Source organism: Bradyrhizobium sp. Pha-3 (assembly GCF_042258615.1).
Taxonomy (GTDB): domain Bacteria; phylum Pseudomonadota; class Alphaproteobacteria; order Rhizobiales; family Xanthobacteraceae; genus Bradyrhizobium.
Window position 1 is genome coordinate 4,536,785 of sequence record NZ_CP170152.1, and the last position, 55,034, is coordinate 4,591,818.

Annotated in this window: 58 protein-coding genes and 1 tRNA gene (1 of these 59 cut by a window edge); 33 read left to right on the forward strand and 26 right to left on the reverse strand. The window is 65.1% G+C overall.

Features of this window, described 5'->3' with window-relative positions; genetic code table 11:
- The first annotated feature begins 295 nt into the window (after positions 1-295).
- Entirely contained in the window at positions 296-1,507 is a 1,212-nt protein-coding gene (locus ACE10Z_RS21515) for an ABC transporter substrate-binding protein (RefSeq protein WP_375789671.1), read from the forward strand.
- Between the two features lie 40 nt (positions 1,508-1,547).
- On the opposite strand, the gene ACE10Z_RS21520 is transcribed toward ACE10Z_RS21515, so the two are convergent.
- The 3 genes from ACE10Z_RS21520 to ACE10Z_RS21530 all read right to left on the reverse strand — a co-directional run bounded on the left by ACE10Z_RS21520 (position 1,548) and on the right by ACE10Z_RS21530 (position 4,046).
- A complete protein-coding gene (locus tag ACE10Z_RS21520) occupies positions 1,548-2,474 on the reverse strand; it encodes an AEC family transporter (RefSeq protein WP_375789672.1) in 927 nt (308 codons plus the stop codon).
- Positions 2,475-2,476: 2 nt separating this feature from the next.
- A complete protein-coding gene (gene ruvX, locus ACE10Z_RS21525; RefSeq protein ID WP_375789673.1) occupies positions 2,477-2,959 on the reverse strand; it encodes a Holliday junction resolvase RuvX in 483 nt (160 codons plus the stop codon).
- Between the two features lie 196 nt (positions 2,960-3,155).
- Positions 3,156-4,046, reverse strand: coding sequence for a LysR substrate-binding domain-containing protein (locus ACE10Z_RS21530; protein WP_375789674.1), 891 nt, complete (start codon positions 4,044-4,046; stop codon positions 3,156-3,158).
- 117 nt (positions 4,047-4,163) lie between these two features.
- On the opposite strand from ACE10Z_RS21530, the gene ACE10Z_RS21535 reads away from it, so the two are divergent.
- From ACE10Z_RS21535 to ACE10Z_RS21545, 3 genes are all read left to right on the forward strand, one after another.
- A complete protein-coding gene (locus tag ACE10Z_RS21535) occupies positions 4,164-5,144 on the forward strand; it encodes an NAD(P)H-dependent flavin oxidoreductase (RefSeq protein WP_375789675.1) in 981 nt (326 codons plus the stop codon).
- Between the two features lie 18 nt (positions 5,145-5,162).
- Positions 5,163-6,239 (forward strand): NAD(P)H-dependent flavin oxidoreductase, encoded by a 1,077-nt coding sequence (locus ACE10Z_RS21540; protein WP_375789676.1) that lies wholly within the window; start codon positions 5,163-5,165, stop codon positions 6,237-6,239.
- A 102-nt stretch (positions 6,240-6,341) separates the two neighbouring features.
- A complete protein-coding gene (locus ACE10Z_RS21545) occupies positions 6,342-6,656 on the forward strand; it encodes an NIPSNAP family protein (protein ID WP_375789677.1) in 315 nt (104 codons plus the stop codon).
- 23 nt (positions 6,657-6,679) lie between these two features.
- Here the strand turns inward: ACE10Z_RS21545 and ACE10Z_RS21550 are convergent, their stop codons facing one another.
- A complete protein-coding gene (locus tag ACE10Z_RS21550) occupies positions 6,680-6,814 on the reverse strand; it encodes a hypothetical protein (protein ID WP_375789678.1) in 135 nt (44 codons plus the stop codon).
- A gap of 417 nt (positions 6,815-7,231) precedes the next feature.
- Here ACE10Z_RS21550 and gatC point away from each other — a divergent pair, with 417 nt between their 5' ends.
- The 7 genes from gatC (at position 7,232) to ACE10Z_RS21585 (ending at position 14,484) form a co-directional block, all read left to right on the forward strand.
- Positions 7,232-7,519, forward strand: a complete 288-nt coding sequence (gene gatC, locus ACE10Z_RS21555) for an Asp-tRNA(Asn)/Glu-tRNA(Gln) amidotransferase subunit GatC (protein WP_375789679.1) — start codon at positions 7,232-7,234, stop codon at positions 7,517-7,519.
- Positions 7,520-7,542: 23 nt separating this feature from the next.
- Positions 7,543-7,785, forward strand: coding sequence for a hypothetical protein (locus ACE10Z_RS21560; protein WP_173642511.1), 243 nt, complete (start codon positions 7,543-7,545; stop codon positions 7,783-7,785).
- Positions 7,782-9,257: an Asp-tRNA(Asn)/Glu-tRNA(Gln) amidotransferase subunit GatA gene (gene gatA, locus ACE10Z_RS21565; RefSeq protein WP_375789680.1), complete on the forward strand. Its 1,476-nt coding sequence runs from the start codon at positions 7,782-7,784 to the stop codon at positions 9,255-9,257. The genes ACE10Z_RS21560 and gatA overlap by 4 nt, the downstream gene beginning before the upstream one ends.
- A gap of 3 nt (positions 9,258-9,260) precedes the next feature.
- Positions 9,261-9,545, forward strand: a complete 285-nt coding sequence (locus ACE10Z_RS21570; RefSeq protein WP_375789681.1) for a hypothetical protein — start codon at positions 9,261-9,263, stop codon at positions 9,543-9,545.
- A 173-nt stretch (positions 9,546-9,718) separates the two neighbouring features.
- Positions 9,719-11,080, forward strand: a complete 1,362-nt coding sequence (locus tag ACE10Z_RS21575; protein WP_375789889.1) for a patatin-like phospholipase family protein — start codon at positions 9,719-9,721, stop codon at positions 11,078-11,080.
- A gap of 127 nt (positions 11,081-11,207) precedes the next feature.
- The gene (gene gatB, locus ACE10Z_RS21580; RefSeq protein WP_375789682.1) at positions 11,208-12,695 is read left to right on the forward strand and encodes an Asp-tRNA(Asn)/Glu-tRNA(Gln) amidotransferase subunit GatB; all 1,488 of its coding nucleotides are present in this window, start codon (positions 11,208-11,210) and stop codon (positions 12,693-12,695) included.
- A 1,522-nt stretch (positions 12,696-14,217) separates the two neighbouring features.
- Entirely contained in the window at positions 14,218-14,484 is a 267-nt protein-coding gene (locus tag ACE10Z_RS21585; RefSeq protein WP_097673415.1) for a hypothetical protein, read from the forward strand.
- Positions 14,485-14,560: 76 nt separating this feature from the next.
- Here the strand turns inward: ACE10Z_RS21585 and ACE10Z_RS21590 are convergent, their stop codons facing one another.
- The 4 genes from ACE10Z_RS21590 to ACE10Z_RS21605 form a co-directional block, all read right to left on the reverse strand.
- Positions 14,561-15,325, reverse strand: a complete 765-nt coding sequence (locus ACE10Z_RS21590; RefSeq protein WP_375789683.1) for a sulfite exporter TauE/SafE family protein — start codon at positions 15,323-15,325, stop codon at positions 14,561-14,563.
- Between the two features lie 73 nt (positions 15,326-15,398).
- Entirely contained in the window at positions 15,399-16,121 is a 723-nt protein-coding gene (locus ACE10Z_RS21595; RefSeq protein WP_375789684.1) for a helix-turn-helix domain-containing protein, read from the reverse strand.
- 56 nt (positions 16,122-16,177) lie between these two features.
- On the reverse strand, positions 16,178-17,440 hold the full coding sequence (locus ACE10Z_RS21600; RefSeq protein WP_375789685.1) for an MFS transporter: 1,263 nt from the start codon (positions 17,438-17,440) through the stop codon (positions 16,178-16,180).
- Entirely contained in the window at positions 17,437-17,943 is a 507-nt protein-coding gene (locus ACE10Z_RS21605; protein ID WP_375789686.1) for a PaaI family thioesterase, read from the reverse strand. Before ACE10Z_RS21605 ends, ACE10Z_RS21600 begins: the two co-directional genes overlap by 4 nt.
- Before the next feature lie 194 nt (positions 17,944-18,137).
- Between ACE10Z_RS21605 and gcvA the strand changes: the two genes are divergently transcribed.
- A complete protein-coding gene (gcvA, locus tag ACE10Z_RS21610) occupies positions 18,138-19,040 on the forward strand; it encodes a transcriptional regulator GcvA (RefSeq protein WP_375789687.1) in 903 nt (300 codons plus the stop codon).
- 18 nt (positions 19,041-19,058) lie between these two features.
- Here the strand turns inward: gcvA and ACE10Z_RS21615 are convergent, their stop codons facing one another.
- Positions 19,059-19,832 (reverse strand): helix-turn-helix domain-containing protein, encoded by a 774-nt coding sequence (locus ACE10Z_RS21615; RefSeq protein WP_375789688.1) that lies wholly within the window; start codon positions 19,830-19,832, stop codon positions 19,059-19,061.
- 111 nt (positions 19,833-19,943) lie between these two features.
- Between ACE10Z_RS21615 and ACE10Z_RS21620 the strand changes: the two genes are divergently transcribed.
- Positions 19,944-20,852 (forward strand): DMT family transporter, encoded by a 909-nt coding sequence (locus tag ACE10Z_RS21620; protein WP_375789689.1) that lies wholly within the window; start codon positions 19,944-19,946, stop codon positions 20,850-20,852.
- 496 nt (positions 20,853-21,348) lie between these two features.
- Here the strand turns inward: ACE10Z_RS21620 and ACE10Z_RS21625 are convergent, their stop codons facing one another.
- The 6 genes from ACE10Z_RS21625 to ACE10Z_RS21650 all read right to left on the reverse strand — a co-directional run bounded on the left by ACE10Z_RS21625 (position 21,349) and on the right by ACE10Z_RS21650 (position 26,061).
- Positions 21,349-21,630, reverse strand: a complete 282-nt coding sequence (locus ACE10Z_RS21625) for a hypothetical protein (RefSeq protein WP_375789690.1) — start codon at positions 21,628-21,630, stop codon at positions 21,349-21,351.
- Between the two features lie 167 nt (positions 21,631-21,797).
- Positions 21,798-22,370: a hypothetical protein gene (locus ACE10Z_RS21630; protein ID WP_375789691.1), complete on the reverse strand. Its 573-nt coding sequence runs from the start codon at positions 22,368-22,370 to the stop codon at positions 21,798-21,800.
- A 494-nt stretch (positions 22,371-22,864) separates the two neighbouring features.
- On the reverse strand, positions 22,865-23,254 hold the full coding sequence (locus ACE10Z_RS21635) for a DUF3606 domain-containing protein (RefSeq protein WP_375789692.1): 390 nt from the start codon (positions 23,252-23,254) through the stop codon (positions 22,865-22,867).
- Positions 23,194-23,475, reverse strand: a complete 282-nt coding sequence (locus ACE10Z_RS21640; RefSeq protein WP_375789693.1) for a hypothetical protein — start codon at positions 23,473-23,475, stop codon at positions 23,194-23,196. The genes ACE10Z_RS21635 and ACE10Z_RS21640 overlap by 61 nt, the downstream gene beginning before the upstream one ends.
- 238 nt (positions 23,476-23,713) lie before the next feature.
- A tRNA-Ser gene (locus ACE10Z_RS21645) sits at positions 23,714-23,807 on the reverse strand.
- A 250-nt stretch (positions 23,808-24,057) separates the two neighbouring features.
- Positions 24,058-26,061, reverse strand: a complete 2,004-nt coding sequence (locus tag ACE10Z_RS21650) for a lytic transglycosylase domain-containing protein (protein WP_375789694.1) — start codon at positions 26,059-26,061, stop codon at positions 24,058-24,060.
- A gap of 10 nt (positions 26,062-26,071) precedes the next feature.
- Here ACE10Z_RS21650 and ACE10Z_RS21655 point away from each other — a divergent pair, with 10 nt between their 5' ends.
- From ACE10Z_RS21655 to ACE10Z_RS21675, 5 genes are all read left to right on the forward strand, one after another.
- A complete protein-coding gene (locus ACE10Z_RS21655; protein WP_375789695.1) occupies positions 26,072-26,656 on the forward strand; it encodes a hypothetical protein in 585 nt (194 codons plus the stop codon).
- A gap of 245 nt (positions 26,657-26,901) precedes the next feature.
- Complete coding sequence (gene dapA / locus ACE10Z_RS21660) at positions 26,902-27,792, forward strand: 4-hydroxy-tetrahydrodipicolinate synthase (protein ID WP_375789696.1); 891 nt, start codon at positions 26,902-26,904, stop codon at positions 27,790-27,792.
- Positions 27,793-27,851: 59 nt separating this feature from the next.
- Positions 27,852-28,268: a large conductance mechanosensitive channel protein MscL gene (mscL, locus tag ACE10Z_RS21665; RefSeq protein ID WP_375789890.1), complete on the forward strand. Its 417-nt coding sequence runs from the start codon at positions 27,852-27,854 to the stop codon at positions 28,266-28,268.
- Position 28,269: 1 nt separating this feature from the next.
- On the forward strand, positions 28,270-28,743 hold the full coding sequence (smpB, locus tag ACE10Z_RS21670; RefSeq protein WP_097673428.1) for an SsrA-binding protein SmpB: 474 nt from the start codon (positions 28,270-28,272) through the stop codon (positions 28,741-28,743).
- A gap of 49 nt (positions 28,744-28,792) precedes the next feature.
- Positions 28,793-29,389 (forward strand): peroxiredoxin, encoded by a 597-nt coding sequence (locus ACE10Z_RS21675; RefSeq protein WP_176530896.1) that lies wholly within the window; start codon positions 28,793-28,795, stop codon positions 29,387-29,389.
- Positions 29,390-29,429: 40 nt separating this feature from the next.
- Here the strand turns inward: ACE10Z_RS21675 and ACE10Z_RS21680 are convergent, their stop codons facing one another.
- The gene (locus ACE10Z_RS21680) at positions 29,430-30,089 is read right to left on the reverse strand and encodes a uracil-DNA glycosylase (protein WP_375789697.1); all 660 of its coding nucleotides are present in this window, start codon (positions 30,087-30,089) and stop codon (positions 29,430-29,432) included.
- Positions 30,070-30,702 carry an NYN domain-containing protein gene (locus ACE10Z_RS21685; RefSeq protein WP_016844002.1) on the reverse strand — a complete coding sequence of 211 codons (633 nt, stop codon included), beginning with the start codon at positions 30,700-30,702 and terminating at the stop codon, positions 30,070-30,072. The genes ACE10Z_RS21680 and ACE10Z_RS21685 overlap by 20 nt, the downstream gene beginning before the upstream one ends.
- Positions 30,703-31,057: 355 nt before the next feature.
- Between ACE10Z_RS21685 and rpoZ the strand changes: the two genes are divergently transcribed.
- From rpoZ to ACE10Z_RS21725, 8 genes are all read left to right on the forward strand, one after another.
- Positions 31,058-31,450: a DNA-directed RNA polymerase subunit omega gene (rpoZ, locus tag ACE10Z_RS21690; protein WP_016844003.1), complete on the forward strand. Its 393-nt coding sequence runs from the start codon at positions 31,058-31,060 to the stop codon at positions 31,448-31,450.
- Positions 31,451-31,666: 216 nt separating this feature from the next.
- On the forward strand, positions 31,667-33,958 hold the full coding sequence (locus ACE10Z_RS21695; RefSeq protein ID WP_375789698.1) for a RelA/SpoT family protein: 2,292 nt from the start codon (positions 31,667-31,669) through the stop codon (positions 33,956-33,958).
- A gap of 153 nt (positions 33,959-34,111) precedes the next feature.
- Positions 34,112-34,885: a pyridoxine 5'-phosphate synthase gene (locus tag ACE10Z_RS21700; RefSeq protein WP_375789699.1), complete on the forward strand. Its 774-nt coding sequence runs from the start codon at positions 34,112-34,114 to the stop codon at positions 34,883-34,885.
- On the forward strand, positions 34,882-35,298 hold the full coding sequence (gene acpS / locus ACE10Z_RS21705) for a holo-ACP synthase (protein ID WP_375789700.1): 417 nt from the start codon (positions 34,882-34,884) through the stop codon (positions 35,296-35,298). Before ACE10Z_RS21700 ends, acpS begins: the two co-directional genes overlap by 4 nt.
- A 282-nt stretch (positions 35,299-35,580) precedes the next feature.
- Complete coding sequence (lepB, locus tag ACE10Z_RS21710; protein ID WP_375789701.1) at positions 35,581-36,342, forward strand: signal peptidase I; 762 nt, start codon at positions 35,581-35,583, stop codon at positions 36,340-36,342.
- Entirely contained in the window at positions 36,339-37,160 is an 822-nt protein-coding gene (gene rnc, locus ACE10Z_RS21715) for a ribonuclease III (protein WP_375789702.1), read from the forward strand. Before lepB ends, rnc begins: the two co-directional genes overlap by 4 nt.
- Entirely contained in the window at positions 37,153-38,076 is a 924-nt protein-coding gene (era, locus tag ACE10Z_RS21720; protein ID WP_375789703.1) for a GTPase Era, read from the forward strand. The genes rnc and era overlap by 8 nt, the downstream gene beginning before the upstream one ends.
- A 44-nt stretch (positions 38,077-38,120) precedes the next feature.
- Entirely contained in the window at positions 38,121-38,501 is a 381-nt protein-coding gene (locus ACE10Z_RS21725; RefSeq protein WP_092114758.1) for a hypothetical protein, read from the forward strand.
- Between the two features lie 13 nt (positions 38,502-38,514).
- Here ACE10Z_RS21725 and ACE10Z_RS21730 read toward each other — a convergent pair whose 3' ends face one another.
- Complete coding sequence (locus tag ACE10Z_RS21730) at positions 38,515-38,691, reverse strand: hypothetical protein (RefSeq protein WP_375789704.1); 177 nt, start codon at positions 38,689-38,691, stop codon at positions 38,515-38,517.
- Positions 38,692-38,906: 215 nt separating this feature from the next.
- Here ACE10Z_RS21730 and recO point away from each other — a divergent pair, with 215 nt between their 5' ends.
- The 4 genes from recO (at position 38,907) to ACE10Z_RS21750 (ending at position 44,122) form a co-directional block, all read left to right on the forward strand.
- On the forward strand, positions 38,907-39,656 hold the full coding sequence (recO, locus tag ACE10Z_RS21735; RefSeq protein WP_375789705.1) for a DNA repair protein RecO: 750 nt from the start codon (positions 38,907-38,909) through the stop codon (positions 39,654-39,656).
- A gap of 72 nt (positions 39,657-39,728) precedes the next feature.
- Positions 39,729-41,984 carry a DNA topoisomerase IV subunit A gene (parC, locus tag ACE10Z_RS21740; protein ID WP_375789706.1) on the forward strand — a complete coding sequence of 752 codons (2,256 nt, stop codon included), beginning with the start codon at positions 39,729-39,731 and terminating at the stop codon, positions 41,982-41,984.
- A 207-nt stretch (positions 41,985-42,191) separates the two neighbouring features.
- The gene (locus ACE10Z_RS21745) at positions 42,192-43,169 is read left to right on the forward strand and encodes a cation diffusion facilitator family transporter (protein WP_375789707.1); all 978 of its coding nucleotides are present in this window, start codon (positions 42,192-42,194) and stop codon (positions 43,167-43,169) included.
- 149 nt (positions 43,170-43,318) lie between these two features.
- Positions 43,319-44,122, forward strand: coding sequence for an N-acyl homoserine lactonase family protein (locus tag ACE10Z_RS21750; protein ID WP_375789891.1), 804 nt, complete (start codon positions 43,319-43,321; stop codon positions 44,120-44,122).
- Here the strand turns inward: ACE10Z_RS21750 and ACE10Z_RS21755 are convergent.
- The gene (locus tag ACE10Z_RS21755) at positions 44,113-44,934 is read right to left on the reverse strand and encodes a helix-turn-helix domain-containing protein (protein ID WP_375789708.1); all 822 of its coding nucleotides are present in this window, start codon (positions 44,932-44,934) and stop codon (positions 44,113-44,115) included. The genes ACE10Z_RS21750 and ACE10Z_RS21755 overlap by 10 nt on opposite strands.
- A gap of 79 nt (positions 44,935-45,013) precedes the next feature.
- On the opposite strand from ACE10Z_RS21755, the gene ACE10Z_RS21760 reads away from it, so the two are divergent.
- Positions 45,014-45,892, forward strand: a complete 879-nt coding sequence (locus ACE10Z_RS21760) for a DMT family transporter (protein WP_375789709.1) — start codon at positions 45,014-45,016, stop codon at positions 45,890-45,892.
- On the opposite strand, the gene ACE10Z_RS21765 is transcribed toward ACE10Z_RS21760, so the two are convergent.
- Positions 45,893-46,084: a hypothetical protein gene (locus tag ACE10Z_RS21765; RefSeq protein ID WP_375789710.1), complete on the reverse strand. Its 192-nt coding sequence runs from the start codon at positions 46,082-46,084 to the stop codon at positions 45,893-45,895. It abuts the gene before it with no gap.
- A gap of 176 nt (positions 46,085-46,260) precedes the next feature.
- On the opposite strand from ACE10Z_RS21765, the gene ACE10Z_RS21770 reads away from it, so the two are divergent.
- Positions 46,261-47,514 carry an adenylate/guanylate cyclase domain-containing protein gene (locus tag ACE10Z_RS21770; RefSeq protein ID WP_375789711.1) on the forward strand — a complete coding sequence of 418 codons (1,254 nt, stop codon included), beginning with the start codon at positions 46,261-46,263 and terminating at the stop codon, positions 47,512-47,514.
- Between the two features lie 98 nt (positions 47,515-47,612).
- Here the strand turns inward: ACE10Z_RS21770 and ACE10Z_RS21775 are convergent, their stop codons facing one another.
- The 4 genes from ACE10Z_RS21775 to ACE10Z_RS21790 form a co-directional block, all read right to left on the reverse strand.
- Positions 47,613-48,854 carry an MFS transporter gene (locus tag ACE10Z_RS21775; protein ID WP_375789712.1) on the reverse strand — a complete coding sequence of 414 codons (1,242 nt, stop codon included), beginning with the start codon at positions 48,852-48,854 and terminating at the stop codon, positions 47,613-47,615.
- A 141-nt stretch (positions 48,855-48,995) separates the two neighbouring features.
- A complete protein-coding gene (locus ACE10Z_RS21780) occupies positions 48,996-50,759 on the reverse strand; it encodes a flotillin family protein (protein WP_375789713.1) in 1,764 nt (587 codons plus the stop codon).
- 3 nt (positions 50,760-50,762) lie between these two features.
- Positions 50,763-51,425 carry an OB-fold-containig protein gene (locus tag ACE10Z_RS21785; protein ID WP_375789714.1) on the reverse strand — a complete coding sequence of 221 codons (663 nt, stop codon included), beginning with the start codon at positions 51,423-51,425 and terminating at the stop codon, positions 50,763-50,765.
- The gene (locus tag ACE10Z_RS21790; RefSeq protein WP_375789715.1) at positions 51,422-52,552 is read right to left on the reverse strand and encodes a PspA/IM30 family protein; all 1,131 of its coding nucleotides are present in this window, start codon (positions 52,550-52,552) and stop codon (positions 51,422-51,424) included. Before ACE10Z_RS21790 ends, ACE10Z_RS21785 begins: the two co-directional genes overlap by 4 nt.
- A gap of 121 nt (positions 52,553-52,673) precedes the next feature.
- Here ACE10Z_RS21790 and ACE10Z_RS21795 point away from each other — a divergent pair, with 121 nt between their 5' ends.
- A complete protein-coding gene (locus ACE10Z_RS21795; RefSeq protein ID WP_375789716.1) occupies positions 52,674-54,047 on the forward strand; it encodes an Nramp family divalent metal transporter in 1,374 nt (457 codons plus the stop codon).
- Here ACE10Z_RS21795 and ACE10Z_RS21800 read toward each other — a convergent pair.
- Together ACE10Z_RS21800 and ACE10Z_RS21805 are read right to left on the reverse strand one after the other, a co-directional pair.
- Positions 54,044-54,820, reverse strand: a complete 777-nt coding sequence (locus ACE10Z_RS21800; protein ID WP_092114746.1) for an arginyltransferase — start codon at positions 54,818-54,820, stop codon at positions 54,044-54,046. The two genes, ACE10Z_RS21795 and ACE10Z_RS21800, sit on opposite strands and share 4 nt — an antisense overlap.
- Before the next feature lie 86 nt (positions 54,821-54,906).
- Positions 54,907-55,034, reverse strand: partial view of an RDD family protein gene (locus tag ACE10Z_RS21805; protein WP_375789717.1) — the final stretch only. Its footprint extends 415 nt past the window's final position; 128 of the gene's 543 nt are visible here — the last part of the coding sequence; its start codon lies beyond the right edge, outside the window — the gene reads right to left on this strand; the stop codon is at positions 54,907-54,909.

Here is a 55,034-nt window from a genome sequence, read left to right on the forward strand (position 1 = left end):
CGTCGAAGCCGACATGCATCCACGTCGGCTTCGACGGCGCTCCTCAAGGGCAACGCCGGTAATTTGAGGACATGCCCTTAAAGCCCAACCGCAGCAATCACGACCGGTTTTGTGACGCGGCCAGGTCCGTTTGCAGCACAATGATCTCGGCGAGCAGCGGTGCGTCGCCGTCCATCGGAAGGTCGACGAAGGGGATGCCAGCGCCGCCCTCGAGTGCTATGATCTAGATCAATGAACGAGCGCGGGGCTGGACCGAAACCAGGCAGCGGCGGCTGTCGTCGTGCGAGCTCTTCCCATGGCTATTTTGATCCGAACGCTCCTGGCCGGCGTCGTCGCGCTGGCGTCTCTCGGCGCCATCTCGCAGCAGGTGCGCGACCAGGGCGTGACCGACACCGAAATCCGGATCGGCAATCTGATGCCGTACAGCGGCGCGCTGGAAATCTTCGGCCAGATCGGCAAGGCGGAAGCTGCCTATTTCGAGATGATCAACGAACGCGGCGGAATCAATGGCCGCAAGATCCGCTTCATGTCCTACGACGACCTGTCGGATGCATCCAACGCCATGGACCTCACGCGCATTCTGGTCGAGACCGACAATGTGCTCTTGATGTTCGGTTCGTTCGGCACGCCGGGGAATCTGGCGGTGCGGAAATATCTCAACGAACTGAAGATCCCCCAGCTCTTTGTCGCCTCCGGCGATCAGGATCTCAGCGAACCGTCGGTCTATCCGTGGACCATGGGCTGGCAGCCCTCATATCGCGAGGAGGGACGGATCTACGCCAATTACATCCAGGCGTTCTATCCCGGAAAGAAGATCGTGGCACTTTGGGAGAATGACCAGTTCGGGCGGGAATTGTTCAAGGGATTGGTGCAGGGGCTGGGCGACGTTGCCCACAACATCAGGGTCGATATCGCCTATGATGTCGACGATCAGCATCTGGACGGTCACATCTCGATCCTGAAGCAATCGGGCGCCGAGGTCTTTGTGTTTGCCGGAGTGCCGGAGAATGCCACCAAGGTGATCCGGGCGGCAGCCGAACACGGCTGGCGGCCGGTGTTTGTCGTGAATCAGATGGCGTCATCGATCGAGACGGTGCTCAAGCCGGCCGGCACGGAGAATGCGACCGGCGTCATCACCGCCGCCTTCCTGAAGGACGCGAGCGATCCGGCCTGGAGGGAAGGGCAGGGCGCCTGGCACAGCTTCCTCGACAAGTATACCAAGGCCGGCGGCAAGGACGACGCTGCCGCAGTCTACGGCTATGCCGCTGCCGAAACGATGGTGCAGGTGCTGAAGCAATGCGGCAACGATCTGTCGCGCGAAAACGTCATGAAGCAGGCCGCGGCGCTGAGGGATTATCAGGCGTCCGCCTTGCTCCCGGGCATCAAGATCAACACCACGCAGTTCCGACCGGTCGAGCAATTGCGGTTGCTTCAGTTTGATGGCCGCAGCTGGCAGCCGATCGGCGACGTGCTCGATACGGCGTTCACCGGTTCAAGCGGGAAATAGCGACGATCAGCGTAGCGAGCCGAACCCGCGCAAGCGCAGGCTAGGGCCCCACCGCGGCAATCACGATCGGCATCGTGATCGCGGCCAGAATCGTCTGCAGCGTGATGATCTGGGCGAGCAGGGGGGCGTCGCCGCCCATCTGGCGCGCCAGCACATAGGCCGACGGCGAGGTCGGCACCGCGGCGCAGGCCGCGACGATGACGAGATTGGCGCCGGTGACGCCGAACCACACCGCGAGCGCGACGGTCAGGACGGGCATCGCAATGAGCTTCAGGACCAGCGCGATGCTGGCGGCGAGGCTGGGGCGGAAGATGCCTTCCAGATGCAGCCCGGCGCCGGTCACGAGCAGGCCGATCGCCAGCGACGAGCCGCCGAGCGCGTCGGCGACGTCGTGCCAGATCTTCGGCAGCGGGACATGCGCGACGTTGATGACGAGCCCGATGACGCAGGCCCAGATCAGCGGGTTCTTCACGACCGTCATCACGATGGCGCCTGCGGACCGCTTCCCGGACGAGGCATATTTCGCCAGCACGGCAACGCTGAAGACGTTGACCAGCGGGATGATCGCGACCATCGCGACCGAGGCCAGCGCAAGTCCGACCTTGCCATAAAGATTGCCCGACACCGACAGCGCGACATAGGTCTGCCAGCGGGTGGCGCCCTGGAAGATCGAGGAGAAGGCGGGGCCGTCGACCCCGGCGCGGGCGAGCGGACCGCGCAGCGCAAGACACAGCAGGCACATCACCAGCGCGGCGAGCAGCAGCGCACCGCCGACGCCGGCGACCGGCACCTTGGTCAGATCGGCCTTGACCAGCGTCTGCACCAAAAGCACCGGGAACAGCACGTAGTAAGTGAGCTGCTCCAGCCCGTGCCATTGGGTGTCGAGCCGCATCAGCGTGCGTCTCAGGATGAAGCCGAGCACGATCAGCAAAAACACCGGCAACAGCGCCGCGATCACCACGGCCATCGTCAGCGGTCCCCGCGCAGCTTCGCCAGCCGGTCGAGTGCGCCCTGCAGGATGAAGATCGCGGCGTGCTCGTCGATCACCTCGGCGCGGCGGGCGCGGCTGACGTCCATCCCGATCAGCTCGCGCTCGACCGCGGCGGTCGAGAGCCGCTCGTCCCACAGCCCGATCGCAAGCGCGGTGAGGTTCGAGAGATTACGGGCGAATGCCCGGGTCGATTGCGCGCGCGGGCCTTCGCTGCCGTCCATGTTGATCGGCAGGCCCAGCACGAAGCCGACCGCGTTTCGTTCGGCTGCGATCGCGAGCAGCCGCGCCGCGTCGGCCTTGAACTGCTTGCGGTGGATGGTCTCGACGCCGGTCGCGAGCCGCCGGTCCGGATCGGAGACGGCAACGCCGATGGTCTTGGTGCCGAGGTCGAGGCCGACAAGCGCGCCGCGGTCAGGCCAGTGCGGCACGGCTTCGATCAGGGGAAGGATGGGGGCGGGCATGGCCTGCGCTTAGCACGCACCCGCGCGCGAAGGCAAAGCACTTGCTTCACCTCTCCCCATTGGGGACCCCATTGGGGAGAGGTCGAATTGCGAAGCAATTCGGGTGAGGGGACTGAGCTCCATCGAGGGACCGTAACCCCTCACCCGGCGCGATGCGCCGACCTCTCCCGATGGGAGAGGTAAGATTGAAGTCGCATCACGCGGCGATGACCCGATCGTCGCCGCCAAGGCACGCGGCAAGTCCCCGCAGCGCACTGTACTGGTGCGTGGTGCGGCGCTGGATGAACAGCGTCTCGACATGCGCATGCTGCGGATTGAGCTTGTGGATCCTGATGTCGCGCTGGACGTGGTCGCGCTCGACCACCGCACGCGGCAGGAGCGTCACGCCCATGTCGGCGGCGACGCAGCCGACCATGCCGTCGAGCGTGCCGAGCTCGAAGCGGGCGGCCGACGGCCAGCCGAACTCGGTGAACACCTGTTCGAGGCGTTGCCGGTAGGTGCAGCCGGTGCGGAACACCAGCGCAGTCGGTCCCGACTCCGGCGTGCCGGCGCGCAAGGCGGCGAGCGATTTCCAGCGCGGCGCGGTGACGAGCACCAGTTCCTCGGTGAAGGCTGAGGTCGCTGACAGTTCGGCGTGCTCGATCGGACCGGCGACAAAGGCGCCATCGAGCGAACCGTCGAGCACGGCAGCCACGAGGTCAGCGGTCGGTGCGGTGCGCAAGGTCAGGCGCACCGCCGGATAGCGGCGATGAAACTCGGCAAGCAGCGTCGGCAGCCGCACCGCGGCGGTCGTCTCCATCGAGCCGATCGACAGCGGCCCCTTCGGCTCGCCATCGTCGCGCGCGGCGAGCACGGCTTCGCGCGACAACGCCGCCATGCGCTGCGCATAGGGCAACAGGCGGCGGCCGGCGCCGGTCAGCGACATGCCGCGGCTGTGACGCTCGAACAGTGCCGTGCCGATCTCGGCTTCCAGCGCCTTGATGCGCTGGGTGACGTTGGACTGCACGGTGTTCAGCTCGTCGGCGGCCCGGGTGATGCCGCCGAGCCGGGCGACCGTGGAAAAGGTGAGCAGGTCGGTCAATTCCATCTGGGATCACCGTTTCATTTTAGAGATGGTAGCGTTCTCTAGTATTCATTTTCCGAGAATGCTAGGCCCGCTTAGGCTGTGAGTCCAGAACAGCAAGTTAAGACAGGGAGCGAGCGCATGCCGATCAGCACCGAATTGACGGCGCGTCTGGGCATCCAGCATCCGATCCTGGCGGCGCCGATGGCCATGATCACGGGAAGCCGGCTGGTCAGGGCGGTGAGCGAGGCGGGCGGCTTCGGGATTTTGGGCGGCGGCTATGGGGATAGGGCCTGGCTCGAGGCCGAGGCCGCAAAGCTGAAGGATTTCGCAAAACCGTTCGGGATCGGCTTCATTACGTGGAGCCTTGCCAGGCAACCCGAGCTGATCGACATCGCGCTGGATGCAAAGCCACGCGCCGTGATGCTGTCATTCGGCGATCCCGCGCCGTTTGCGCCCAGGATCAAGGCCGCAGGCGCGCTGCTGATCTGCCAGGTGCAGAGCGAGGACATGGCGCAACAAGCGCTCGATTGCGGTGCCGACATCCTGATCGCGCAGGGCACGGAGGCGGGCGGTCACGGTGCCTCGCGAACCACGCTCGATATGGTGCCTGCGATCATCGATTTCGCGGCGGGGCGCGTGCCCGTCGTCGCGGCCGGTGGCATCGCGGACGGCCGTGGCCTCGCGGCGATGATGATGCTCGGTGCATCCGGCGTGCTGATGGGAACGCGCTTCTATGCCAGCGTCGAGGCCGATGCGCCCGAGCGGGCGAAGCAGCTGATCTGCGCCGCGAAGAGCGGCGAGACGGTGCGTGGCGTGGTGATGGACTGGTCGCGCAAATTGATGTGGCCGGCACCGTTCACCGCGCGTTCGCTTGCCAACGATCATTTGCGCCGCTGGAGCGGCCGCGAGATCGAGCTGATGCAGCGCGCCGACGAGATCGCGGTGGAATACGCCGCCGCGAGGGAAGCAGCCAATTTCGATGTTGCCGCGGTGTTCGCCGGCGAGTCCGTCGGGCTGATCCATGATATCGTTCCCGCGGCCGAGATCGTCGGCCGCATCGTCGCCGAGGCCGAGCAGACGCTGCAGGGCCGGCGCAACTCTCTTTCCTCTTTGTCCTGAACAAGCGCGAGACACACCATGTGGCCGGACCGTCGATTGATCGATCGTTTCAAGACCGAATTCCCGATCGTGCTGGCGCCGATGGCCGGCGTGATGGATGCGGAGCTCGTGATCGCGGTGGCGCAGGGCGGCGGGCTCGGCTCGCTGCCGTGTGCGATGCTCTCGGCCGAGAAGGCGCGTGAGCAGGTCAACATCATCCGCCAACGCGTGTCTGCGCCGGTCAACCTCAACTTCTTCTGCCACAAGGCGGTCGACGCCGATCCGGCACGCGAGGCGCAATGGCGGCAGCGGCTGGGGCCCTACTATCGCGAACATGGCCTCGATCCGGATGCGCCGATCAACGCGGCGAACCGCGCGCCGTTCGATGCGGCCTTCTGCGCGGTGGTCGAGGAGCTGAAGCCCGAGGTCGTCAGCTTCCACTTCGGCCTGCCGGAGCCAAAACTGTTGCAGCGGGTGAAGGCAGCGGGCGCCATCGTGATGTCGTCGGCGACCACAGTGAAGGAGGCGATCTGGCTCGAGGAGAACGGTGCCGACGTCGTCATCGCGCAAGGCGCCGACGCCGGCGGCCATCGCGCCATGTTCCTGACCGATGATATCGCCGAGCAGCCCGGCACCTTCTCGCTGCTGCCGCAGGTGGTGGATGCGGTGAAGGTGCCGGTCGTCGCGGCTGGCGGCATCGCCGATGGACGCGGGATCGCGGCGGCCTTTGCGCTCGGCGCATCCGGTGTGCAAATCGGCACCGCGTTCCTGCGCTGTCCGGAATCCAAGGTGTCCGCGCAGGGCCGTGTCGCGCTGGCGCAGGCCAGCGATGAATCGACCGTCATCACCAATGTGATGACCGGCCGCCCGGCGCGCGGCGTTGCCAACCGCGTGATGCGCGAGGTCGGCCCGATCTCACCAGACGCGCCGGCGTTCCCGCATGCGGCGACCGCCCTCGGGCCGCTGAAGGCGGCTGCCGAAAAACAAGGCAAGGTCGATTTCACCAACCTCTGGGCCGGGCAGGCGGTGCGGATGGGCAAGGAGATGCCGGCCGCCGAACTGACCCGCGCGCTGGCGGGCGCCGCGCTGGCACGGATGGGCAAGCTGGCGGGCTGATTTCACCTTCGTCTGCGCAATTTCGGTGTATGCCCCTGACTGCCGCCTCGGATATCCGGGTATCGACAGACGGCAGTTCAATTGGCGCAGGAGCACCACGGCATGATCACCTGTTATCTGCGATACGAAATCCGTGCGGACAAGCTCGCCGAATTCGAGGCTTATGGCGCGATGTGGCTGGAGCTGGTGCCGCGGTTTGGCGGCATTCATCACGGCTATTTCCTGCCGTCCGAGGGCGCCAGCGACGTCGCGTTGGCGATTTTCAGCTTTCCGAGTCTTGCGGCCTACGAGCAGTACCGCAAGGACTCAGCGCTGGATCCAGACGTTCAGAAGACCATCGCCTTCGCGAAGGAGACGCGCTGCTTTGTCCGCTATGAACGGTCGTTTTTTCGGCCATTGCTGCCGAAGCCGGCCTAACCCGCAGGCCGGTTCGCTCGGTCTCAGGACTGACGCGCGGGCTCGCTCTGGTTGATCTCCAGGTGCTCGGTCGCGAGCCTGCGATAATGCGCGGCCATTTCCTTGTAATGTTGCCGGGAGATCGGATCCGCGGCGCTCTCGGCGCGGCGCTCGAACATCTCGGCTTTTTCCTGCAGAGCTTTTGCCTGGGATTTTGCCATCGCTCGCCTCGCTCAGACCAGACAGGCCACGTAGAGGATCGCAATCCCCAGCACCGTGCCGATCGACCACAGGGCGGGATCCCAGCCCTCCGGCCGGGGGCGGTTTTCCAGCGTTTGCATGACGCACTCCGAACTTTTTGATTTGGAGGGAGTAGGCGCCCTGAATGTTTCGGCACCACTTCGTGGCAGCCGCAAATTGGTTTCGTCGCAGGCTTTTGCGGCCCGAATGCGCTCCGGAATGTCTCGCCCGGGTGCCCGGCAGGGTGCCGAAGCCCAGGGGGCTGAGGGATTCGCGCGGTTGCGGCGCAAAACCGGCCTCTGCTATACGGCGGGCTGACCTTTCAGCCTGACCTTTGGGATCCGAGGCCCTATATAATGTCCGTAGACGCCACGACCGTCCGCCGCATCGCGCATCTGGCGCGGATTGCGGTCAGCGACGCCGAAGTTCCCCATCTCCAGGGCGAGCTGAACGCGATGCTGGCCTTTGTTGAGCAGCTGTCGGAGGTGAATATCGGCGGCGTCGAGCCGATGACCTCGGTGACGCCGATGGAGATGAAGAAGCGCGCCGACGTGGTCAATGACGGCGAGATCGCCGACGACATCGTCCGCAATGCGCCCGATACGACCAACCACTTCTTCCTGGTGCCGAAGGTGGTCGAGTAGTTCTCTGTTTTGGGACGGTCCCGATGTGTCTGCTCTGCGACGATGAAAAGGCCTACAAGGCCTATATGGACTTCCTCGATGCGATGGAGCGCAAGGGGAAGGTCGCCGATCCCAATGCGGCGATGGACGCGGTGCTCGACCATCTCGAGGCGCTCGATGCCGCGCGCGCCAAGGAAAATGCCCAGAGAAATATGAGCCCCCGGCAGGACGACCCCGCCAACGACAAGACCCTGTCTCCGTTCTTCTGCAGCCCGATCAATAAATGACCGATTTGACATCGCTGACGATCGCCGAGGCCCGCGAGGGCCTGGCGAGCAAGTCTTTCACCGCCCGCGAACTGACTGACGCGCATCTCGCCGCCATCGAAGCTGCGCGCGTGCTCAATGCCTACGTGCTCGAGACGCCGGACCGCGCCCGCGACATGGCCAAGGCGGCCGATGAGAAAATTGCCAAAGGCGAGGGCGGCCCGCTGGCCGGCATCCCGCTCGGCATCAAGGATCTGTTCGCGACGCGCGATATCCGAACCACGGCGTGCTCGAAGATCCTCGGCAATTTCATTCCGCCCTACGAGTCGACGGTGACCTCGCAGCTGTGGCGCGACGGTGCGGTGCTGCTCGGCAAGCTCAACAATGACGAGTTCGCGATGGGCTCGTCGAACGAGACCTCGTGCTTCGGCCCGGTGACCAATCCGTGGCGCCGCGAAGGGTCCAACACCACGCTGGTGCCGGGCGGCTCGTCCGGCGGCTCGGCTTCGGCGGTGGCGGCGCTGCTCTGCATGGGCGCGACCGCGACCGACACCGGCGGCTCGATCCGCCAGCCCGCGGCGTTCACCGCGACCGTCGGCATCAAGCCGACCTACGGCCGCTGCTCGCGCTGGGGCATCGTGGCATTCGCATCCTCGCTCGACCAGGCCGGCCCGATCGCGCGCACGACGCGCGACGCCGCGATCCTGATGCGGTCGATGGCCGGTCACGATCCCAAGGACACCACGTCGGTCGACATCGCGGTGCCGGACTACGAGGCCGCGATCGGCAAGTCCGTGAAGGGCATGAAGATCGGCATCCCCAGGGAGTATCACCTCGACGGCATGCCGGCCGAGATCGAAAAACTCTGGAGCGAGGGCGCGCAGTGGCTGAAGGCGGCCGGCGCCGAACTCGTCGAGGTGTCGCTGCCGCACACCAAATACGCGCTGCCGGCCTATTACATCGTGGCGCCGGCGGAGGCCTCGTCGAACCTCGCGCGCTACGACGGCGTACGCTATGGACTGCGCGAGCCGGCCAAGAACATCATCGAGATGTACGAGAACTCCCGCGCCGATGGTTTCGGCGACGAGGTGCGCCGCCGCGTGCTGATCGGCACCTATGTGCTGTCGGCCGGTTACTACGATGCCTATTATCTGCGCGCGCAGAAGGTGCGGACGCTGATCAAGAAGGATTTCGAGGACTGCTTCGCCAAGGGCGTGCATGCGATCCTGACGCCGGCGACGCCATCGGCGGCGTTCGGCATCGGCGAGAAGGGCGGTGCCGATCCGGTCGAGATGTATCTCAACGACATCTTCACGGTGACCGTGAACATGGCCGGCCTGCCGGGCATCGCCGTGCCCGCGGGCAAGGATACGCAAGGCCTGCCGCTCGGCCTGCAACTGATCGGCCGTCCGTTCGACGAGGAGACGCTGTTCTCGCTCGGCGAGGTGATCGAGCAGGCGGCCGGCCGGTTCGCGGCGCCGAAATGGTGGTGAGCGATGGCGGATTTCCGCGCCAGTCTCGCTGACGCTGCGCCTGATGCGGCGCTGTCGCCGCCGCTCGCCGCATTGTGGTGGGCGAGGAAGGGCGACTGGGATCAGGCGCACAAGATCGTGCAGGACGAGAGCGACGCCAATTCGGCCTGGGTGCATGCCCATCTGCATCGTGTCGAGGGCGATCTCGGCAATGCCGGCTACTGGTATCGGCGGGCCGGCCAGCCGGTCGCGAACGATACAGTCGAAGCCGAGTGGGAACGGATGGTTTCCGCGCTTTTGGCTTCCTGAGTATGAGAGCACCGGTGCCAAGTGCCGGTGTCTTGGCACCGCGAGCATTAACCCTGTTTCGGCCGCCATGCCGCCGCCCAGATTGGCCGTGATAGGCTGGTGGAACCGGGCGGGGGCCAGCGGCAAAGAGAGTAATCGTGCGTGGGTCGGGCATAGGGGGATGGCTGTCAGCATTGCTGGTGGCTGCGGTGGCGGTGGGCCTTGCCGGCTGCGCGACCGTCTACAATCTCCCGGGCAATGTGCCGCTCGGCGCCGCGGCTGCCGACACCAACGGTGTCAGCGATATTCCAAGCTATGAAGACGATCTGCTGCTTGCGCTGTCGTTCTCCGGCGGCGGCACGCGCGCCGCGGCGTTTTCGTTCGGCGTGCTCGAAGAGCTCGACCGGGTACGCTCCAGCACCGCCGGCGCCAAGACGCTGCTCGACCGCGTCGACTTCGTCTCCGGCGTCTCCGGCGGATCGGTCACCGCGGCCTATTTCGGATTGAAGCGGCGCGCGGCGCTCGACGATTTCCGCGAACGCTTCCTGCTGCGCAACGCCGAGGAGGGACTGAAGACCAGGATCTCGCTCGGGAATATCGGGCGCGCGCTGGGCGGTGGTGTCAACGACAGCCAGTTCACCGACTGGCTCGATCAAAACCTGTTTGACGGCGCGCGGTTCGAGGCATTGCCGGACGACCACCGCCCGCGGGTGTGGATCAACGCGTCAGACATCTACAACCGCACGCCGTTCGTGTTCGGCAAGACGTCGTTCGATGCGCTGTGCAGCGACATCCGCTCCTATCGTGTCGCCGAAGCGGTGGCGGCATCCGCCGCGGTGCCGCTGGCATTCGCCCCGATCGTGCTGCAGACCTATCCCGGCGGCTGCGCCGCGCCGCTGCCGTCCTGGCTCGACCGGGTGCGCAACGATCCGAACGCGCAGCCGCTGCTGCGCTCCTATGCCGAGGCCCAGGCGCGCTACCGCGACGGCTCGATGCGCTACGTCAAGCTGCTCGATGGCGGCCTCGTCGACAATTACGGCCTGTCGGGGTTGAGCATCGGCTTGCTCGCCGCGCAGCGCCCCTACGAGCCGCTGAGCGAACGGCAGGCGGCAAAGCTCAAGCGCATCCTGTTCCTGGTGGTCGATGCCGGCCGCGGCATCTCCGGCGATTTCGTGCAGACGCTCGAAGGGCCGAGCGGCGTCGAGCTGGTGTCCGCGGCTGCCGACACCGCGATCGATGCCAGCGTGCGCTCCAGCTACGCCGCCTTCACGTCGCTCGCCAACGATTGGTCCGGCAAGCTGAAGCACTGGCGCTGCGGCCTGTCGGCAGCGGATCGCACCAGGCTCGGCGTCGGCTCCGGCTGGAAATGCGGCGACGTCGCGATCTATGTCGAGCGGCTCGGCTTCGACCGGCTCGGACCGGAGCGCGCCGGCATCCTCAACGCCATCCCGACGCGGCTTTCGCTGCCGGCCCAGCAGGTCGACCAGCTGATCACGGGCGGCGCGGACGCGCTGCGCTCAAGCAAGGCCTATCAGCAGTTCCGGCGCGGCCTCTGATCTGCGCCAGATGCGCCGGTGCGGGCCGCGAGGGGCTGCAAGGGGACTGCAAGGCGGCTTGACTGGCGCTGTCGGTTGCGCGAAGCCCAATCCATCCCAGATAATACTTGTCCGGAAACCGTGATCCATGACCGCATCTGCTGCCCCTCACAAGCTAATCAAGAGCGCCACCGGCGATTGGGAGGTCGTGATCGGCATGGAGGTCCATGCCCAGGTCACCTCGAACGCGAAGCTGTTCTCCGGCGCGTCGACCGAGTTCGGCGGCGAACCCAATTCCCATGTCTCGCTGGTCGATGCCGCGATGCCGGGCATGCTGCCCGTGATCAACGAGGAGTGCATCCGCCAGGCGGTGCGCACCGGTCTCGGGCTGAATGCGCAGGTCAACCTGCGCTCGGTGTTCGACCGCAAGAACTATTTCTATCCGGACTCGCCGCAGGGCTACCAGATCAGCCAGTACAAGTCGCCGATCGTCGGCGAGGGCGAGGTGGTGCTCGAACTCGATGGCGGCCGCAGCGTCACCATCGGGATCGAGCGGCTGCATCTGGAGCAGGACGCCGGCAAGTTGCTGCACGATCAGTCGCCGACGATGTCCTATGTCGACCTCAACCGCTGCGGCGTCGCGCTGATGGAGATCGTCTCCAAGCCCGACATCCGCGATGCCGAGCAGGCCAAGGCCTACGTCACCAAGCTGCGCTCGATCCTGCGCTACCTCGGCACCTGCGACGGCGACATGGAGAAGGGCAGCCTGCGCGCCGACGTCAACGTCTCGGTGCGCCGCTACGGCGAGACCGCGTTCGGCACCCGCTGCGAAATCAAGAACATGAACTCGATCAACTTCATCGGCCAGGCGATCGAGTACGAGGCGAGGCGCCAGATCGAGATCATCGAGGACGGCGGCTCGATCGACCAGGAAACCCGGCTGTTCGACCCGAACAAGGGCGAGACGCGCTCGATGCGCTCCAAGGAAGAGGCGCACGACTACCGTTACTTCCCCGATCCCGATCTGCTGCCGCTCGAGTTCAGCCAAGCCTTCGTCGACGACCTCAAGGCGCAGCTGCCGGAACTGCCGGACGAGAAGAAGTCCCGTTTTATTACGGGCTTCGGCCTGTCGTCCTATGATGCGAGCGTGCTGGTCGCCGAGCGCGAGAGCGCGGAGTTCTACGAGACGGTCCTCGCTCGTCTCGCCGACAAGGCGCGCGACGGCAAGCTTGCCGCCAACTGGGTGATCAACGAGCTGTTCGGCCGTCTCAACAAGCAAGGCGTCGCGATCGCAGCCTCGCCGGTGTCGGCGGAGCAACTCGCCGCGATCGTCGATCTGATCGGCGAGGGAGCGATTTCCGGCAAGATCGCCAAGGACTTGTTTGAGATCGTCTGGCAGGAGGGCGGCGATCCGCGCGCGCTCGTCGAGGCGCGCGGCATGAAGCAGGTCACCGATCTCGGCGCGATCGAGAAGGTGGTCGACGACATCATCGCGGCCAATCCTGACAAGGTCGAGCAGGCGAAGGCGAAGCCCGCAGCTCTTCAGTGGTTCGTCGGTCAGGTGATGAAGTCGTCGGGCGGCAAGGCGAACCCGAAGGCGGTCAACGAGCTCTTGAAGTCCAAGCTCGGCATCTGAACGAACAGGACAATGATGTTGTCCTTGGCGCATGATCCAGTCGGGTCATGCTCTCGCGCCGTCACCATCGGCATCGTCGCGTGCGCGTGAACGCGGCGTGATCCTGCCTCACACCCTCCCTCGACGGTCGCACTGACGCCTTGGGCGCCGAATCGCCGAAGCTGCGATTCGTTCGCGAATCCGGTCCAAGTGACCTCAAACGAGGCAAAAGCGGTCTTACCCACGAAAATTTTTTCATTGCCAAAAATTACGACTCGGCGTTCGCGACGCGCCGCTTTTCGTCACAGCTTGCGACTCAACGCAATGACGATCGCGCTTCGATCGCTCGAATGCGAATTCAAGAAGTGCCTGCAATACGGGCGTTTCCTGCAACGTTGACAAATGCCGATGTCGGCCGTTGCTGCATTTCTTGCATCGTCGCGTCAATGCAATGCCGATTTGATCGGTGGCGCGCGCTGTGCGCACTGCCACCGCTGCGTCAACACTTCCTTAAGCGGGACACTGTTTTTTTCGGTCTGTTGGTGTATTCGGGAAGTAGTGCATATCGATTCCCGAGTGCACGCAGCGAGAGCCATCTCACATACTGGAGGGCAACATGGCTAAGAAGGCAAAGAAGGCGAAGAAGGCGAAGAAGGCGAAGAGCGCAGTGAAGAAGACTGCGAAGAAGACCCGCAAGGTCGCCAAGAAGAAGTAAGCCTCTCGCCTTGAGAGGATTGCCGGCGGCTTGATGCCGGCACGTCGCGAGAGCCAGCGGACGGACTGCTGAGAGGCACATCCACCCCAAGGCTCTGGCTGACGAAAGAGGGTGTCGGCGAGACATCAGGTCAAACGGCTGGATCGAATTTCGGAGAGGGCAACCTTCCCAAAAGCGGTCCGGCAGAAGAAACAGAGATTTCTTCGTTCGGTGCGGGGCCGGCTCGGTTCCGCAATTTCACCGGCGAGAATGCCGAGCTGAAATCTGGTCCTGACGTGTTCGCCGACCCCCTCGTTCCGGCGGCCCGCGCAGTCCGCGCCCGGCAGCCACTTTTCACATCCCATTTTCCGGATCGACGTCGGGCCTGACGGGCTCGCGTTCCTTTGCGCGCGCGACCGTACCGCGGCTTCGCGGACCGTCCGCCAGGCGTGGCAGCCCGCCGTCAACGCATCGATTGATCAGATGCGTCGGCGGCCGGGACCGGGCGGCGCCCGCGGCCATTGTCCGCGATGGTTATCGATGTCCAAAGCACCAGGGTAAACCGGCATTCACGAATGCACGGAAATGCCTGCGGCACAGGTACTTCTGCGATTCCGGGGAATGCGCAGGGCGGGCCCGATTTACATCCCGTTCATCGCGATACTTAAACCGCTCTTCAAATTTGATGGGCCATGATCATCCCAACAAGCCGGCAAACGGCGAGCGCATGATCCAGGGATCAGCGCGGCGCACGATCCCAGGATCGGCGCGGGGATAACAAGGCGTTTTAAGTGGACGGGGGCCGCGCTCGGGGGAGGGCGGCCAACAACAAAAAGGGGAATGACGACAATGTTTCAGGGGGTCATCGATCAGGAAAGCGCTATCCCGGTTGCTGCGACTGCAATCCAGGACGTGCTGTTCGAGCGTGGCATGTATTGGGCGAGCGGCCGCTCCGGCGTGGTCAACCTCGTCGCGGCGCACAAATGGTTCAACCTGGCGGCGCTCAAGGGACGTACCGACGCAATCGCGCACCGCCGCGAAGTCGCCGAGCAGATGTCCGACGTCGAGATCGCTGCCGCCCAGCGCGAAGCCCGCGCCTGGATGACGACGCACTAAGCTTTCGTTTTGGCGCGTTTTCTTCCCGCGAACCGGTAGTGCTATCGAGCTGGGAGCCTCGGCTCCCTCGCTCCATCTAGAACCAGTATCGCACGGCGTAGATCACGGTCATCAGCGCTCCGGCGGCGATGACGAACTGCCGAACGATGTGAGCCGGCAGGATCCGGATCAGGTGGCCTCCGGCATAGCCGCCGATCGCGGCGCCGAGCAGCATCACCAACGTCTCTGGCCACCGTACCGCTCCCTGCACGATGAAGATCAGTGTTGCGGCGAGCGACACGCAGGTGGCGAGCAGGTTCTTCAATGCCTTGATCGCCCTGATGTCGTTGGGTTCCGTGATCGACAGCACCGCGGTCAGGATGACGCCGAGCCCGGCACCGAAGAACCCTCCATAGACACACGCCAATCCCAGGACAGCACTGCTCGCGCCGGTCGAGGGCAGAGCTGCGGCCTTCTGATGTCCGGTGGTCCACGCCTGGATCTGTGGCGCGAAGGCAAACAGCAGCGTTGCGAATGCGATCAGGGCCGGCACCGGCAGGACGAACAGCCGCTCGGGAAGCAACAAGAGGACGCCGGCACCGACTGCGCCTGCAACCGTCGAGACGGCGACGAAGCTGACAGTACGCCGCGTCGGCGGCGGCAGCTTGCCGCGATCGGCGAGCGCTGCGATCAAATGCCCCGGCGAGATCGCCACCGCATTCGACGCATTGGCGATGACCGCCGGCAGGCCTGCGGCAAGCATCGCCGGAAATGTGATGAGCGTCGCGCCGCCCGCCAATGCATTGACGACGCCTCCGGCGCCACCGGCCGCGAGCAGCAGAAGACTTGCCTGGGCATCCATCCTTCACCCCTTTGCAGGGTGAGCAGGCTAGCGGGCGGAGCAGTGGCCGGTCTGGAACGTCTGTGACGCCGCCTCAATCGCGCCAGTAGATGCCCGGTGTGGTGCCGAAGGTGCGGCGGAACAGGCGGGTGAGGTGGCTCTGGTCGGAGAAGCCCGCATCGGCCGCAACGGCTGCGACCGGCTCGCCGGCGCGCAGCAACTGCCGGGCAAGGTTGAGCCGGGCGAGTAGCCGGAACGCATGCGGCGCGACGCCGAGCTCGCGCCTTACCATGCGGCTGAACCCTTCGCGGCTTCGCCCGAAGCTGGCGGCAATCTCGCCGATCGGCTCTAGGCTCTCCGTCAAGGCCGTGCCGAGCTTGGCTCTGCGGGTCTGCTCGGTCGAGCCGGGCGGCTCGCGCGACAGGATGTCGTTGGCGATCTCGCTGATGTGCTCGGGCGATATCTCGTCGATGCTCCGCCAGCGGTCCCCGACATTGATGATCCGGAGCGAAGAGCAGGCGCGGCCGACCGGAACATAGGCATTCAGGCAAACCGTCTCCGTGCCCGGTGTCGGCATCGGTGCATGCAGCATTCCCGCCGGGATCAGCGCGGCATGGCCCGCAGGCACGGTGACGGTCGCGCCATCGATGCGAAAGGCGCGTGACCCCGACAGCACCAGCACGATCTGGCTCTCGTCATGGAAGTGCGGTCTGAGGCCGAGCGAGCCGGCACCGCGCCACGACGCCAGCTCCACGATGTCGTCACCGTCGGCTCGCCGGTAGCTCCAGGCATTGGTCATGGCGAACCGGGTGATCACAGAAGTCTCGAACCGATGGGTGGAGATCCCCGAACGTAGCACGGGGTCACCGACCGTCACGGTCGCGCGACTGATGCCATCGGCGAGGCCGTTCGCATTGTCGCGACAGCGATGAGGGCGGCGACGAGGTTCGCGGCTGCGCTGATCGCCACCGGGATGAAGTAGCTGTGGCTGACGTCGAACGCGAAGCCGGCAGCGCTCGGACCCAGCAGCGTGCCGACGGCGACGCTGGTGTAGAGGATGCCGATGATGCCGCCGACATTGCGGCCGCCGAAATGGTCGGTGACGACAGCGGGCAGGATCGCGACCCAGCCGCCATAGAACACGCCGAACAGCAGCGCGAAGACCGTGAGCGACCAGAAGCTGCCGGCGATCGCCCAGATCGCCAGCGAGACCGCCATGCCGAGATACATCGCAATCAGAAACGCATCGCGTCCGACCCGGTCGGCGATGCCGCCGAGGAAGAAGCGGCCGGCGGTGCTGCCGACGCCGATCATCCCGAGCAGCAGCACGGCGAGCGGCGGCGCCACCTGATGGTCGACGGCGAAGGGCACCAGGTGCACGAAGGGCACGAACACCCCGAACGCGCTGATCAGGCAGGCTGCATAGAGCCCGGCGAAGCGGGCGGTCTTGACCGCGCCGTGGATCGAGACGCCCTGGCGGAGCGGCGTGCTGGAGGCTGCCTCAAGCGGATCGCCATCCGGTCCGGTGCCGTAGCGGCGCGGATCGTCGGCGATCAGGAGCGATGCGCCGATCCCGGCGACGGCGGCGACGACGCCCAGCACGACGTAGGCATCGCGCCAGCCGAGGCTCGCGATCAACCAGGTCGCGAGCGGCGGCATCACCAGTGTGCCGACCCCGATCCCGCTGACGGCGAGGCCCGACGCAAAACCGCGCCGCCTGACGAACCAGCGCTGCACGGTGCCCAAGGTCGGAACGTAGGCGCAACCGACGCCCGCGCCGATGCCGATGCTGTAGGCGGCATAGACCTGAAGGATGGTCTGCGCCTGTCCCGCCAGCACCATGCCGAGACCGACCAGCGCCATTCCAAAGACGGCGAGCCTGCGTGCGCCCCAGCGATCGGCAAGCGGGCCGGAGACGATGCCGAGACCGAAATAAAGGAAGCCCGCGAACGAGAACACCAGCGAGACCGAGCCGCGCGAGGCGCCGAACTCCCGCTGCAACGACTCGACAAAGGACGAGAACGTGTAGGCGCTGCCGAAGCCGACGAACGTCACGACGAAAGCTGCTGCGACGACATACCAGCCATAGAACGGCTTTGCTCTCTGATAACCGGCGTGCATGACGGCGTTCCTCATGATCGTTCTCCCTGTGATGCGCCGCCGCCTGCCTTGGCCGGCGGATAGAGCAGCATCTGCATGCAGCGAAACAGCGCGATGGCCTTGCCGGTCGCTTCGCTGCCGATCTCGGCATCCCACACCTGGGTCGTGCGCCCGGCATGAACGAGGCGCGCTTCGCAACTGACGCCGCCTTCGCGTGCGATGCCGACGAAGTTCGTCTTCAACTCGCCGGTGGCGAAGCCGATCGCGTCGTCCGGCAAGGAGGCGAGGCAGCCGAAGCCGCACGCGGTATCCGCCAGCGCGACGATGCTTGCGCCGTGCAAGAGCCCGTGCGGCGAGAAGTGCTTCGCGGCAATCTCGAAGCGGCCGCGGATGAGGCCGCGTTCGGCTTCGAGCCATTGAAAGTCCAGCAGGCCGGGCAGGCTGCCGGCTTGCGACGCGTTGATGCGGTCGACGCGTTGGCGGGTATCGCTGCCTGCACCGATCTCGTGCAAAGCGTGTCTGTTTGGGACCTCGGTCATGTCCTGTTCCGGCTCCATCAGGGAACCGAGAGCCGCCGTCGCGAGCCATGATTAGATTAGAAAATCTATCCTAATTGGCCCGGATTCCTCTGAGTTGACGCGGCTCTCGGCGTTACGATAGGCTGATTGAGCGCTGGGAAGGCCGCGTTGGCAAACCAGATTTGCTACGCGATTGAGATTAGAAAATCTAAATCATGGAGAGTAGGCTTCCACCCCTGAACGCGCTCAAGGCGTTCGAGTCCGCCGCCCGCCATCTCTCGGTGAAGCTCGCGGCCGAGGAGCTGTGCGTGACGCCGGGCGCGGTCAGCCAGATGCTCAAGACGCTCGAAGCCCATCTCGGCGTCAAGCTGTTCGAGCGGGTGCCGCGCGGCATCTATCTCACCGACGCCGGGCGCGACTATCTGCCGTCGATCCGCAATGCGTTTCGCCAGATCGCGGAGGCCTCGCGCCGCGTCGCTGCATCAGTCGACGTCGGCACGCTGACGGTGAGCGTCACGCCGTTCTTTGCGTCGGCCTGGCTGGTGCCGCGCATGGCGTCGTTTCAGGGCGCCCATCCCGAGATCGATCTCCAGATCGTCACCAGCAACACGCTGGTCGATTTCTCGCGCAACGGCGTCGACGTCGCGGTGCGCCACGGCCTCGGCCGCTATCCGGGACTACGCAGCGACCGCGTCGTCACGGTCGAGATGGTGGCGGTTGCCTCGCCATCGCTGGTTGCGCGTCTCGGGCGGCCGGCATCTCCCGATGATCTCGCGGGCTGGCCACAGGTTCACGATGCCGATCGCAAAGGGTGGAGCCTGTGGTTTCAGGCCAACGGCATCGCGGAGGTTCGCACGCCGCGCGGCCCTTCGTTCGATGACAGCGCTCTGCTCCTGAAAGCCGTGCTGACCGGGCAGGGCGCGGGCCTGCTGCCGGCGGCGATGGTCGCAAATGAGATCGAGAGCGGCGAGCTGATCCAGCTGCTCGAGACCGCGCATCTGGAGGAGTTCGCCTACTATCTCGTCTGCCCCGACAACCGGCAGGGGCTTCCGAAGATCGCGGCGTTCAGGGAATGGATCCTGGGGCCGGTGGCGCAGTCAGCACTTGGGCAGCGCTAGCTGTCTCGCCGCCGCGCTCTATCGATAGAACGCGTTCGGCGGCACGCCAAAATGCTTGCGGAACATCGCGGTGAAGGCGCTCTGGCTGGCGTAGCCGGCATCGAGCGCGACATCGACCACCCGCGCGCCGCGCGCGAGGCGTTCGAGTGCGAACAGCAGGCGGGCCTGCTGACGCCACTCGCCGAATGTCATGCCGGTTTCCCTGGCAAACAGACGATGGATCGTCTTCGGCGTCAGCTTCAGCCGGCGCGCCCATTGCTCTGCGGTGGAGGCATCATCCGGGCGGGCTATCAGCGCCGCGCAGATCCGCGCCAGCCTTTCGTCACGCGGCATCGGCAGATGCAGCGGCAGCACATCGATCTCGCGCAGCTGGTCGAGCAGCACCCGCATCAGACGCTCGTCGGGCGTCGCGGGCGCATAATCCAGCGGCACACCCATCGCGGCGACGAACAATTCGCGCAGCAGCGGCGAGACCGTGAACACACAGCTGGTCCGCGGCAGATTGGGGACCGCGTCGGCATCGACGAACACGGTTCGGATCTTGACCGCGCCGCACATCCGGACCTCGTGCGCGAGATCGGCCACCAGCCACACCGCGCGATTGGGCGGCACCACCCAGGTGCCCTCTGCGCAGCGCACGATCATCACGCCTTCGATCGCATAGAGCAGCTGGCCGCGCGGATGCGCATGGAGGCCGGTCGATGTGCCGCTCGGATAGTCGATCTCCATCGCCGCCATCGGCCGCGCCGTAGCGTGATAATCGAGGTGCCGTGTGATCAGCTCGTCCAACACGTGTTAGTCCCGCATGTCCCAATCTCGCTAGGTGAGGTCATTCTAGCGTGAGACGGACTTGGGCGCGACAGGTAGTTGCTGGTGTGTCCTTCACCAATGCGCCGCCGGATCATGCTCAAGAAGAATGCTGCACTTCTCTATCCCATCGTTGCCATCGTGCTGTGGGCCGGCAACGTCATTGTCTCGCGTCTGTCGGCCCACACGATCGGTCCGCAGGCGATCACCTTCTATCGCCTGCTGGTTGCGGTGCTGCTGATGTCTCCGTTCGTGGCGCGCGCCGCCTGGCGCGATCGCCGCGCGATCTGGCCGCATCTCGGGCCGCTCGCGATCCTCGGCTTCCTTGCGATGTGCCTGTTCCAGAGCCTGTCCTATCTCGCGGCCGAGACCACCACCGCGACCAACATGGCCGTGTTCACCGCGCTGACGCCGCTGCTGACGGTCGCGCTCAGCGCCGCGCTGCTCGGCGAGCAACCGACGCTCGGCATGGTCTGCGGCGCGCCGCTGTCGTTCGCGGGCCTCGTCTATCTCGTCAGCGGCGGCGAACTGTCGTCGCTGTTGCAGAACGGTGTGCATGCGGGCGACGCGCTGATGCTGCTGGCCGCGATCGTCTACGCGCTGTACGGCGTGCTCCTGAAGCGCTGGAATTTGCCGATCACCGGGTGGCAATCGACCTACATGCAGGCGCTGTGCGCGCTGGCCGTGATGTTTCCCGCGTTCCTCGCGACGCCGGCGCCGTTGCGTCAGATCAACGCCGAGACCTGGCCGCTGATCGTCTATGCCGGTGCGCTGGCCTCGGTGGTGCTGCCGTTCCTGTGGATCCGCGGGGTCGCGCAGCTTGGCCCGAACCGCTGCGCGATCTTCATGAATCTGTTGCCGGTGCTGACGGCTGCGGCTGCGATCGTGATCCTGGGTGAGCCGGTCAGGCCCTTCCACGTCATCGGCGGCGGCCTCGCGCTGCTCGGCGTCGCCTGCGCGCAGGCCTTTCCGCGGCCGCTGAAGACCGCACACGATCCGCGATGACGCGCGAGTTACGGATTCGCGATCTCGCGGTTTTGATCACATGTGAATGACCGGGGCAGAATAGAACGCCGCGGTCGGCGGTCACTTGTTCGGTGAAACGGAGTGATCGCGATGCGTGTTGCCTTGGTCTTGACGTTGCCTCTTGTGATCCTGTGGGGTGCGGGTGCCGACGCGGCCACTGCGCATCACCGGCGCGTGCGCCAGCACCTCATCATTCGTCCGAGCGAAGAGGTGGTCATGCCTGGCGGGTACAGGTATCCCGGCTTCGGACCGATCCCGCCAGGCGAGAACCGCAATCTCGATCCATCCACGCGTGGTAGCGGCTGACGCCGCCGCAGCTCCACCACGTCGATCACGCTGCCTGCCCAAACAAGGCAGGCGGCAGTGCTTCGGGTGCAGTGTGGCGGCAGGGGCCGGCTTCTCTCGGGCCCCTTTGCCTGGCGGGGACGGCGGGATGCCGTCTTCCATCCAACACGAGGTTGGTCAAAGGATCGCGCTATGCTGCGCCGGTGACCAACTTGGGCTGAGATCGCTCAGTGACACGCCTTTCGAGCATGGCGATGGTTCCCTTGAGATTGTCGTGCCGCTCATTGAGCGATCTTGCCAAGATCGGATACCTTCTGTCCGATCGGTCATGAATTCCCGCGCGCGCTTCTTCGGCCGCAATGTCGGCTTCGATCTGCTGGCAGGTCAGGACAAGATCGGACAGCATCTTCCTGAGCGTCGACTCTCGTCCGGTGCTTGCGCGAGCTGTCTCAAAACGATGATGCATGTTCATCTGCGTGCTCCTGATGTCCGAGTTCGGTACACCGAGAACAGCTGGCGCCGAACTATTCACGGACGCATCGCAAGTCGCCTGCCAGGAGCGGGTCCGTAAGAATACGGTCGGGGCGGGGCTGACGTGGGGAATGCCACCGGTGGCGAAAGGCTGATGGGTCTCGCAGACTATTCTCGGTGCCAAGCCGGAATGCAGGCGCTTAGCGCGACCCGCCTGTAGTCTCGAGCGGCATTCTGATCTCCGGATTGTTCAGCAAACCTGACCGCTGCCTCCATGTCCTGAGAGGCAGACGCGCTATCGCAGAACAGGCTGTGAATGTCAGCCCGGTATCGATATGCCCTGTAGTTCATCGGGTTGTACTGAAGCGCCAGGGTGTAGTTGCTTTGCTCCTCAGTGGCGCCTCGGCGCGCTTCATCCGATTGACTGTCGATGTTGGCCAGGCGATTGAGCGCCTGGAGTGTTCCGAGCTCCGTGTACCGTTGAGACATCGCGCCGAAACTTGCAGGAAGTGCTTCGGCCGAAGAAGCAGGTTGCTTTGCCGCGCTCTGCGCGCGTTCAATTTCGATCTTCTTGTATTTGATGGCGTTGTCGTAGTCCCGAAGGCTTTGGAAGGTGCTCGATATCTCGCCGTTGATCGGCGCAATATAGGCAGTAGAGAGTCGTCGATCGCTCAGCAAGTTGAGGCATGCCCGTAGCTTTGCCTGCGCGGGCAAGACATCGCGACATTCCCTGTCAACCACACGGCGCGCGTCCCGCGAGGGCACTGTTGGCGGCGTCTGAGCAGCAGGCAGGACAATGGCCAGTGCGAAGCAGATCGCTAACCTGGGAGCGCGACTCGGGCCATCCATCTTGTTTCTTCGCCTTCAGCGCGATCTCGACCAGCCAGCGGATACTTCGTGCGGGCTTGATGATTATTTGATGCCAAATAATCAAGCCGAGGGGAAGCCGCGACTTCCACCTCGGCTCTAACCCTCATCCGGCTCCGTGGCTACGCCAGCCGCCACGATCACCTCAAGCCTCAAGGTTCGTTGATCGATCGCCTAGCCGTGGACGGAATTCATCGATGAAATTCAAAAGTGAGGCCGTCCGTGACTGGGACAGACCGAACGGCCTCAGCCGGCCCACAGGACCAAAATGGAAGAATGCGGCCGGCTGTCCAGCTACGGTGTCGCCGGCCAGATGGTTTCGCCAGCCAATTGACGTCGCGACCGTCCGATCCCTTCGAGCTGTTGGATCAGGTCACCTTCGCTTCCTTGGTGATGGCGGCAATCGAGGGACCCGATTTTCGAACGATTGAAGCAAACTGTTGATCGGAGACCTTGAGGCGCTTCCTCAATATTTTGACCTGGACCTTGTCGCGCAGATCCAGCGAATTGCGAAAATAGGTTTGCCTGCGCTTGTTCATGGGAGCTTGGCTCGCAAAGGACATGTTGCTCGCGATGTTGCGGCATTGCGTCGACATCGATCGGTCGACGAGGGGACCGGTTGCCCTCGCGAGCGTGCCGTCGCCGCCTACGCAACGCCGGGCCGAGGGCAACGTTCCTTCAACGACGAGGCCGCTTGCTATGAGCGCGCTGGATCGGTTTGGCGACAGGTCGTCCAGACAAACGCTGCCTTGCTGCATTGCCAATCGCTGCCAAGCGCAGCGCTCGCGACGGGCCGTGGGGCGGCAGCGATCGCCAGCACAACAACCATGCAAGCCAGCGAAGTCGCGATGACGAGCCTGCCTGCCTTGGATGAGAGGCGCTGCCGTAACAAGGGAGCCAAATCGGCGGATCGGCGAAGCTGGGCGTTACGCAAAACCTGGTCGATATCCTGGAATTGAATGCCACTGTCCTGCTGCATGGCTTTGCTCCGGAAATAATCAGGTGATGAAAACACACAGCGAGGCTGCGCGCGGTTTGTTTCGCGCTCGCTTCAACGCGCCGGGAATTGTGTTTCGTTCACGCGGAGGTGACGACCGGTTCAAGCCAAGGGGGCTTTGGCGGCTGGCGAACCATGGAATCGGGTTGGGTGGGCTATCAGCGGCAGCCGATCTGCGGACGCTGTCCCCGGTCGTCCTGGTCAAGATCCAAAGGCTGGCTGGCGGAGACGGAGGGATTCGAACCCTCGATAGGCCTTTACAAGCCTATAACGGTTTAGCAAACCGCCGCCTTCAGCCACTCGGCCACGTCTCCAATGGCGCCGATATGCCCGAGAGGGCGCTAAGCCGCAAGCGGCAGATTCAGTTTGCGGCAAGGTGATTTGGTGGCAGCTCCGCCGGTGGCGGCCCGGGAGCGGGCACTGAGCCTTTATATCGTGCGCCGATTTCGGTGCGATGGCTCGGGTGAATGCAGGAAACTCGAGATATAACAATATGTTATGTCGAGATTTGGGCGGAGCCGACAGCCGCCCGTCTCAAGGCTGTTGAAAACCGGCCGCGCCGGCTCATTCCACGCTGGCGCCGCGGCGCAGGTCGGCGTCGATCTGCAATCTGGTGCCGCCGCCGAAGCGGGCGCGGTAGACCTGCAGGTTCTCCATGATCCGCTGGACGTAGTTCCGCGTCTCCGAGAACGGAATCAGCTCGACCCAGTCGACCGCGTCGACCTTGGGATCGCGCGGGTCGCCATAGCGCTCGATCCACTTCCGCACGCTGCCGCGGCCGGCATTGTAGGCGGCGAAGGTCAGGATGTATGAGCCGCGATAGTCCTCGAGCAAGCCGCCGAGCTCGGCCGCGCCGAGCATCGCGTTGTAGACCGGGTCGGTCTTCATCCGGTTGAGGTCGAAGCCGATGCCGGCGCGCTTGCAGACATAGCGTCCGGCGTCCGGCGTCACCTGCATCAACCCGTAGGCCTGGGCCGGCGACACCACCGCCGGATTGAACGCGCTCTCCTGGCGCGCAATCGCATAGACGACGCTCTGCTCGACCTCCGGTCCGACCTGGCGGAACGAGGGAATGCCGTTCACTGGGTAGGCGTAGTGGTCGAACGGCAGTCCGCGATTGAGCGCGGCCTTGCCCATCAGCAGCATGCCACGGGCATCGCCGTGGCGCGCGGTGAGCTCGCCGAGGCCGGCCAGCGCTTCCGGATCGCCATTGTCGCCCATGTCGCCGAAGATCGGGATTGCGAGCTCGCGCGCGTCGATTTCATAGAGCAGCCCGACCGCGCGCACGATTTCCAGCCGGTCGGCGCCGCGGCCGCGCGGCGCGCTGTTCAATTCGATCTGCGGCAGCCCGAGCTTGGCACGCGCGAGCTGGCCGTAATAGCTGGTCGACTGCTCGGCTGCGCGTGCGTAGGCGGCGCGCGCCTCCTGGCCGCGGCCGGCGGCTTCCGCGGCGCGGCCCTGCCAATAGCCGGCGCGCGCCAGCGCGGTCGGGTTGGCACTGCCGACGCCGATCCGCGCGAAGTGCTGGGCGGCGAGGGCGGGATCGTTGAGAAAGCGCAGCGCGATCCAGCCCGAGGTGAATTCCTGCTCGGTCTTGTAGATGTCGCGGGCGGGCAGCGCCGCGTCGCGCGCGATCAGATAGGCGGTGCGAAATTCATTGACGTCGATCATCTTGCGCGCCAGCAGGCGCCGCTCGACCCACCATTCGTCGACGTTGTAGAGCCGCGCGGCGTCCTTCGGCGCGCTCAGCATCAGCTGCGCGGCTTCGCTGAACTTCTCCTCGCGGCGGAGCAGCTGGATCTTGGCGAACAAATAGCCGGTGTCACCGGAGAGCTCGCGCGGCACCTCTTCGAGCAGCGCGCGCAGGTTCGAGCCCTTGCGGTTGGCCGCGATGCGCGCCTTGGCAAGCGCCAGATAGCCGGAGCCGAGACGCCTGGCCGCGCGGATGCCGGCGGCCTCGTTGTCGGTGCCGTAGAGCATGGTGTCCATGCGCGCCTTGTGGTCGCCGGCGGTCAGGAACGAGCCAAACAGGTCGAGCGCGGTGGTTTCGGTGTCCTCGCTCATCGGGTCGTTGCGCCAGGCCTCGCGCACCAGCCGCTCGGCATTGCCGCGGTCACCGCGTCCGATCATCACCTTGGCGAGCGCGAGCCGGCCCTTGGCCGAAACCGGCGATTCATTCTGGAACCAGGCCCACACCGCGGAATCGTCGCGATGGTCGTCCCATAGCGAGGCCTCGATGCGGCGGCGCAGGAAGGTCTGCGAGGGCCAGCTCGGATTAGCGTCAAGGAAGGCGCGGTAGCGCTCGACCGAGGCGCCATTGTCCTCGCTGCGCAGGATCAGCCATTCGGCAAGCTTGCGCGCCACCGGATCGGAGATCGAGGCCTCTGCCTCGGTGGCGTCCGCCGGCCTGCGCTTGCGCAGCAGCTCGACGACGCTTGCAAGCGCCTCCTTGTCGGACTGCGACGTCGACGATGTCGCGGCCACGGCCGCGGGCAGCACCGGCTTGCGTGCGATCGGCGCGGCATGCTGGCGGGTCGCCGGAACCAGCGCGGGGGCGGCGGCGCGCACGGGCACCGGCTTGTTCGGCAGGCTTCCTGTCGCAGCCGGAGAGGCGGGCTTCGACGCGGTGGTCTTTGCCGCAGTGGGCTTCGTCGTAGTGGTCTTGGACGTGCTGCTCTTTGACGCGGCGCTCTTCGAAGCGTCGGTTTTGGGAGGCGCGGCCTTGGCGCTGTCGGTCTTGATCGTGCCGGACTTCGAAGAGGCCGGCTTGGCGGCGTCCGTATTGGCAGCGCTGCTCTTGGCTTCGCTGTTCTTGGCGGCGGCGGCTGGTTTTGAAGCATGCGGCTTCGAGGCGCCGGTCTTGGACGCGCCGGTCTTGGAAGATTCGCTCTTGGAAGCCGCGGTCTTCGAAGTCGCGGTCTTCGAAGTCGCGGTCTTCGGGGCCGCCGTCTTGGAGGCCGTGTCTTGGGCAGCCGGCTTCGCGGCCGGAACATCCTCGGCGGCCCATGCATCGGCCGTGATGGCGGCCAAGCCGACGACGAGCGCGAGGCTCGTCGCCAGCGCCGTCGATCGCAAAGTGCCTGCGCGGGCGGAACGGATCACAGAAGTCCTCCGCGGCCCCGAATCATCTGGTCGTTTGGGCCATGGGTTCTTATTTGATTGAAAACGTAGACAAAATACTAAGAAGCCTGACGGTGCGGCTGTTTGCGCCAGCACAACGGCAAAATCGCGGCTGGAACCGGCTGGGAATAGGTTCGGTACGGCCCTTTCGCCTGTCGGTCAGACCCGATATGAATTGCCTTTCATGGCGTTTCGCATCAACCGGGTGCCGGTTGCACGGACGTGAAGCACGACAATAACAAGGGTCCGTCGACCTAGCCTTTAGCCTGAAGCGTTTGGAGGAAGTCCATGGCAGCCAAGACAAAATTCCGGGGATCATTCACTGCCTTGGTGACGCCCTTCAAAAACGGCTCGGTCGATGAGGCGGCGTTCCGCGGCCTCGTGAACTGGCAGATCGCCGAGGGCACGCACGGCCTGGTGCCGGTCGGCACGACGGGTGAGAGCCCGACGTTGAGCCATGACGAGCACAAGCGCGTGGTCGAGTGGTGCATCGAGGAGGCCAAGGGCCGGGTGCCCGTGATCGCCGGCGCCGGCTCGAATTCGACCAAGGAGGCGATCGAACTCGCCGAGCACGCGGAGAAGGCGGGAGCCAATGCGGTGCTGGTCGTGACGCCGTACTACAACAAGCCGACCCAGGAAGGCATGTACCAGCACTTCAAGGCGATCAACGATGCGATCGGCATTCCGATCATCATCTACAACATCCCGCCGCGCTCGGTGATCGACATGTCCGTGGACACCATGACGCGGCTGTTCGAGCTGAAGAACATCGCCGGCGTCAAGGACGCGACCGCGAGCATGGTGCGGGTGTCGCAGCAGCGCGCCGCGATGGGCGAGGACTTCAATCAACTGTCGGGCGAGGACGCCACCATCATCGGCTACATGGCGCATGGCGGCCATGGCTGCATCTCGGTGACCTCGAATGTCGCGCCGCGGCTGTGCTCGGAGTTCCAGACCGCCTGGCAGAAGGGCGACGTCACCACCGCGCTAAAGATCCACGACAAGCTGATGCCGCTGCACACCAACCTGTTCATCGAGAGCAATCCGGCGCCGGTGAAGTATGCGATGTCGCTGCTCGGCAAGCTGGACGAGAAGCTGCGCCTGCCGATGGTGCCGGTCTCTGAATCGACCCGCCAGGCTGTCCGCAGCGCCATGGTGCATGCAGGCCTAATCAACTGAGCCAGGTCGGTACCACCGTTAACAATGCCGTGCGCAATGTCGAAGAGAAGGGGATGGGCATGCTGAAGGAATTCCGTGAGTTCGCCATGAAGGGCAATGTCGTCGACCTCGCCGTCGGCGTCATTATCGGTGCAGCCTTCGGCGCGATCGTCACCTCGCTGGTCGGCGACATCATCATGCCGATCATCGGCGCGATCACGGGCGGACTCGATTTCTCCAACTATTTCACCGGGCTTTCCAAGGCCGTCACTGCGACCAACCTGGCCGACGCCAAGAAGCAGGGCGCGGTGCTGGCCTGGGGCAACTTCCTGACGCTGACGCTGAACTTCCTGATCATCGCCTTCGTGCTGTTCATGGTCATTCGCGCCATGAACCAGTTCAAGCGCAAGGATGAGGCCAAGCCCGCCGCGCCGCCGAAGCCGTCCGACGAGGTCGTGCTGCTGACGGAAATCCGCGACCTCCTCAAGAAGAGCTAAAGTGGCTGACAAGAACGAACGTCCGATCAAGGTTGTCGCTGAAAACCGAAAGGCCCGCTTCAACTACGCCATCGAGGATACGGTCGAGGCCGGCATTTCGCTGACGGGCACCGAGGTGAAGTCGATCCGCAGCGGCAAGAGCACGATCGCGGAGTCCTATGCGGATTCCAAGGACGGCGAGATCTGGCTGATCAACGCCAATATCCCGGAATATCTGCAGGCCAACCGCTTCAACCACGAGCCGAAGCGGCCGCGAAAACTCCTGCTGCATCGCAAACAGATCAACAAGCTGCTCGGGGCCGTCGACCGCGAGGGCATGACGCTCATTCCGCTGAAGCTGTACTTCAACGAACGCGGCCGTGCCAAACTGCTGCTCGCCGTCGCCAAGGGCAAGAAGCTGCACGACAAGCGCGAGTCCGAGAAGAAGCGCGACTGGGGCCGCGAGAAGGGCCGCCTGATGCGGGCGCGGGGCTAGGGCGTTCCGAGTGCCGTCGCTACGACGACGGCGGATGGAGATTGGTCCGATGAACCAGAGCAGCCTCACCGACGTCGACTGGAGCAAGATCCCGGCACCCACGGACGATGGCGGCGCGGCGCATCTGACCGGAATGACGATCCCGTCGGTCAGGCTGCGCGCCACCGACGACACTTCGGTGGCGCTGTCGGCGCTCGAGGGCCGCACCGTGGTGTTCGCCTATCCGCGAACCGGCGAGCCCGGCAAGATCGGGCTGGTCGACGATTGGGACATGATCCCGGGGGCCCGCGGCTGTACGCCGCAGACCTGCGCCTTCCGCGACCTGTTCGCCGACCTGAAGGCGGCCGGCGCCGCCCAGGTGTTCGGGCTGTCGACGCAGAGCAATGCGTACCAGACCGAGATGGCGTCGCGCCTGCACCTGCCGTTCCCGGTGCTGTCGGACGAAGCGCTGGAGCTGACGCACGCGCTGAGATTGCCGACGATGTCGGTGGCGGGCCTGACGCTGATCAAGCGGCTTGCGCTCATCATCGACGATGCACGCATCACGCACGTGTTCTATCCGGTGTTCCCGCCCGACCGAAATGCCGGCGACGTGCTGGAATGGCTGCAGGCCAATCCGCGGAAAGATGAGAGCGCTTCCAAGTAAAGTGGATACTGGTTCGCGAAGTGGATACCGGGAGAAGGCTCTAGCCAAGCTCCTTGCGCACAGTCGCGAAGACCTTGCGGAACATGTCGGTCGTCAGCACGCCGGTGTTCGTGTTGTAGCGCGAGCAGTGGTAGCTGTCGTAGAGCTTGAATGTGCCTGCGCTATGCACGGCGCCGTGCACAAAGGGCGCGGCAGCCAGACGAACATCCAGCGCCTTCAACGTTGATTCGTGTGCGATTCGGCCGAGCAGCAGGATCGCGCGCAGCTTCGGCATCGTCGCGATGGTGGCGCGGAGGAATTGCCGGCAGGTGTTGATCTCGGCCGGCAGCGGCTTGTTTTGCGGCGGCACGCAGCGCACCGCGTTGCTGATCCGGCAGTCCACCAGCTTCATGCCGTCATCCGGCCGCGCCTGATAGACGCCGCTGGCGAAACCATATTCGAGCAAGGTCGCGTAGAGCAGATCGCCGGCGTAATCGCCGGTGAAGGGACGGCCGGTCCGGTTGGCGCCCTGCATGCCCGGCGCGAGACCGACGATCAACAGCCGCGCATTCGGATCGCCGAACGATTCCACCGGCGAGTTGAACCAGTCCGGGTGGAGCGCGCGAGCCTGCGCGCGAAAGTCAGCCAGCCTGACACAGAGCTGACAGTTGCTGTCGGGGCGCGTGGGTGCGGCGACGAGATTACTCGTCGAAATCGTCATCGGCTCCCCGGGGGGCCATCGTGGTCGCGCGCTGCAGGAATTGCGGCGAGTGGTGACGCGGTTCGCGCGGGGCCGGACGTTCGGACGGATCGCGGCCAAGCTTGGATTGCAGCTCGACGAGGTCGGTGAAGACGTCGGCCTGGCGGCGCAGCTCGTCGGCGATCATCGGCGGCTGGCTCGCAATGGTGGAGATGACGGTGACCCGAACGCCGCGGCGCTGCACGGCTTCGACTAGCGAGCGGAAGTCGCCGTCGCCGGAAAACAGGATCATCTGGTCGATGTGCTCGGCCAGCTCCATGGCATCGACGGCGAGCTCGATGTCCATGTTGCCCTTCACCTTGCGGCGGCCGCTGGCGTCGATGAATTCCTTGGTCGCCTTGGTGACCACGGTGTAGCCGTTGTAGTCGAGCCAATCGATCAGCGGACGGATCGACGAATACTCCTGATCCTCGATGATCGCGGTGTAGTAGAACGCACGGAGCAGGGTGCCGCGACTCTGGAATTCCTTGAGGAGGCGCTTGTAGTCGATGTCGAAGCCCAGCGTCTTTGCGGTTGCATAAAGATTGGCTCCATCGATGAAGAGCGCGATCTTGTTGGAAACAGGTGACGACATCAAAGTGTTCTCGCGTGGTTGTTAGTGTTCTTAGCGCGGCGGTGATCAACCGCGCGCAATTTCCGGCGCTGCTGCCTAAAGTTCTGTGAATCTTTCCCCACGACAGTCACCACCGCAATTATGGTGAGGCAAGGGCAAAAAGCGTAGACTTTTGACATTGAAGAGATTTACTTGTCTGGGACTGCAACTTGGCCATGTCGTCAGACGCTCCGGCCGTTCTGGCCCTGATGCTCCGGGTTATCAGAGCCTGTTGGGAAGGCAAATCACAAATTTTACCTTGCGAAACCGGGGTTAGCCCTATAACTAGCCCTCATAACCAACATGTTCGGTCCCTTTTACCACGGAGCGCCTCGAGATGGCTCGCGTCACCGTCGAAGATTGCATTGATAAGGTCGACAATCGTTTCGACCTCGTCCTGTTGGCCGCGCACCGTGCCCGGATGATCTCGTCGGGATCGCAACTCACGGTTGATCGCGACAACGACAAGAACCCGGTCGTTTCGCTGCGGGAGATCGCCGATTCGACGATCTCGCCGGAGGACCTGAAAGAGGAACTCGTGCACTCCCTGCAGAAGTTCGTCGAGGTCGACGAGCCCGAGCCGGACACTGTGCCGCTGATCGGTTCCGCCGGTGCCAGCGTCGACGCCGACGACACCGAGGTCGCGGTCGAACGCATGACCGAGGAAGAGCTGCTGAAGGGCCTCGAGGGCCTCGCGCCGCCGGAAGAGCAGCCCGAGGAAGACGAGTAGGCTCGTCGTTCGGCTCCGCATCTCGGATCAATTCGCCAAAGGCCCGGACATTGCTCCGGGCCTTTGCTTTTGTTGACAATTTTGCTGTTACGGTGCGTCCTATGCGGGCGCGCGAAATTGAATGGTTCCAAGGCCCGCGCGGGGTGCTGCTTCGTTCGAAAGCGCACTAGATTGAGGAAGAAGGGACGTTCCGGTCCCGCGAGAGGCAGCGAGTTCATGGCGTATCGACGCCGCAGTTCCATCCAGATGCAGGCTGCAACCGAAACGGTCGCGGTCGCGCCGGCGTCGGCCACGGCGGAGAGGCCGGCCAAGTCGCGGACCCGAATGATGCGACAATATGACCTTGTCGAGCGCGTCCGGTCCTATAACCCCGACACCAACGAAGACCTGCTCAACCGCGCCTACGTCTACGCCATGAAGGCGCACGGCACGCAGACGCGTGCCTCCGGCGATCCATATTTTTCGCATCCGCTCGAGGTCGCCGCGATCCTCACCAACCTCAAGCTCGACGACGCCACGATCGTGGCGGCGCTGCTGCACGACACGATCGAGGACACGGAGGCGACGCGGGCCGAGATCGACAATGTGTTCGGCCATGAGATCGGCGCGCTGGTCGAGGGCCTGACCAAGCTGAAGCGGCTGGAGCTGGTGTCGCGCGAGGCCAAGCAGGCCGAGAATTTGCGCAAGCTGCTGCTGGCGATCGCCGACGACGTCCGCGTGCTGCTGATCAAGCTCGCCGACCGCCTGCACAACATGCGCACGCTGGAATTCGTGCCGCCGGCCTCGCGCCGCCGCATCGCCGAGGAGACGCTGGATATCTATGCGCCGCTGGCCGGCCGCATGGGTATGCAGGAGATGCGCGAGGAGCTGGAGGACCTGTCGTTCTTCGTGCTCGATCCCGAGGCCTATGCGGTGGTCAAGCAGCGGCTCGATTCACTGGCCGAGCGCAACCGCAACCTGATCGGCGAGATCGAAACCCAGCTCTCCAAGAACCTGCAGAAGAACGGCATCACCGCGCGGGTGTTCGGCCGCCGCAAGCGGCCGTTTTCGATCTGGACCAAGATGGAGCGCAAGTCGGTCGGCTTCGAGCAGCTGTCCGATATCTACGGCTTCCGCGTCATCCTCGACGATGTCGGCGCCTGCTATCGCGCGCTCGGCATTGTCCACACCACCTGGCCGGTCGTGCCGGGCCGTTTCAAGGACTACATCTCGACGCCGAAGCAGAACGATTACCGGTCGATCCACACCACCGTGATCGGACCGGGCAAGCAGCGCGTCGAGCTGCAGATCCGTACCGAGGAGATGAACCAGATCGCCGAGTTCGGCATCGCCGCGCATGCCTTCTACAAGGAAGGGGCGGGCTCGCCGCATGAACGGCTGAAGCACGAGTCCAACGCCTTCGCCTGGCTGCGCCACACCATCGGCATCCTTTCGGAGAGCTCCAATCCCGAGGAATTCCTCGAGCACACCAAGCTCGAGCTGTTCCACGACCAGGTGTTCTGTTTCACGCCGAAGGGCAAGCTGATCGCGCTGCCGCGCAACGCCAACGTGATCGATTTCGCCTATGCCGTGCACACCGGTGTCGGCAACAGCGCGGTCGGCTGCAAGATCAACGGCAAGTTCGCGCCGCTGTCCTCCGAGCTGCAGAACGGCGACGAGGTCGAGGTACTGACCTCGAAGGCGCAGTCGGCGCCGCCATCGGCCTGGGAAGCGCTGGCCCGGACCGGCAAGGCGCGCGCCGCGATCCGGCGTGCCACCCGCGATGCGGTGCGCGACCAGTATGCCGGCCTCGGCCGCCGCATCGTCGACCGCCTGTTTGCCCGCGCCAAGATCGAATATGCCGACGACAAGCTGAAGGGCGCGTTGCCGCGGCTTGCACGCACCTCGATCGAGGAGGTGATGGCGTCGGTCGGCCGCGGCGAGATCAAGGCCTCCGACGTCGCGCGCGCGATGTATCCCGACTACAAGGAAGAGCGGCTGGTGCGCTATGGCGCCAGGAAGGGGATCGCCGCCAAGCTGAAGACGCAGACCCCGCCGCATCCGGCGCGCGCCACCTCGGTGATCCCGGTGCGCGGCATCAATTCCGACCTGCCGGTGAAGTTCGCGCCCAACGGCGGCGCCGTGCCCGGCGATCGGATCGTCGGCATCGTGACCGCGGGCGAGGGGATCACGATCTATCCGATCCAGTCGCCGGCGCTGAAGGATTTCGAGGAGGAGCCGGAGCGCTGGCTCGACGTGCGCTGGGACATCGACGAGACCATGCCGCAGCGTTTCCCCGCGCGCATCCTGGTCCACAATGTCAACGAGCCGGGCAGCCTCGCCCAGATCGCGACCGTGATCGCCGAGCACGACGGCAATATCGACAACATCCACATGTCGCGCCAATCGCCTGACTTCACGGAGCTGACCATCGATCTTGAGGTCTATGACCTCAAGCATCTCAGCGCTATCATCGCGCAGTTGCGCGCCAAGGCGGTCGTTGCACGGGTCGAGCGCGTCAATGGGTAAAGATGCATGTGCGGGCCATAGGCGAGCGGAAGCGAAGCCGTCCTTCGAACGGCGAGCGGAAGCGAAGCCGTCCTTCGAACGGCGAGCGGAAGCGACGCCGTCCTTCGGGCGGCTATGCCCGCGCATGACAGGCTAGAATTGCAGGTTAGAGACATGTCGAAGGCTCCTCCACTCCGTCTCGGTATTAACGTCGATCACGTCGCGACCCTGCGCAATGCGCGGAGCGGCGCGCGGCCCGATCCGGTGCGGCTGGCGCTTGCCGCGATCGCGGCCGGCGCCGACGGCATCACCGCGCATCTGCGTGAGGATCGCCGGCACATCCGCGACGAGGACATGGCGCGGCTCAAGGCCGAGATATCCAAGCCGCTGAATTTCGAGATGGCGGCGACCGACGACATGCTGCGGATTTCGCTCGCCACCAAGCCGCATGCGGTTTGCCTGGTGCCGGAACGGCGCCAGGAGCTCACCACCGAAGGCGGCCTCGACGTGGTCGGCCAGCACAATGCGCTGGCGCCGTTCATCGCGCGGCTCAATGATGCCGGCATCCGGGTCTCGCTGTTCATCGCCGCCGATCCCAGGCAGATCGAGATGGCCGCGCAGCTGAAGGCGCCCGTGATCGAGATCCACACCGGCGGCTGGTGCGACGCCGTGGTCGACGGCCACAACGACAAGGCGGAGGCCGAGTGGAAGCGCATCGTCGCCGGCGCCAAGCTCGCGCAGGCGGCCGGGCTCGAGGTCCATGCCGGCCACGGGCTCGATTACGAGACCGCGGAGACGATCTCCGCGCTGCCCGAAATCCGCGAGCTCAACATCGGCTATTTCATGATGGGCGAGGCGCTGTTCGTCGGCATCGCCGCCACGGTACGCGAGATGCGTGCGGCAATGGACCGCGGCCGTGCCAGGGCGCAAGGTGCCGTCAGCGCATGATCATCGGCATTGGCTCCGACCTGATCGATATCACCCGGATTGCGAAAGTGATCGAGCGCCACGGCGAGCGATTCCTCGATCGGATCTTCACCGACGCCGAGCGCGCCAAGGCGATGCGCCGTGCCAACAGCGAGAAGATGGTGGTCGCAACCTACGCCAAGCGGTTCGCCGCGAAGGAGGCCTGCTCCAAGGCGCTCGGCACCGGTATCCGGCGCGGGGTGTGGTGGAAGGACATGGGGGTGGTGAACCTGCCCGGAGGACGGCCCTCGATGCGGCTGACCGGCGGGGCGCTGGTCCGGCTGCAGGAGCTGACGCCCGAGGGCATGCAGGCGCAGATCGACCTTTCGATCACGGACGATTGGCCGCTGGCGCAAGCCTTCGTCATAATTTCGGCGGTTGCTGCCGCCAGATGAGCGCGCGGCGCCGGAATTTGCCAGAAATCTTCAGCAAACTAAAAAATCATTGACATTTCAATGAATTGCGAAGTTTTGAGGCGGCGATTGATTGCGCCCCTGCAAACAACCGTCTAAAACGCCGCAGGGTATCGAGCGAGACGCGGATTCCAGGTTCCGGCCGGAATTTGCCCTCAAGATCAGAATCAAGGCCATTTTCCTCACGCGGGGGTCGAACGCTTCGCGTGGAGAGAACGTTCTGCCACCGCGTGGGCATCAGGGCCCGCGGGAATTGGGAAAGCAATGAGCGCGACCACCGGGACCAAATCTGAGAGCGGCTTGGGCGAGACCATCCGCGTCGTCATCCATGCCCTTCTGATCGCGCTCGTCATCCGCACCTTCCTGTTCCAGCCGTTCAACATCCCCTCGGGGTCGATGAAGGCGACGCTGCTGGTCGGCGACTACCTGTTCGTCTCGAAATATTCCTACGGCTATAGCCACTATTCGATTCCGTTCTCGCCGAACATTTTCTCGGGGCGCATCTTCGGCTCGGAGCCGAACCGCGGCGACATCGTGGTGTTCCGCCTGCCGCGGGATGACTCCACCGACTACATCAAGCGCGTCATCGGACTGCCGGGCGACCGCATCGAGGTCCGCAACGGGCTGCTCTACATCAATGATGAGCCGATCAAGCGCGAACGACTGAGCGATTTCGTCGGCGAGGATCCCTGCGGCTCGGCCGATGCCACCGCCCGGGTCAAGCGCTGGAAGGAAACGCTGCCGAACGGCGTCAGCTATGAGGCGCTCGACTGCACCGACAACAGCTACATGGACAACACCATCGTCTACACCGTTCCGCCCGGGCATTTCTTCATGATGGGCGACAACCGCGACAACTCCACCGACAGCCGCTTCCTGTCGCAGGTCGGCTACGTGCCGTTCGAGAACATCATCGGGCGGGCCCAGATGATCTTCTTCTCGATCGCCGAGGGCGAGCAGGCCTGGATGATCTGGCGCTGGCCGTTCGCAGTGCGGTGGAACCGCCTATTCTCCATCGTGCGATGAACGACGATACCGCAGCCATCAACGATCAAGCGCCGACCGGCGAGCCGAGCCAGCCGCCAGCCGCCGAAAGCACGGCTGCGCCGAAGAAGCGGCGCAGCAAGGCCGCCAAGGCGGCCGAAGAGAAGGCCGCGATCGCCGGCACCGAGGCGCGTATCGGGTATACGTTCTCGGATGCCGCGCTGCTGACCACCGCGTTCACCCACGTCTCCGCGCTGAAGCCCGCCACCCGCAACCGCGCCGACAGCTACCAGCGGCTGGAATTCCTCGGCGACCACGTGCTCGGGCTGATCGTGTCCGACATGCTGTTCCGGGCGTTCCCGAAGGCCGACGAGGGCGAATTGTCGAAGCGGCTCGCCGATCTCGTGCGCAAGGAAAGCTGCGCCGACGTCGCCAAGTCGCTCGGGCTGCTCGAGGACATCAAGCTCGGCATGGTGAAGGCGGTCGAGGGCGCGCGGCTGCGCAAATCCGTGCTCGGCGATATCTGCGAAGCGGTGATCGGGGCGATCTTTCTCGACGGCGGCTACGAGGCCGCGCGCCAGTTCGTCGAGCGCAACTGGACCGAGCGGATGCACAAGCTGCGCCGGCCGCTGCGCGATCCCAAGACCGTGTTGCAGGAATGGGCCCAAGGCAAGGGATTGCCGACGCCGGTCTATCGCGAGGTCGAACGCACCGGCCCGCACCACGATCCACAATTCCGCGTTGCGGTCGACCTGCCGGGCCTGGCCTCCGCCGAGGGCCTCGGCGGCAACAAGCGCGCGGCCGAGAAAGCAGCAGCATCCGCGATGATCGAGCGTGAAGGCGTCGGTACCAATGACTGACGAACCCAAAGGGCAGGGGGAAGCGACGCGCTGTGGCTTCGTCGCGCTGATCGGTGCGCCCAATGTCGGCAAGTCGACGCTGGTCAACGCGCTGGTGGGCTCCAAGGTCACCATCGTTTCGCGCAAGGTGCAGACCACGCGCGCGCTGATCCGCGGCATCGTGATCGAGGACAACGCGCAGATCATCCTGGTCGACACGCCCGGCATCTTCGCGCCGCGACGCCGGCTCGACCGCGCCATGGTGTCGACCGCCTGGAGCGGCGCCCACGACGCCGATCTCGTCTGTGTGCTGCTCGATGCGAAGTCGGGCATCGACGAGGAGGCCAACGCGATCCTGGCCAAGCTCGAGACCGTCGCGCATCCGAAGATCCTGGTGCTGAACAAGGTCGACCTCGTGCAGCGCGAGAAACTGCTGGCGCTGGCGCAGGCCGCCAACGAGCGGATGCGCTTCGAGCACACGTTCATGATCTCGGCGCTGTCGGGCGACGGCGTTGCCGACCTGCGCGAGACGCTGGCCAAGCTGGTGCCGACGGGACCGTTCCTCTATCCCGAGGACCAGATGTCGGATGCGCCGATGCGGCATCTGGCAGCCGAGATCACGCGCGAGAAGATCTACAGCCATCTGCATCAGGAATTGCCGTACCAGTCGACGGTCGAGACCGACAGCTGGACCGACCGCAAGGACAAGTCGATCCGCATCGAGCAGACGATCTTTGTCGAGCGCGAGAGCCAGCGCAAGATCGTGCTCGGCAAGGGCGGCGCCACCATCAAGTCGATCGGCGCGCAGGCGCGTGCCGAGATCGCCGAGATCATGGGCGTTCCCGTGCACCTGTTCCTGTTCGTCAAGGTGCGCGAGAACTGGGGCGACGATCCCGATCGCTACAAGGAAATGGGACTGGACTTCCCCAAGGAATGAGCCGGCGCCTGAATGTGCCCAGAGCAATGAGCGTGCCCAAAGCAATGAACGTGCCCAGAAATGTGCTGTGGTTTGAGGTGCTGCTCTATCTGTCGCTGACGCTCGACGCGTTGTCGGTGGCGTTCCAGGACCGCACGCCGACCGACGTCAGGACCGATCAGATGATCACCGGCGAGACGCTGACCGCCGGCTGCATGATCCTCCTGTTGGTGTATTTCGTCCGGCTGGCCGCGCAGCACCGCAAGAACTGGCCGCGCTGGGCGCTGGGCGCGATGCTGGTGTTGTCGGTGATCTCGCTGGTGCAGGTGATCGGCGAGAAGGGCCTGGAGCTCGACAGCGCCATCGAGGTGGTGTCCTGCATCCTGACCACGGCCGGGCTGTATTATTCCTTCACCGGCGACGCGCAGGGCTGGTTCAACGCGTAACGGGCGGTGTCACCTACGAACGGCAGGCGTGAAAGATCACGACCGCGCTGACGACGACAGCCCAGATGATGAAACCGACAATGACCCCAAGCGCGGGCGACAGGATCATGCGGCCCTGAGGCGGCCGCGTCACGTGCGGAATGCCGGTCCAGCCGATCTTGCTGGGCTGCTCCGGCCATTCGACGCTCAATTTGCCGGCCCGTCGGAGGGGCGCGCTGCCAAAATATCCAAAACAACCCCATGCAAAGTAGCCGGCGGCGGCGGGCGCTCGGCCAGGCAACTTGACACGTCGGGCAACTCAGCGTCATCATTCCAATATTCCGAAATTGTGCACGCGCCACCGCCCGTCGGAATGACGGCGTATGATGACTGCGCGGCGCGCTGGAATCCTGTAGTCTCTCTTTCATGGAATGGACCGACGAAGGCATCGTGCTGGGCGTGCGGCGGCATGGCGAATCCTCCGCCATTGTCGAGCTCTTGACGCGCGAGCATGGCCGTCATCTCGGCCTCGTGCGCGGCGGCGCCAGCTCGCGGATGCGGCCGCTGCTGCAGCCCGGCAACAGCGTCACCGCGGTGTGGCGGGCGCGGCTCGACGAGCATCTCGGCATGTACACGCTGGAGGGCACGCGGCTGCGGGCGGCGACGCTGCTCGCCGCGTCGCACGCGGTCTATGGCGTGACGCATCTGGCGGCGCTGGCGCGGCTGCTGCCGGAGCGCGATCCGCATGAAGACATCTACGAGATGCTGCAGGGGACGCTCGACGATTTCGACGATGCCGGCGTCGCCGCCGTGCACCTGATCCGGTTCGAGCTCGCCATGCTGACCGAGCTCGGCTTCGGGCTCGACCTGGAAAACTGCGCGGCGACCGGAGAGACCACCGACCTGATCTATGTGTCGCCGAAATCCGGCGGCGCCGTGTCCCGCGCCGCCGGCGAGCCGTGGCGCGACCGGCTGTTGCCGCTGCCGGCGTTCCTGCGCGAAGGCGAGGGCAGCGCCAACGGCTGGTCGGAGCAGGACCTGCGCGACGGTTTCCAGATCACCGGCCTGTTCCTGCTCCGCCACGTGCTGGAGCCCCGCGGGCAGGGCCATTCCGATGCCCGCGACGGGTTTATCAACGCCGTAACCCGGCGGCGGAGCCGAACGGCGGTTCCGTAAGGCCGATTCGGGCCCTAAATTCCCGGTGATTCGCGGCTTGCCCGATTCACCGCCAAGGTTTAACGCCTCCCCATGGGAAAACGACAGGTACCGCCGGAAAAGCCGGCCGAAATTCACGAGGTGCCGCTGCGTGATGCGCTCGAGGAGCGCTATCTCGCCTATGCGCTCTCGACCATCATGCACCGTGCGCTGCCGGACGCCCGCGACGGGCTGAAGCCGGTGCATCGCCGTATCCTCTATGGCATGGACCTGCTCGGGCTCGACCCGCGCGCGGCGTTCAAGAAGTCGGCCAAGATCGTCGGCGACGTGATGGGCTCGTTCCATCCGCATGGCGACCAGGCGATCTATGACGCCATGGTGCGCCTCGCGCAGGATTTCTCCTCGCGCTACCCGCTGGTCGACGGCCAGGGCAATTTCGGCAATATCGACGGCGATAATCCGGCCGCCTACCGCTACACCGAAGCCCGCATGACCGAGGTCGCGCGGCTCCTGCTCGACGGCATCGACGAGGACGGGGTCGAGTTTCGCCTCAACTACGACGGTCAGACGAAAGAGCCGGTGGTGCTGCCGGGCGGCTTCCCGAACCTGCTCGCCAACGGCGCGCAGGGCATCGCGGTCGGCATGGCGACCTCGATCCCGCCGCACAACGCCGCCGAACTCTGCGATGCCGCGCTGCATCTGATCGAGAAGCCCGACGCCAAGTCGAAGGCGCTGCTGAAGTGGGTCAAGGGCCCGGACTTCCCGACCGGCGGCATCGTCGTCGATTCCAAGGAATCGATCATCGAGGCCTACACCACGGGGCGCGGCTCGTTCCGCACCCGCGCGCGCTGGTCGGTGGAGGAGGGCGCCCGCGGCGCCTGGGTGGTCGTCGTCACCGAAATCCCTTGGCTCGTGCAGAAGTCGCGTATGCATGAGAAGATCTCGGAGCTCATCGACCAGAAGAAGTTGCCGCTGGTCGGCGATGTGCGCGATGAATCCGCGGAGGACGTCCGCTTCGTCATCGAACCGAAGTCGCGCACCGTCGATCCGGCGCTGATGATGGAATCGCTGTTCCGGCTGACCGAGCTGGAAAGCAAGATCTCGCTGAATCTGAACGTGCTGATCAAGGGCCGCATCCCGAAGGTGGTCGGCCTCGCCGAGTGCCTGCGCGAATGGCTCGACCATCTGCGCGACGTGCTGGTCCGCCGGTCCAATTTCCGCAAGACGCAGATCGAGCACCGTCTGGAAGTGCTGGGCGGCCACCTCGTCGCCTATCTGAACCTCGACAAGGTGATCAAGATCATCCGCACCGAGGACGAGCCGAAGCCGGTCTTGATGAAGACCTTCAACCTCACCGACGTCCAGGCCGATGCCATCCTCAACATGCGCCTGCGCAATTTGCGCCGGCTGGAGGAGATGGAGATCCGCACCGAGGACAAGGATCTTCGCAAGGAGCTGAAGGGCATCGAGGGCCTGCTCGGCTCCGAGACCGAGCAATGGGCCAAGGTCAGCGATCAGGTGCGCAAGGTCCGCGATATCTTCGGGCCGAAGACGCCGCTCGGCAAGCGCCGCACCACCTTCGCCGACGCGCCCGAGCATGACCTCGCCGCGATCGAGGAAGCGCTGGTCGAGCGCGAGCCGTGCACGGTCGTGATATCAGAGAAGGGCTGGGTGCGGACGCTGAAGGGCCACGTCGAGGATCTCTCGGGGCTCGCCTTCAAGACCGACGACAAGCTCGAGCACTCGTTCTTTGCCGAGACCACCTCGAAGCTGCTGCTGTTCGCCACTAACGGCAAGTTCTACTCGCTCGACGTCGCCAAGCTGCCGGGCGGCCGCGGCCATGGCGAGCCGATCCGCATGTTCATCGACCTCGAGCAGGACGCTGCGATCATCTCGCTGTTCGTCAATAAGGGCGAACGCAAGTTCCTGATCGCGAGCAGCGAGGGACAGGGCTTCATCGTCAAGGAAGAGGACTGCGTCGGCAATACCCGCAAGGGCAAGCAGGTGCTCAATGTCGAGATGCCGAACGAGGCCCGTGCTATCACGACCGTGAACGGCGACACTGTTGCGGTGATCGGCACCAACCACAAGATGGTGCTGTTCGGTCTCGACCAGGTGCCGGAGATGGCGCGCGGCCGCGGCGTTCGGCTGCAGAAATACAGCAGCTCAGAGCTGTCCGATGTCGCGGTGTTCGATGCCAAGACCGGCCTGACCTGGAAGGATTCCGCCGGCCGCGAGCACAGCATGACCTTGAAGGAACTGGCCGACTGGCGCGGCAACCGCGCCGACGCCGGCCGGCTCGCCCATGGCCTGCCGAAGTCGAACAAGTTCAATCGCGGCGTGGAATAGTCGATTGTAGCCCGGATGAAGCCAACGGGTCGCGCGAATGCGCGCCCGATGACAGGCTCCGCGAAATCCGGGATCTCGCGCCAAACAACCAGTGGTCCCGGATTGCGCTGCGCTCCATCCGGGCTACGGGCGCTCAGCGCACGGTGTGATAGTATCCACATTTCACCGCGCTATAACCGTCGCCGACGATATCGGGCGACGGTTGCCATGGCGCATAATCACGACCACGACCATGACCACAGCGGTCATTCTCACGGACATTCCCACGCCGGGCACGCGCACGCCGGGCATTCCCATGCCGGGCACAGCCACGCGCCGGACAGTTTCGGCACCGCCTTTGCGGTCGGCGCGTCGCTGAACACCGCCTTTGTCATCGCCGAGCTGATCTTCGGTTACTCCGCCAACTCGCTGGCCCTGGTTTCCGACGCCGTTCACAATCTCTCCGACGTCATCGCGCTGCTGCTGGCCTGGGGCGGGGCGTGGCTTGCCGGCAGGCGCCCGACCGACACCCACACCTATGGCTACCGTCGTGCCTCGATCCTGGCGGCACTGTTCAATGCCGGGCTGTTGTTGATCGCGGTCGGCGGCATCGCGGTCGAGGCGATCAACCGCTTCCGCGAGCCGGCCGAGGTCGCAAGCTGGACAGTGGTCTGGGTCGCGGCGCTCGGCATCCTGATCAATGGCGGCACGGCGCTGATGTTCATGCGCGGCCGCGACAGCGACCTCAACGTGCGCGGCGCCTATCTGCACATGGCGGCGGACGCGGGCGTCTCGCTCGGCGTCGTGATTGCGGCGCTGCTGATCATGGCGACCGGCTGGCAATGGCTCGATCCGGCGATCAGCCTCGTCATTGCCGCGGTGGTGCTGCTGAGCGGCTGGGAGCTTGCTCGCGACAGCGTCAACCTCGCGCTCGACGCGGTGCCGAGGGGGATCGACCTCAAGCGGGTGAGGGACTATCTCGGCGCGCTCGAGGGCGTCACCGAGGTGCACGATTTACACATCTGGGCGATGAGCACGAGCGAGACCGCGTTGACCGCGCATCTGGTGCGGCCCGGCGGGCATGACGATGTCTTCCTGCATCGGGTGTGCGCCGAACTGTCGGAGCGGTTCAGCATCCATCACGCGACCTTACAGGTCGAGATCAGCAGTGAGACCTGCCGGCTGGCGCCGGCGGAAATGGTGTAGCCGGCGGCGGCAAGATTCACTCGCGTTCAATTGATCGATCGACCCATGTCCGTGTCTTCCACGGCCACCGATGAGACGGCACATTGCAGCCGCGCGTTGAGCGGGCGCGATCAATGGAGGGCAACGTGAAGAAGGCTATCGGTCTTGCAATGTTGCTCTGGGTCATGGGCGCGACACCGCGCGCAGACGCACAGCCGGCGAAATCAGGCGTCGAGCGGCTCTACATCCTCAATTGCGGCGAGGGCGTTGCAGGCGACATTTCACGCTGGTCGCCGGGCGTCAATGAGGGCAAGTCGATGGACTTCGTCGACAATTGCTATCTGATCAAGCATGCGCGGGGCTGGTTCCTGTGGGACACCGGCATTCCCGACGCGGTGGCCGCGATGCCGAACGGCCTTGCGCCTGCCGATCCCAAGGCGGTCACCTGGCGTCGCCCGAAGACGCTCGCCGCGCAGCTCGACCAGCTCGGCGTCAAGCCGTCAGACATCAAGGCGATCGCCGTCTCGCATACCCATCCCGACCATATCGGCAATGTCGAGATGTTCCCAGCCGCGATGCTGTATGTGCAGAAGGCGGAGTATGATTGGCCCGGCGCCAACGATACGCCGCGCTTCAAGCCGGAGCACCCGGTCACGAAACTCGAGGGCGACCGCGACGTGTTCGGCGACGGCAGCGTCACCATCCTGTCGACGCCAGGCCACACGCCCGGCCACCAGTCGCTGCTGGTGAACTTGCCGAAGACCGGCGCGGTCGTGCTGACCGGCGATGCCGTCCACTTCAAGGACAATTGGGACAATCGTCGCGTGCCGGCCTTGAATGCCAGCAAGGAGCAGACGCTGGCCTCGATGCAGACGATCGCCGACACGCTGACCAAGGAGAAGGCGCAGCTCTGGATCAACCACGACAAGGCCCAGCGCGACGGGCTGAAGCTGTCGCCGGACTTCTATGACTGAGCGGCTTCGCGACCGCGCGCTTTCGACCAGTCTCGAAAAATCTGCGCGGTCGCGTCGTCCATAGGAAAGAAGCTCTCGATGCGCAGCTCCTGCAAGGTGACGTCCTGGGGCGTTCCCAGTGTCGCGATGGTGGTGAACAGCTGCAATCGGACGTCGCCCTTGCGGAACAGCATCGGCAGCACCGGTCCTGACGCGGGCCCCGCAGGCGGCGTGGTCAACGCAGCCTCGACGCCGTCATAGGCTAGCAGGCGCTTGAGCAAGTCAGCCGTCGCGGTGGTGCCGTCGGCGGCGGCATCGGCCTCGACGCTGCGGATGAAGTAGCCCGCAACTTCGGTCCAGTTGGTGAGATAGGGCCGCAGCACGCCGGGCGCGACCAGTGCATCGGCGAGATTGACCGCTGTGCCTGATACCAGCGGCCCGACCAGGAATTCCACCAGCTGCCCGGCGCCTGCATTGGCGAGCAGCAGATTCCAGTGCCGGTCGACCACGACCGCAGGGAAGGGCTCCTGCTGCGCCAATATGAAATCGAGCGCGTAACGGATTTGCGCGAGCTCAGGCGCGGCAAGATCGGTTTGCCGCCACACCGGCGCGAAGCCGGCCGCGACCAGCAGCGCGTTCTGCTGGCGCAACGGCACGTCGAGCGCCGCGGCGAGGCGGATCACCATGTCGCGGCTCGGTGCGGCGCGGCCAAGCTCGAGGAAGCTCAGATGGCGCTGCGAGATATCCGCGCGTCCGGCGAGCTCGAGTTGCGAATGGCCCTTGCGCTGCCGCCACCAGCGCAGGCTGGCTGCAAAATCGCGCTGCTGCGACATGAATACCTACCAGGTAGTTGCCGGAATGATCTCGCCGGGCAAGATGCCACAAGCGAGCAAGAAACGCATGAGGGGCGGAATGGGCGAGTGGATCGGCGTTGCGATTGCACTGATCTCGAGCTGCCTCGGCGGCACCGCGGCGGCGATCACGCGTTACCTGGCAGGCAATGCCGACCCGATCACGCTTGCGATCCTGCGCTGGGCGATCGGCTTCCTCTGCGTGCTTCCCGCCGCGGTCCTGCTTGGAGCGAAGTGGCCGCGCCGCGAGGACCTACTTGCGGTCGCGGCGCTCGGGATCGCCTTCTTCGGCGTGTTCTTCGTGCTCTACAACATCGCGATGTCGTACACGACGGCGGCGCGCGCCAGCCTTGCGCTGGCGACGCTGCCGCTCTCCACCATGGTGGTAGGTGCCTTGCTCGGCATCGAGCCGCTGACGATGCGCAAATCGGCCGGGGTTTCGATTGCGGTGCTCGGCGTGGCCGCCGCGCTCGCGTCCGGGCTGTCGGCGGCGCCGGCGGGTGCCTGGCGCGGCGAATTGATCATGGCCGCCGCGGTGCTCTGCATGGCCTTCTACAACGTGCTGTCGCGACCGTTGATCCGTCGCTCCAGTGCGCTCGGTTTCCTCACGGTGGGCATGGGCGCGGGCGCGGCGGCGCTCGTGGCGGTCGGGATGTTCACCGGCAGCCTGGCGACGCTGCGCGAATTCGGCCCATCGCAGTGGATCGCCGGGCTCTATCTCGGGATGGCCGGCGGCGCGCTGGCTTTCATCCTGTGGGTGCTGGCGCTCGAGCAGGCCTCGCCGACCCGTGTCGCCAACACCATGACGGTCAATCCGATCGCCGCCGGGCTGCTGGCGAAGCAGCTGGTCGGCGAGCCGATCACGGCCAATCTGGTCGTCGGTTTGATCGCGGTCTTCGCCGGAATCTGGATCGCGACGTCGGAGACCAAGCCGGCCTGATCAACTATGCGGGGCGGACGGCGCGGCGACCGGCGGGGCGGGCGCGTGCTTCGGCTTCATCGTGCCGGCGTAGAACGACAGGGCGTAGACCAGGATGATGCCGGCCAGATAGACCCCATAGGATTGCGGCGGGGTGACCGCCCATCGCATGAGGCGTCGGATCGGGTTCTGCTGGCCAGCGTCGTTTTCCATGCGGCTCTTGTGCGCGAAGGCCGGGGCAAAGGGAAGCGGAATCGCCGGCATTCGGCGGCGTCGTTCCGCCCGAAAATGATGCGGCGCGACGGCTTGCAATGCCGGACGAGCGTCCGCATCTGTCACGCGACGACCAGCCCTTCCTCCCGCACCAATTGCCCGGCATAATCCAGTTTATGGAACTGACACCCCGTTTGCGCCTCATGAATTGGCTGGTCCGCCAGGGTCTGACCGGCCTGCCGGAGAACGACCTGCTGCGCGGTTTCTGCGAGCGCTGCCGGGCCGCCGGCATGCCGCTGTCGCGGGCGATCGTGTTCATCGACACCCTGCATCCGATCTTCGAGGGACGCGGTTTCCGCTGGAACGACGGCGAGAGCAACGAGGCCGACATCTTCGAATACGGCTCGACCAGCAGCGGCGAGGCCAGCCAGACCTGGCGGCGGTCGGCGTTCTACCACATGCTCGAAAACGGCCATGACGAGATGGTCATCGATCTCGCCGAGACGCACGATTTCTCGATGATCGGCGAGCTTGCCGAGAAGGGCCACAAGCATTTCGCCGCCTTCGTGCACCGCTTCGGCGAGGCCGGCACGATCGGCGAGATGGACTGCTTCTATTCCTACTACACGACCCGCCGTTCGGACGGCTTCGACGAGAACCATATGGCGGCGCTGCGCGACCTGGTGCCGGTGCTCGGGCTCGCGATCAAATCGGCCGCCCAGGTCGAGATCGCCCGCACGCTCGGGCGGGTCTATCTCGGCCGCGAGACGGCGGAGCAGGTGCTGCGCGGGCGCATGCAGCGCGGCATCACCGAGAAGATCAAGGCCGTGCTGTGGTATTCCGACGTGCGTGGCTCGACCGCGATCAGCGAGCGCATCGGCCCGGACGAGATCATCCCGTTCCTCAACGACTACGCGCAGGCCTCGATTGACGCGATCCATGATGCCGGCGGCGAGGTCTTGAAACTGATCGGCGACGGCGTGCTGGCGATGTTCACCAGCGAGAACATGGCAAACTCCAGGCGCGCGGCGCTGCGCGCCGAACACAGATTCCGCCATAACATCCGCGTGCTGAACGATCGCCGCGAGAACGAGGGCCGGCCGACCACCACGGCCTATGTCGGCCTCCATGTCGGCGAGGTCTTCTACGGCAATATCGGCAGCGAGGACCGGCTGGATTTCACCGTGGTCGGGCCCGCCGTCAACGAGGTCAGCCGAATTGCTTCGATGTGCGCCTCGGTCGACCGCGAATTGCTGACCTCGACCGATTTCCGCACCGGTCTCGACGCCGCCGGCCGCAACTATCTGGTCTCCACCGGCCGCTTCGTCCTGCGCGGCATCAGCTACGCGCAGGATCTCTATACGCTGGATCCGGCCGTTACCGCCGACGAGGTCGTCGGCGGTAAATACGAGCGCTATCTGGCGGGGTAGGGGCTCTCCACCGTCATTGCGAGCGAAGCGAAGCAATCCATCTGGTCGCTTGCGCGGTGTGGATTGCTTCGTCGCTTCGCTCCTCGCAATGACGGCCCTCAGCAACGCGCGGGTTCGCCGACCATGTCGGGCTGACGCCTGAGCGAAACCGCGGGCGACATCAGGATCACCAGCGCCTGGACGGCGAAGATCGCGGCTGCCAGATAAAGGCAGGCTTCGGCGCCGTAGAGGCCACCGACGACGGCGCCGAGCGCGGAGCCGAGCGGGCGGGCGCCGTAGCTCATGATGTTGATCGCCGAGACGCGGCCGAGCAGCGAGGGCGGCGTCACCGATTGCCGCAGTGTGGTGGTCGAGATCACCCACAGGATCGGGCCGACGCCGAGCAGGAAGAAGCCGAGACCGGCGAGCAGCGGCGTCGCAATCCATGTAGTCGACGCCATCACGAGTGAGGCGATCAGGCCGGTGACCGGGCCGAGCCCGATCACGGTGCCGAAGGCCAGCCGCTTCATCACGCGGGTTGCGAACAGCGCGCCGACCACCATGCCGACCCCGTACATCGCGAGCGTCGTACCGACACCGGTGGCGCTGAGCCCGAGATGACGCACCGCATAGGGCACGAACACGGCGAGCAGCAGGAACGATGCGGTGTTGAAGATGAACTGGGTGATGAACACCGGCCGCAGCAAGGCGTGATGCATGACGAAGGCCGCGCCTTCCTTGATGTCCTGCAACGGATGACGTCGCGGGGCGGGCTGGCGCGCCGGCTCGTAGATGCCGGCCAGCAGCACGACGGCGATCGCCGACAGTGCTGCGGCAAAGCCGAATGCGGGCGCAGCGCCGACCCAGCCGACCAGCACGCCGCCGAGCGCGGGCCCGCTGGCGAAAGCGACGGTACGCGCAAGTTCGATACGGGCATTCGCCGCCGGCAATTGCTGCGACGTCACCAGTGACGGGACCAGCGCAGGAGCTGCGACGCTATAGGCGACCGTGCCGCAAACCGCGACGAAGCCGAGCAAGGCGAGCAGCGACAAGGTCATCGCGCCGAACCACAGCAACAGCAGGATCGCGGCAAGGGCCGCCGCGCGCAGCGCCTCGGAGCCCGCCATCACCCAGCGCCGCGACACGCGGTCGGCCAGCAGGCCGGCGGGGATCGCAAACAGGATGAAGGGCAGTGTCAGCGCGGTCTGCAGCAGGCCGGTCTGGCCCTCGCCGACGCCGAGCACCAGCACCGCGACGATGGGCGCGGCCGCGAGCGCAATCTGCTCGGCCGATTGCGCGGCGAGGTTGGACCAGGCCAGGCGATTGAAGGTGGCCGGCAGGCGTGGCGTATCGGCGGACATGGCAGAATCCTTGAGGAAATCGATCTGGCCATAGTGTGTGGTTGGAAGACGCCCGATCCCACCCGTTTCCCGACAACGCCAAAAACAAAGCCCGCCGTGCGAGGCGGGCCTTGTCGCTGATATCAGAGCGCGGTCACACCATCACGGTGTGGGCCCCGGAGCGAGCTGGCCGGTGATGGTGCCGACCAACGTCGCGGGCCGGCTGTCGTCGCTGACCGCAGGCGCCGGAGCAACCTCCGTCTTGCGCTGCGCCAGTGCGCTGGTCAGGCTGGTGAGCGCATCGGGGCCGGCCGGGAAGCCTGCCTCGGAGAGGATCTTGTCGATCATTGGCTTGAATGCCGAGACCGACAGCAATTGCGCGGCGAGGCCGTCGCCGAGCCCAAGACCGCCATTGCCCCCGCCATTGCCGTTGGCATGGCCGTTGGCGCCGCCGCGGCCGAGCATGCTGCCGGTGTCGAAGATCCGGATGTCGGAGATCTTCTCGATCGGCTTCACCGCCTCGGCGAGCGCGCTCGGGATCACGTTGATCCGCGCCAGGTTGAGATCGTAGGCGATCATGTCGGCGCTCAGCTTGTTGCGCGCCTCCGCCTTCAACGTCGCGACTTCCGCTTCGGCCTGGCCGAGCGCCTTGACGCCGGCGGCGCGGGTGGTGGCTGCGTTGGCGTCGGCTTTCGCCAGCACGTTGGTGGCCTCGGCCTTGTTGGCTGCAGCCTGCTTTTCGGCCTCAGCCATCACCGTGATCGGCATCGCATTGGTCTCGGCGACCTTGCGCGCGGCGATCACGTTGATGATCTTGTCGCGCTCGGCGACCTCGGTGGCGCGGGCGGTGGTGACCTTTTCCTCGGCCGCGATCGCGAGTGCGCGTGCGGTTTCGGCGATGGTCTGGGCTTCCGACTGCTCCTTGCTCTTGGTCGCGACCGCGATCGCGGCCTCCTGCGCCACGATCTGCAGCTCGCGGTCGGTTTCGGTGGTGCGGCGCTTCACCGCGAGATCGGCCTCGATCTTGCGGGTATCGCGGGCCTGGTTGGCCTCGGTCTGCTTGTTGGCGACCGCAAGCTCCTGCTGAATGCGGTACTCGGCTTCGTTCTGCAACGCGGTCTGTTCGACCTGCGCGGTCTGCGCGCGCATCGCGGCGGTCTTGTTGGCGATGTCGCGCTGCTGGGCGAGCTCGGCCTCGCGCTTGGTGCTCTCGATCGTCAGCGTGGTCTGCCGCGCCACCAGGTCCTGCTGGGCGATATTGACCTCGGTGGTGCGGACGATCTGGTTGCGCTCCTGTTCACGCTCCTTGGTGATCTTGGTCAGGGTGGTCAGGCCGTGCGCGTCGAAGAAATTGCTCGGATTGAAGTGCTTGATGTCGCTCTGGTCGAGCCGGGTCAGCGACACCGATTCAAGCTCGAGACCGTTGTTCTGGATGTCGGCGCCGACCGCGTCCTGCACCGCCTTGACGAAAGTCGCACGCTGCTCCTGCAATTCCTCGAGGTTCATGGTCGCGGCGACCGAGCGCAGGCCGTCGACGAACTTGGCCTCGACCAGCTCGCGGAGTTCGGCCGCGTCATTGGTGCGGTTGCCGAGCGTCTGCGCCGCCAGCGCAATCGACGAAGAGTCGGGTTTGACGCGCAGATAGAACTCGGCGCCGATGTCGACGCGCATGCGGTCCTTGGCAATCAGCGAATCCGGGCCGCCGCGCGCGACCTCGAGCCGCAGCGTCTTCAGGTTCACCGCGGCGGTGGAGTGGAAGATCGGCAGCACCAGCGAGCCGCCGTCGAGCACCACCTTCTGGCCGCCGAGGCCGGTGCGCACATAGGCCTCGTCGCGCGTCGAGCGCTTGTAGAGTTTTGCGAAGAGCAGGCCAATGACGAGGATAGCGAGGACGCCAATGGCGACCGGTATAGCAAGTTCCCACATATGTTATGCCCTGTTGGAAGATTGTCGTTGTTCAATGAGGTCGGAAGGAGCGGCAATCGCAATGAATCCCTTGGCGTCGCGATCGACCAACAACACGCTGGTGCCGACCGGCAACGCCTCGGACTCCGCGCTGGCACGCGCCGACACGGTGTGCCAGTTGCCGAAGACATCCTTGAGACGGACCCTGCCGGGCAGGCCCTGATCGAGCGGGCCGACCGACACGGTTGCGACCTTGCCGACAAAGTCGCTGTCGTTGACCGCATAGCTCTCGTCGCGCGGAATGATGCGGGCGAGGCCGCGGCTCGCATTTCTGATCACGGGGACGCTGCCTGCGGCCGCAACCACCGCGGCAATCGAGACCGGGATGGCGGTGCCTGCGGCATGCGCCAGTCCCTGAAGCAGGAAGCCTCCGATCGAGAATATGCCAAGTATCAGGATGATCAGGATCAGGAGGGGAAGCCGCCCGGCGTTGATCCAGAGAAACAGGCCACTGAGAGCGTTGTGGCTCTCGGCCTCGACCGCGAAATCCTTGCCGACGAGTTCGCTGATCGAAAGTCCGACCATGGTGGTCAGCAGTTCGATACCGCCAAGTGCCACCATGATCGCAGCCGCGACCGCGAAGGGCCGCACGTCCGGGGCGAGCAGAATGTCGCCAACTGCACTCATTTTTCTGATTTGATCCTTTCAAGCCGTGCCGCGATTTCCTTTTCGCGGTGCAGGCGATCGAGTTCGTCAAGCTCCTTGTCGCCGAGCACGCTGGAGGCGGGAACACCGGTGACCCGGGCGATTGCCGCCATCGCGCGCTCAGCACTCAATGTATTGGTCGTCGATGGGGCCCGACTGGTTTCGTCCTTGGCCTCGCGGATCAGACTTTGTTCGAGATCGGCTAATCGCGTCTCCGCCTCGCGGCGCGCGCCGAGCATGGCTTGCAGCGCCTTGGTCTGCTCGTCGATTTCGAGCTCGATGAAATCCATCGCGCGTTCCAGCGCGATCACCTGCGACTCCAGGTCGATTTGGCGTGCGACACCGGCGCGCGCGAGATCCTCGCGATTTTCCGCAAGTGCGAGACGGATCTTCTCGTTCAGAGCAGTCGTCTCGGTATCCAGCTCTTCGCGCCGCCTCTTCAAACGGAATTCTTCGGCGCGCGACTTGCCGAGCGCATAGCGCGCTTCGTCGGCGCCGGCGTCGATCTCGCGGATCGCCTGCTTGATCAGCGCGACCTTGTTGTTGCTCTCGACGTTGTCGATGGTTTGGCTTGCGATGGCGGCAAGAAGCCGGCCCATGCGCGCAAGGATGCCTTCGTGAAGCATGGTCTTCTCCTCCGGTTGTGCTGATTTCGATTTGACGGCGATGTGGATTTCGTAGCCGCGTCCATCCGAGATCAAATGCGCCGGGAAGGGGCTTTCCCAGCCCGAGACATATCCCGGCACGTCGAACGGCACCAAGACGCGTCCGCCGACAGTGCTAATGGTCAGTGAAGTTGGACCCTTGATCGCAAACAACTTGTCGTCGAGCGGTATCCGGCGGACGGCGGTGCCTGCGATGTAGTTGGCGCGGTCGCGCAGGCCGAGCGTCACGAGCCGCGCGGGCAGGCCGGTCTCCTTGCGGATCTTCTCGTAGGCCTGGGCGTGCAGCGAGACGAGGTTGGCGCCGACGGGCGCGACCTCCGCGAGGATCGCCATCATCCGATCATAGGCCGCAAAGGTCGCCTCGATCGCCTCGATGCCCGACGGGTCGGGGGCGAGGGCGTAGCGCAGCGTTGCGGTTGGCGTCTCGACGGGCAGCTTGATCATGCAGCTAACGTAAAGCACTTCCTCAGTGCTTTACAAGGAGGGTGGCTGGTATCATTTTCGTGAGTCTAGATGCAGTTGCAAATGAGTTGCAATAACGAGGGAGATCGGCCATCCTTCTGGGATGGACGCTCGTACCCCTGAAATGTCTTCCGCTTCCGTTGCTGACAGCGTGCCAGGTGGCTGGCGGGGCGACGCCGGGCATGCGCGCAGCCTGCCCGAGGTGAACGCAACCGTCTCGGTGCCGAGTACAGGCGTGTGGTGGCGGCGGCTGCTGGCCTTCGCCGGGCCGGGCTACCTGGTCTCGGTCGGCTACATGGACCCCGGCAATTGGGCAACCGATCTCGCGGGCGGATCGAAGTTTGGCTACACGCTGCTGTCGGTCATCCTGCTCTCCAACCTGATGGCGATCCTGCTGCAGGCGCTTTCCGCCCGGCTCGGCATCGCCACCGACCGCGACCTGGCGCAGGCCTGCCGCGCGACCTATTCGCGGCCGGTCAATCTGATGCTGTGGCTCGCCTGCGAGGCCGCCATCATCGCCTGCGACCTCGCCGAAGTGATCGGCACCGCGATCGCGCTGAAGCTCCTGTTCGGCATTCCCCTGATCGGCGGCGCGCTGCTGGCGGCGCTCGATGCGTTCCTGCTGCTGCTCCTGATGAATCGCGGCTTCCGCTTCCTCGAAGCCTTCGTGATCGCGCTGTTGATCGTCATCGCGGTCTGTTTCGCGGTCCAGATCGCCGCCGCCGCACCGCCGATCGCGGGCGTGATCGGCGGCTTCGTGCCGTCGCGCGAGATCGTCACCAATCCGGAGATGCTCTACATCGCGATCGGCATCATCGGCGCCACCGTGATGCCGCATAACCTCTATCTGCACTCCTCGATCGTGCAGACCCGCGCCTATCCGCGCACCGAGGAAGGCCGGCGCGACGCGATCAAATGGGCGACCACCGACTCCACCATCGCGCTGATGCTGGCGCTGTTCGTCAATGCGGCGATCCTGGTGCTGGCGGCTGCGACCTTCCACAAGAGCGGCCACTCTGACGTCGCCGAGATCGATCAGGCCTTCGAGCTGCTGTCGCCGCTGCTCGGCCTTGGCATCGCCTCGACGCTGTTTGCCGTGGCGCTGCTGGCCTCTGGTCTCAACTCGACGGTGACGGCGACGCTGGCCGGCCAGATCGTGATGCAGGGCTTTCTCGACCTCAAGCTGCCCGACTGGCTGCAGCGGCTGGTGACGCGCGGCATCGCGATTGTCCCGGTCATCGTGGTCGCCGCGCTCTATGGCGAGAGCGGCACCGCGCAGCTGCTCGTGTTCAGCCAGGTCGTGCTGTCGATGCAGCTGCCGTTCGCGGTGATCCCGCTGGTGCGCTTCGTGTCGGACAAGCGCAAGATGGGCGCGTTCGCGATCTCGATCCCGGTTGCGGTGGCAGCATGGATCGTCGCCGGCCTGATCGTGATCCTGAACGTGAAGCTGCTGATCGATACGCTCTTCGGTACCTAATCTTGCGGCTCGGCCAGGGCCTCGCCTGACGCGTCGACGCGCAGCCAGCCCGACGGCGCGAGCCGCTGCTGCGGCAGGAAGCGGCCCTTGTAGTCCATCTTCTTGGAGCCCTCGATCCAGTAGCCGAGATAGACGTAGGGCAGGCCCTGCCGGCGGGCGCGGGCGATGTGGTCGAGGATCATGAAGGTGCCGAGCGAGCGGGCCTCAAGCCCCGGCTCGAAGAAGGAATAGACCATCGACAGCCCGTCGCTGAGCACGTCGGTCAACGCCACCGCCATCAGCTCGTCGCCGCGGCCGGTGATGGCGCTGTCGGCATTGCGCTTGCGGTACTCGATGATCCGGGTCTCGACATGGCTGTCCTCGACCATCATCGCGTAGTCCAGCACGGTCATGTCGGCCATGCCGCCGTTGCGGTGGCGGCGGTCGAGATAGGCCCGGAAGACCGAGTATTGCTCCGAGGTCGGCACCGCCGTGCGCTGCTCGCCGATGATGTCGGCGTTGCGGGCCAGCACCTTGCGGAAATTGCGGGAGGGGCGGAATTCGTTGGCGACCACCCGGACCGAGACGCAGGCCCGGCAGGCGTCGCAGGCCGGCCGGTAGGCGATCGACTGGCTGCGGCGGAAGCCGCCATGGGTCAGCAAGTCGTTGAGATCGCCCGCTTTGTCGCCGACCAGGTGCGTAAAAACCTTCCGCTCATGCCGGCCCGGCAGGTAGGGGCAGGGTGAGGGCGCCGTCAGATAGAACTGGGGGGTATCACGCGAGTGCTGGGTCACGTCTGGTCGTCGGGCTCCACATACAATACAGGCAGCCGAGTTAGCATCGCCCTCCGGAGGCTAACGGTCAATTGGTTTAGGCGGGCCTAATAAGAGGCTCGCGCGGCCGGGGTGACCTGGGTCCGGACCGAGCTGTTGATCATGACGGTTCCGAGGATGATGTCGTGCAGCAGCCGGCGGCGGCCGTTGAGCAGCCCGACCAAGAGCACCAGCG

Coding starts and splice junctions, on each gene's coding strand:
- ACE10Z_RS21515 (WP_375789671.1), top strand. CDS start 296: ATGGCTATTTTGATCCGAACGCTCCTGGCCGGCGTCGTCGCGCTGGCG.
- ACE10Z_RS21520 (WP_375789672.1), bottom strand. CDS start 2,474: ATGGCCGTGGTGATCGCGGCGCTGTTGCCGGTGTTTTTGCTGATCGTG.
- ruvX (WP_375789673.1), bottom strand. CDS start 2,959: ATGCCCGCCCCCATCCTTCCCCTGATCGAAGCCGTGCCGCACTGGCCT.
- ACE10Z_RS21530 (WP_375789674.1), bottom strand. CDS start 4,046: ATGGAATTGACCGACCTGCTCACCTTTTCCACGGTCGCCCGGCTCGGC.
- ACE10Z_RS21535 (WP_375789675.1), top strand. CDS start 4,164: ATGCCGATCAGCACCGAATTGACGGCGCGTCTGGGCATCCAGCATCCG.
- ACE10Z_RS21540 (WP_375789676.1), top strand. CDS start 5,163: ATGTGGCCGGACCGTCGATTGATCGATCGTTTCAAGACCGAATTCCCG.
- ACE10Z_RS21545 (WP_375789677.1), top strand. CDS start 6,342: ATGATCACCTGTTATCTGCGATACGAAATCCGTGCGGACAAGCTCGCC.
- ACE10Z_RS21550 (WP_375789678.1), bottom strand. CDS start 6,814: ATGTTCGAGCGCCGCGCCGAGAGCGCCGCGGATCCGATCTCCCGGCAA.
- gatC (WP_375789679.1), top strand. CDS start 7,232: ATGTCCGTAGACGCCACGACCGTCCGCCGCATCGCGCATCTGGCGCGG.
- ACE10Z_RS21560 (WP_173642511.1), top strand. CDS start 7,543: ATGTGTCTGCTCTGCGACGATGAAAAGGCCTACAAGGCCTATATGGAC.
- gatA (WP_375789680.1), top strand. CDS start 7,782: ATGACCGATTTGACATCGCTGACGATCGCCGAGGCCCGCGAGGGCCTG.
- ACE10Z_RS21570 (WP_375789681.1), top strand. CDS start 9,261: ATGGCGGATTTCCGCGCCAGTCTCGCTGACGCTGCGCCTGATGCGGCG.
- gatB (WP_375789682.1), top strand. CDS start 11,208: ATGACCGCATCTGCTGCCCCTCACAAGCTAATCAAGAGCGCCACCGGC.
- ACE10Z_RS21585 (WP_097673415.1), top strand. CDS start 14,218: ATGTTTCAGGGGGTCATCGATCAGGAAAGCGCTATCCCGGTTGCTGCG.
- ACE10Z_RS21590 (WP_375789683.1), bottom strand. CDS start 15,325: ATGGATGCCCAGGCAAGTCTTCTGCTGCTCGCGGCCGGTGGCGCCGGA.
- ACE10Z_RS21600 (WP_375789685.1), bottom strand. CDS start 17,440: ATGAGGAACGCCGTCATGCACGCCGGTTATCAGAGAGCAAAGCCGTTC.
- ACE10Z_RS21605 (WP_375789686.1), bottom strand. CDS start 17,943: ATGACCGAGGTCCCAAACAGACACGCTTTGCACGAGATCGGTGCAGGC.
- gcvA (WP_375789687.1), top strand. CDS start 18,138: ATGGAGAGTAGGCTTCCACCCCTGAACGCGCTCAAGGCGTTCGAGTCC.
- ACE10Z_RS21620 (WP_375789689.1), top strand. CDS start 19,944: ATGCTCAAGAAGAATGCTGCACTTCTCTATCCCATCGTTGCCATCGTG.
- ACE10Z_RS21625 (WP_375789690.1), bottom strand. CDS start 21,630: ATGAACATGCATCATCGTTTTGAGACAGCTCGCGCAAGCACCGGACGA.
- ACE10Z_RS21635 (WP_375789692.1), bottom strand. CDS start 23,254: ATGCAGCAAGGCAGCGTTTGTCTGGACGACCTGTCGCCAAACCGATCC.
- ACE10Z_RS21640 (WP_375789693.1), bottom strand. CDS start 23,475: ATGCAGCAGGACAGTGGCATTCAATTCCAGGATATCGACCAGGTTTTG.
- dapA (WP_375789696.1), top strand. CDS start 26,902: ATGGCAGCCAAGACAAAATTCCGGGGATCATTCACTGCCTTGGTGACG.
- mscL (WP_375789890.1), top strand. CDS start 27,852: ATGCTGAAGGAATTCCGTGAGTTCGCCATGAAGGGCAATGTCGTCGAC.
- ACE10Z_RS21675 (WP_176530896.1), top strand. CDS start 28,793: ATGAACCAGAGCAGCCTCACCGACGTCGACTGGAGCAAGATCCCGGCA.
- ACE10Z_RS21680 (WP_375789697.1), bottom strand. CDS start 30,089: ATGACGATTTCGACGAGTAATCTCGTCGCCGCACCCACGCGCCCCGAC.
- ACE10Z_RS21685 (WP_016844002.1), bottom strand. CDS start 30,702: ATGTCGTCACCTGTTTCCAACAAGATCGCGCTCTTCATCGATGGAGCC.
- rpoZ (WP_016844003.1), top strand. CDS start 31,058: ATGGCTCGCGTCACCGTCGAAGATTGCATTGATAAGGTCGACAATCGT.
- ACE10Z_RS21695 (WP_375789698.1), top strand. CDS start 31,667: ATGGCGTATCGACGCCGCAGTTCCATCCAGATGCAGGCTGCAACCGAA.
- ACE10Z_RS21700 (WP_375789699.1), top strand. CDS start 34,112: ATGTCGAAGGCTCCTCCACTCCGTCTCGGTATTAACGTCGATCACGTC.
- acpS (WP_375789700.1), top strand. CDS start 34,882: ATGATCATCGGCATTGGCTCCGACCTGATCGATATCACCCGGATTGCG.
- lepB (WP_375789701.1), top strand. CDS start 35,581: ATGAGCGCGACCACCGGGACCAAATCTGAGAGCGGCTTGGGCGAGACC.
- rnc (WP_375789702.1), top strand. CDS start 36,339: ATGAACGACGATACCGCAGCCATCAACGATCAAGCGCCGACCGGCGAG.
- era (WP_375789703.1), top strand. CDS start 37,153: ATGACTGACGAACCCAAAGGGCAGGGGGAAGCGACGCGCTGTGGCTTC.
- ACE10Z_RS21725 (WP_092114758.1), top strand. CDS start 38,121: ATGAACGTGCCCAGAAATGTGCTGTGGTTTGAGGTGCTGCTCTATCTG.
- recO (WP_375789705.1), top strand. CDS start 38,907: ATGGAATGGACCGACGAAGGCATCGTGCTGGGCGTGCGGCGGCATGGC.
- parC (WP_375789706.1), top strand. CDS start 39,729: ATGGGAAAACGACAGGTACCGCCGGAAAAGCCGGCCGAAATTCACGAG.
- ACE10Z_RS21745 (WP_375789707.1), top strand. CDS start 42,192: ATGGCGCATAATCACGACCACGACCATGACCACAGCGGTCATTCTCAC.
- ACE10Z_RS21750 (WP_375789891.1), top strand. CDS start 43,319: ATGTTGCTCTGGGTCATGGGCGCGACACCGCGCGCAGACGCACAGCCG.
- ACE10Z_RS21755 (WP_375789708.1), bottom strand. CDS start 44,934: ATGTCGCAGCAGCGCGATTTTGCAGCCAGCCTGCGCTGGTGGCGGCAG.
- ACE10Z_RS21760 (WP_375789709.1), top strand. CDS start 45,014: ATGGGCGAGTGGATCGGCGTTGCGATTGCACTGATCTCGAGCTGCCTC.
- ACE10Z_RS21765 (WP_375789710.1), bottom strand. CDS start 46,084: ATGGAAAACGACGCTGGCCAGCAGAACCCGATCCGACGCCTCATGCGA.
- ACE10Z_RS21770 (WP_375789711.1), top strand. CDS start 46,261: ATGGAACTGACACCCCGTTTGCGCCTCATGAATTGGCTGGTCCGCCAG.
- ACE10Z_RS21775 (WP_375789712.1), bottom strand. CDS start 48,854: ATGTCCGCCGATACGCCACGCCTGCCGGCCACCTTCAATCGCCTGGCC.
- ACE10Z_RS21780 (WP_375789713.1), bottom strand. CDS start 50,759: ATGTGGGAACTTGCTATACCGGTCGCCATTGGCGTCCTCGCTATCCTC.
- ACE10Z_RS21785 (WP_375789714.1), bottom strand. CDS start 51,425: ATGAGTGCAGTTGGCGACATTCTGCTCGCCCCGGACGTGCGGCCCTTC.
- ACE10Z_RS21790 (WP_375789715.1), bottom strand. CDS start 52,552: ATGATCAAGCTGCCCGTCGAGACGCCAACCGCAACGCTGCGCTACGCC.
- ACE10Z_RS21795 (WP_375789716.1), top strand. CDS start 52,674: ATGGACGCTCGTACCCCTGAAATGTCTTCCGCTTCCGTTGCTGACAGC.